At 42.0% G+C, this 47689-nt stretch carries 42 protein-coding genes and 2 pseudogenes; 27 read left to right on the top strand and 17 right to left on the bottom strand.

The genetic code is table 11. The features are described from left to right. Positions 1 to 57: 57 nt before the first annotated feature. Entirely contained in the window at positions 58 to 1239 is a 1182-nt protein-coding gene (locus H6G48_RS12225) for an NB-ARC domain-containing protein (protein ID WP_341275498.1), read from the bottom strand. Positions 1240 to 1262: 23 nt separating this feature from the next. After that, a complete protein-coding gene (locus H6G48_RS12220; RefSeq protein WP_190721964.1) occupies positions 1263 to 1763 on the bottom strand; it encodes a hypothetical protein in 501 nt (166 codons plus the stop codon). Positions 1764 to 1961: 198 nt separating this feature from the next. On the opposite strand from H6G48_RS12220, the gene clpS reads away from it, so the two are divergent. From clpS to H6G48_RS12205, 3 genes are read left to right on the top strand one after another with little or no spacing between them, the layout of a single operon-like run. Continuing rightward, the gene (gene clpS, locus H6G48_RS12215; protein WP_002738526.1) at positions 1962 to 2249 is read left to right on the top strand and encodes an ATP-dependent Clp protease adapter ClpS; all 288 of its coding nucleotides are present in this window, start codon (positions 1962 to 1964) and stop codon (positions 2247 to 2249) included. Then, entirely contained in the window at positions 2242 to 3072 is an 831-nt protein-coding gene (locus H6G48_RS12210) for a CPBP family intramembrane glutamic endopeptidase (protein ID WP_190721962.1), read from the top strand. The genes clpS and H6G48_RS12210 overlap by 8 nt, the downstream gene beginning before the upstream one ends. 52 nt (positions 3073 to 3124) lie before the next feature. Next, a complete protein-coding gene (locus tag H6G48_RS12205; protein ID WP_190721960.1) occupies positions 3125 to 4642 on the top strand; it encodes an ammonium transporter in 1518 nt (505 codons plus the stop codon). Between the two features lie 11 nt (positions 4643 to 4653). Here the strand turns inward: H6G48_RS12205 and H6G48_RS12200 are convergent, their stop codons facing one another. Next, positions 4654 to 6912, bottom strand: coding sequence for an AAA-like domain-containing protein (locus tag H6G48_RS12200; RefSeq protein ID WP_190721958.1), 2259 nt, complete (start codon positions 6910 to 6912; stop codon positions 4654 to 4656). A gap of 176 nt (positions 6913 to 7088) precedes the next feature. Next, complete coding sequence (locus tag H6G48_RS12195) at positions 7089 to 8345, bottom strand: AAA-like domain-containing protein (RefSeq protein ID WP_190721956.1); 1257 nt, start codon at positions 8343 to 8345, stop codon at positions 7089 to 7091. A 663-nt stretch (positions 8346 to 9008) separates the two neighbouring features. On the opposite strand from H6G48_RS12195, the gene H6G48_RS12190 reads away from it, so the two are divergent. From H6G48_RS12190 to H6G48_RS12165, 6 genes and pseudogenes are all read left to right on the top strand, one after another. After that, positions 9009 to 9260: a hypothetical protein gene (locus H6G48_RS12190; protein WP_149977646.1), complete on the top strand. Its 252-nt coding sequence runs from the start codon at positions 9009 to 9011 to the stop codon at positions 9258 to 9260. After that, positions 9247 to 10146, top strand: coding sequence for a hypothetical protein (locus H6G48_RS12185; RefSeq protein WP_190721954.1), 900 nt, complete (start codon positions 9247 to 9249; stop codon positions 10144 to 10146). Before H6G48_RS12190 ends, H6G48_RS12185 begins: the two co-directional genes overlap by 14 nt. A gap of 255 nt (positions 10147 to 10401) precedes the next feature. Next, positions 10402 to 10913: pseudogene (locus H6G48_RS12180) on the top strand (IS1-like element transposase); the annotation flags it as partial. Between the two features lie 217 nt (positions 10914 to 11130). Continuing rightward, positions 11131 to 11715 carry an alpha/beta hydrolase gene (locus H6G48_RS12175; protein WP_341275499.1) on the top strand — a complete coding sequence of 195 codons (585 nt, stop codon included), beginning with the start codon at positions 11131 to 11133 and terminating at the stop codon, positions 11713 to 11715. A 5-nt stretch (positions 11716 to 11720) separates the two neighbouring features. Then, positions 11721 to 13073: a 16S rRNA (cytosine(967)-C(5))-methyltransferase gene (locus tag H6G48_RS12170; protein WP_190721952.1), complete on the top strand. Its 1353-nt coding sequence runs from the start codon at positions 11721 to 11723 to the stop codon at positions 13071 to 13073. Next, positions 13063 to 13473, top strand: coding sequence for a tellurite resistance TerB family protein (locus tag H6G48_RS12165; protein WP_052276002.1), 411 nt, complete (start codon positions 13063 to 13065; stop codon positions 13471 to 13473). Before H6G48_RS12170 ends, H6G48_RS12165 begins: the two co-directional genes overlap by 11 nt. 68 nt (positions 13474 to 13541) lie before the next feature. On the opposite strand, the gene H6G48_RS12160 is transcribed toward H6G48_RS12165, so the two are convergent. Continuing rightward, the gene (locus H6G48_RS12160; RefSeq protein ID WP_190721950.1) at positions 13542 to 15176 is read right to left on the bottom strand and encodes an alpha-D-glucose phosphate-specific phosphoglucomutase; all 1635 of its coding nucleotides are present in this window, start codon (positions 15174 to 15176) and stop codon (positions 13542 to 13544) included. Positions 15177 to 15620: 444 nt separating this feature from the next. Further along, a complete protein-coding gene (gene pruA / locus H6G48_RS12155; protein ID WP_190721948.1) occupies positions 15621 to 18590 on the bottom strand; it encodes an L-glutamate gamma-semialdehyde dehydrogenase in 2970 nt (989 codons plus the stop codon). A 486-nt stretch (positions 18591 to 19076) separates the two neighbouring features. Between pruA and H6G48_RS12150 the strand changes: the two genes are divergently transcribed. Then, entirely contained in the window at positions 19077 to 20261 is a 1185-nt protein-coding gene (locus H6G48_RS12150) for an NAD(P)H-quinone oxidoreductase subunit H (protein WP_002760089.1), read from the top strand. A gap of 279 nt (positions 20262 to 20540) precedes the next feature. Here H6G48_RS12150 and H6G48_RS12145 read toward each other — a convergent pair whose 3' ends face one another. Further along, entirely contained in the window at positions 20541 to 20714 is a 174-nt protein-coding gene (locus tag H6G48_RS12145; protein WP_190721946.1) for a hypothetical protein, read from the bottom strand. A gap of 123 nt (positions 20715 to 20837) precedes the next feature. Here H6G48_RS12145 and H6G48_RS12140 point away from each other — a divergent pair, with 123 nt between their 5' ends. The 12 genes from H6G48_RS12140 (at position 20838) to H6G48_RS12085 (ending at position 33993) form a co-directional block, all read left to right on the top strand. Then, positions 20838 to 22208, top strand: coding sequence for a hypothetical protein (locus tag H6G48_RS12140; RefSeq protein ID WP_190721944.1), 1371 nt, complete (start codon positions 20838 to 20840; stop codon positions 22206 to 22208). Next, positions 22190 to 23161: an AAA family ATPase gene (locus H6G48_RS12135; RefSeq protein ID WP_190721943.1), complete on the top strand. Its 972-nt coding sequence runs from the start codon at positions 22190 to 22192 to the stop codon at positions 23159 to 23161. Before H6G48_RS12140 ends, H6G48_RS12135 begins: the two co-directional genes overlap by 19 nt. Before the next feature lie 8 nt (positions 23162 to 23169). Beyond that, a complete protein-coding gene (locus tag H6G48_RS12130) occupies positions 23170 to 25887 on the top strand; it encodes an SUMF1/EgtB/PvdO family nonheme iron enzyme (protein WP_190721941.1) in 2718 nt (905 codons plus the stop codon). 475 nt (positions 25888 to 26362) lie between these two features. After that, a complete protein-coding gene (locus tag H6G48_RS26835) occupies positions 26363 to 26497 on the top strand; it encodes a hypothetical protein (protein WP_277925608.1) in 135 nt (44 codons plus the stop codon). 68 nt (positions 26498 to 26565) lie between these two features. Further along, positions 26566 to 26781 carry a DUF2283 domain-containing protein gene (locus H6G48_RS12120; protein WP_002800147.1) on the top strand — a complete coding sequence of 72 codons (216 nt, stop codon included), beginning with the start codon at positions 26566 to 26568 and terminating at the stop codon, positions 26779 to 26781. 137 nt (positions 26782 to 26918) lie between these two features. After that, positions 26919 to 27098 carry a hypothetical protein gene (locus H6G48_RS12115; RefSeq protein WP_046663376.1) on the top strand — a complete coding sequence of 60 codons (180 nt, stop codon included), beginning with the start codon at positions 26919 to 26921 and terminating at the stop codon, positions 27096 to 27098. After that, positions 27085 to 27495, top strand: a complete 411-nt coding sequence (locus tag H6G48_RS12110) for a hypothetical protein (protein ID WP_235614777.1) — start codon at positions 27085 to 27087, stop codon at positions 27493 to 27495. Before H6G48_RS12115 ends, H6G48_RS12110 begins: the two co-directional genes overlap by 14 nt. Before the next feature lie 329 nt (positions 27496 to 27824). After that, a complete protein-coding gene (locus H6G48_RS12105; RefSeq protein WP_190721939.1) occupies positions 27825 to 30173 on the top strand; it encodes an HD family phosphohydrolase in 2349 nt (782 codons plus the stop codon). Continuing rightward, on the top strand, positions 30170 to 30637 hold the full coding sequence (locus H6G48_RS12100) for a DUF29 domain-containing protein (RefSeq protein ID WP_190721937.1): 468 nt from the start codon (positions 30170 to 30172) through the stop codon (positions 30635 to 30637). The genes H6G48_RS12105 and H6G48_RS12100 overlap by 4 nt, the downstream gene beginning before the upstream one ends. Positions 30638 to 30675: 38 nt before the next feature. Beyond that, positions 30676 to 31323 carry a Uma2 family endonuclease gene (locus H6G48_RS12095; protein WP_190721935.1) on the top strand — a complete coding sequence of 216 codons (648 nt, stop codon included), beginning with the start codon at positions 30676 to 30678 and terminating at the stop codon, positions 31321 to 31323. Between the two features lie 101 nt (positions 31324 to 31424). Then, positions 31425 to 32072: a Uma2 family endonuclease gene (locus H6G48_RS12090; RefSeq protein WP_190721933.1), complete on the top strand. Its 648-nt coding sequence runs from the start codon at positions 31425 to 31427 to the stop codon at positions 32070 to 32072. Between the two features lie 292 nt (positions 32073 to 32364). Then, positions 32365 to 33993: a cation:proton antiporter gene (locus H6G48_RS12085; RefSeq protein WP_147071007.1), complete on the top strand. Its 1629-nt coding sequence runs from the start codon at positions 32365 to 32367 to the stop codon at positions 33991 to 33993. Here the strand turns inward: H6G48_RS12085 and H6G48_RS12080 are convergent. From H6G48_RS12080 to H6G48_RS12055, 6 genes are all read right to left on the bottom strand, one after another. Continuing rightward, a complete protein-coding gene (locus H6G48_RS12080; protein WP_190721931.1) occupies positions 33950 to 34666 on the bottom strand; it encodes a potassium channel family protein in 717 nt (238 codons plus the stop codon). The genes H6G48_RS12085 and H6G48_RS12080 overlap by 44 nt on opposite strands. A gap of 973 nt (positions 34667 to 35639) precedes the next feature. Beyond that, positions 35640 to 35879 (bottom strand): DUF2442 domain-containing protein, encoded by a 240-nt coding sequence (locus H6G48_RS12075; protein WP_002773190.1) that lies wholly within the window; start codon positions 35877 to 35879, stop codon positions 35640 to 35642. A gap of 320 nt (positions 35880 to 36199) precedes the next feature. Then, the gene (locus H6G48_RS26310) at positions 36200 to 36355 is read right to left on the bottom strand and encodes a hypothetical protein (protein ID WP_242034626.1); all 156 of its coding nucleotides are present in this window, start codon (positions 36353 to 36355) and stop codon (positions 36200 to 36202) included. Between the two features lie 115 nt (positions 36356 to 36470). Next, complete coding sequence (locus H6G48_RS12065) at positions 36471 to 36878, bottom strand: ferredoxin (RefSeq protein ID WP_002747586.1); 408 nt, start codon at positions 36876 to 36878, stop codon at positions 36471 to 36473. After that, the gene (locus H6G48_RS12060) at positions 36878 to 37264 is read right to left on the bottom strand and encodes a DUF1257 domain-containing protein (protein ID WP_002762644.1); all 387 of its coding nucleotides are present in this window, start codon (positions 37262 to 37264) and stop codon (positions 36878 to 36880) included. The genes H6G48_RS12065 and H6G48_RS12060 overlap by 1 nt, the downstream gene beginning before the upstream one ends. Positions 37265 to 37308: 44 nt before the next feature. After that, positions 37309 to 37524 carry a DUF2997 domain-containing protein gene (locus tag H6G48_RS12055; protein ID WP_002762645.1) on the bottom strand — a complete coding sequence of 72 codons (216 nt, stop codon included), beginning with the start codon at positions 37522 to 37524 and terminating at the stop codon, positions 37309 to 37311. A 310-nt stretch (positions 37525 to 37834) separates the two neighbouring features. Here H6G48_RS12055 and bioU point away from each other — a divergent pair, with 310 nt between their 5' ends. Continuing rightward, a complete protein-coding gene (bioU, locus tag H6G48_RS12050; protein WP_190721930.1) occupies positions 37835 to 38836 on the top strand; it encodes a (S)-8-amino-7-oxononanoate synthase BioU in 1002 nt (333 codons plus the stop codon). On the opposite strand, the gene H6G48_RS12045 is transcribed toward bioU, so the two are convergent. From H6G48_RS12045 to H6G48_RS12030, 4 genes are all read right to left on the bottom strand, one after another. Next, the gene (locus tag H6G48_RS12045; RefSeq protein WP_190721928.1) at positions 38833 to 39759 is read right to left on the bottom strand and encodes an RluA family pseudouridine synthase; all 927 of its coding nucleotides are present in this window, start codon (positions 39757 to 39759) and stop codon (positions 38833 to 38835) included. The two genes, bioU and H6G48_RS12045, sit on opposite strands and share 4 nt — an antisense overlap. A 178-nt stretch (positions 39760 to 39937) precedes the next feature. Beyond that, positions 39938 to 41026, bottom strand: coding sequence for a roadblock/LC7 domain-containing protein (locus tag H6G48_RS12040; RefSeq protein WP_190721926.1), 1089 nt, complete (start codon positions 41024 to 41026; stop codon positions 39938 to 39940). A 254-nt stretch (positions 41027 to 41280) separates the two neighbouring features. Continuing rightward, on the bottom strand, positions 41281 to 42027 hold the full coding sequence (locus H6G48_RS12035; RefSeq protein WP_190721924.1) for a TRAFAC clade GTPase domain-containing protein: 747 nt from the start codon (positions 42025 to 42027) through the stop codon (positions 41281 to 41283). 740 nt (positions 42028 to 42767) lie between these two features. Continuing rightward, entirely contained in the window at positions 42768 to 43109 is a 342-nt protein-coding gene (locus H6G48_RS12030; protein ID WP_002767360.1) for a phage holin family protein, read from the bottom strand. A gap of 211 nt (positions 43110 to 43320) precedes the next feature. On the opposite strand from H6G48_RS12030, the gene H6G48_RS12025 reads away from it, so the two are divergent. The 4 genes and pseudogenes from H6G48_RS12025 (at position 43321) to H6G48_RS26305 (ending at position 47664) form a co-directional block, all read left to right on the top strand. Then, the gene (locus H6G48_RS12025; RefSeq protein WP_190721921.1) at positions 43321 to 43710 is read left to right on the top strand and encodes a hypothetical protein; all 390 of its coding nucleotides are present in this window, start codon (positions 43321 to 43323) and stop codon (positions 43708 to 43710) included. Positions 43711 to 44053: 343 nt separating this feature from the next. Continuing rightward, positions 44054 to 44410 (top strand): iron-sulfur cluster assembly accessory protein, encoded by a 357-nt coding sequence (locus tag H6G48_RS12020; RefSeq protein ID WP_190721919.1) that lies wholly within the window; start codon positions 44054 to 44056, stop codon positions 44408 to 44410. 1695 nt (positions 44411 to 46105) lie between these two features. Further along, positions 46106 to 46231 (top strand): annotated as a pseudogene (locus H6G48_RS12015) (PEP-CTERM sorting domain-containing protein); the annotation flags it as partial. A 797-nt stretch (positions 46232 to 47028) separates the two neighbouring features. Then, complete coding sequence (locus H6G48_RS26305) at positions 47029 to 47664, top strand: RNA-guided endonuclease InsQ/TnpB family protein (protein WP_242034625.1); 636 nt, start codon at positions 47029 to 47031, stop codon at positions 47662 to 47664. The last annotated feature ends 25 nt before the right edge of the window (positions 47665 to 47689 follow it).

The following is a 47689-nucleotide window of genomic DNA, read 5'->3' as shown; positions in this document are numbered from 1 at the left end:
CTCGCCTTTTCTTTGATCCGCCTCAAGCCAGGAAAACACCCCGATTTTTCTAGGGGTCTAACGGCTATGCGCCTTATCCAGCAAGCCTTTTAGTCGCCTTGTCACCCCTTGAATTTGACTGACAAGTTGCAGATGGGGAATTGCGGGAGTTACCGCTGCAATAATCTCCCTTGTGGGGGTTTGCGGGATATTTTCGGCAATGGTTAACAAAGTTTCCACAAAAGCGCATCGATAAAGAGAATTTATCTTAGGAATTTCCTGTAATTGCCGTTGAAAAAATTCTCTCACGAGGGGATGAATCCGATAAAAAGAATAGTCCTCATCCACGGGTTGCATCAGATGAGAATTATCCAATTGTCCCCGCGCTTCTTCTAGTTCGCTTTCGGTAATTTCCGTGGATTTTGCCGTATCTTCTAGCAACGTCCAAGCAATAGCCACCGGTGCGAATAAACTCAACAGCATTGCCACTTTTTGAACAGCAGAACTTAAATCATCCCAACTGATTTTAATTGCGGCTGCTACCCCTAAATGTCCATAATCTCTGTGGTTTCTTTCCTTGGTTAAAGCAGTATGAGCTAAATTTAATTTATCGCGTAAATGGCTAAACTTTAAATGACGATTTTTCGCTAAATATTCCCCCACTAACTCCACTGCTAAGGTTAAGCGTCCTAAAATTTCATGACAAATCTGTTCTACTAAAGCTTTTTCTTGCTCAACTTTAGCAGTACCAACAATTTTGGTTAATAATTCCACACATTTATCTAAGGGTAAAACATCTAAAGCTATAGACTGAAATTCCGTACTAAGACACCTTTCCCTAGTGGTGACTAATATCTTAATCCTAGAATCTTTTGGTAACATTCGATCGGGAATTCGGTCGATATTGGGGACATCATCGAGAATTAATAATAATTTTCCCTGCTGAGGTAGCCAATTTTGCCAATACCAGTCCACTTGTTTTTCTAAAGATTCTTTTTTCAATATTTCTGGTAAAGATAGATAGGGACCAGCTAATTTAACTATTTCTTCTGCTAAACCCGATAGTCGCAAGGATAACCAATATTGTGCCGCGTATTCCTGTTGGTATCGTTTCGCATATTCCAAAGCTAAAGCGGTTTTTCCTATTCCCCCTAACCCTTCCACTGCACAAACAATCACCCCTTGTTCTGTTTGCAATTGCTGATGAATTAAGGTTAACTCATCTTCCCTCCCGACAAAATTAACCGTACTTTTGCCCACATTACTAGGGATAGAGGGAATACTTACTTTTTTAGCCGATTTATCACCCCTGCGATCGCAAGATTAAATGTGGGAAAATAACGCTTAAAAGTTGACTCAGTATCTAATTCCGCTTCGTAGGTCAGGGAAACAAAAGGGGGTATAGTAGATAGGGCCGCTTTTAATTTGGCTGCTGCTGATCGCTCTGGTTGATTGAGTTTAGCCAGAATTTGGTTTAATGATTCTAAGATTTGTACAGAAGCAAGTTCAGGGGGTGGTTCTGCGGTAATTGCCGTCAATTCTGTGACAATTTCTGCTACCATTACCTCGGCATCAGGAAAGGACGATTCTTGACTCTCGCTGGCGATTAAATCCCATTTTTCTCGTTCAAATTTTTTAATTTCTGTGCGCTTATCGTTTATGCGTTGCTGCAAAAGAACTTTATCTTCTGGACGCGCACCTGTCCACGCATCGCGGATTCCCGCTAATTGTTCTTTTAAGCGTTGAATATTTTTATCGAGATTTTGTAATTCGCCAGCAGACATAGAGAAATAAGGTTAAATTACAGGGTTAATTTAATTATGATCTATCCATCTAGAAATGTCATTCCTGTGGCTGTCCCCCACTCCCCAACACCCAACCCCTCACGGATCGCTGAAAAAGCCTAGCTCAATCTGGAAATTTTGATTATGATCATTAGTAATTGACCTTTATTTGTGATATAGATTCAAAGGAGAGACACGGTGTCCACAGAAGTCATCGAAAAGCGTTCCACAGCGACAATCCGTAAACCAGCACCGCGTTATCGCGTTTTACTCCACAATGACGACTTTAACTCGATGGAGTATGTGGTTCAGAGTTTAATGCAAACGATCGCCGGTATGACGCAACCCCAAGCAGTCGATATCATGATGGAAGCGCACACTAATGGTACGGCCTTGGTGATTACCTGCATCCAAGAACACGCGGAATTTTACTGTGAAACCTTGAAAAATAAAGGTTTAACCAGCAGTATCGAACCCGATGAATAAAAGATTGCGGGTAATTGCCACTTACCCAGTCCCCCTGCGACTGGGAATTTTTATTTTGCTCTTACTTTTTCTCTGGTTGCCGATCGCACTTCCCCTCTATCACTTTTTTGCCACTAATGCCAATCTTGTCTCAATTTTGACCCTTTCTGTTCTCTATCTGGAATTTTTGGGGTTATCCCATTGGTGGGGACGGATAATTTATGGCGATGAGGGATTAGCCGATTATGGGTTGATTTGGCGAAGAAAAACGCCTATCGAGTTAATTAACGGCTTGGCGATCGGTCTATTTTTCACTTTCTCGCTTTTTCTGTCCCAAGCGTTCCTAGGTTGGTTAAATTTCTTACCCGCAAATCCCCAAATCAGCAAAATCATCCTGGAGGGGTTTTTAGTCGCTTTAGCGGTGGGTTTTGCGGAAGAATTACTATTTCGGGGCTGGTTACTGGGAGAATTAGAAAAGGATTATCGTCCCGCTATCGCTCTAGTGATTAGTGCCTTAATTTTCGCTCTTACCCACTTTATTAAACCTTTAGCCGAAATTATCCGCACTTTTCCCCAATTTCCTGCCTTAGTCTTGCTAGGATTAATTCTCGGTTGGGCAAAACGCGCCTGTGGTGGTAGTTTGGGTAAAAGTATCGGTCTGCACGCGGGTTTAGTCTGGGCATACTATATATTAAATGTGGGTCAGTTAATTAAATACACTGGTACTGTTCCCGATTGGTTAACTGGAATCGATAAAAATCCTTTAGCGGGAGTGATGGGTTTACTTTTCCTGACAATTCTCGCTATCTGGACAAGAAAAAAAGCAGTTTTGAGTGAACGATAGGGGATTAAATCAATTACTATAAAGGGGAAATTGCCCATGAGAGTTATAGCCGATGAATCGATTATTATCTTTTCTAGAATATCGCCCGCGTTTGCGTAATATCCTATCTTTTTGTTTCTCTCTTATCGTCATGCTGTTGATCGGTGTAGGCAAAGTCACAGCACAAGATTTAAATAATTCTACTCTGGATTTAGTTGCTAATCTCTGGATGTTAATAGCCGGCTCGTTAGTATTCTTTATGAATGCGGGTTTTGCCATGCTGGAAACGGGTTTTTGTCGTACTAATAACGCCACTAATGTCTTAGCTAAAAACCTAATTGTCTTCTGTGTTTCTGCCTTGGCTTATTGGATGTTTGGTTTCGGTTTAATGTTTGGCAATACATCAGCACTAGGGAATAGTTTCTCTGGTGATACAGGATTTTTCTTGGAAATTTTAACCCCTAATAATCAATACAGTCAATTCCAAGAACTGTGGACAGGTCGTTCAATTGCCACTTTATTTTTCTTTCAATTAACTTTTGCGGGAACTGCGGCGACCATTGTATCGGGAGCAGTGGCAGAAAGGGTTAAATTTTGGGCATTTTTGCTATTTAGTTTCGTTTTAGTTGCTTTTTCTTATTCTCTGACAGGACATTGGATTTGGTCATCGGAAGGATGGTTATATAACTTATTTAAGTTTCGAGATTTTGCCGGTTCAACGGTGGTGCATTCGGTGGGAGGAATGGCCGGATTAGTGGGTGCTTGGTTGCTAAAACCGAGAGATGGACGTTTTGGTTATAATCGCAAAACCGATAGTTATGAAGAAAAAGAAAGAGGAAATTTTGCACCCCATCAGTTAGGATTTGCAACCCTTGGTTGTTTCATTCTTTGGTTAGGATGGTTTGGTTTTAATGGTGGTTCGGCGGTAAATTTGGATAATGTCCCTATGGCAATTACTACCACGATGATTGCCGCTGCCGCTGGGGGAGTTTTGGCATTAATTCTTAATCCTTTAATCGGTCGCAAGGCCAGTTTATCCACAATTATTAATGGCATTTTAGGTGGGTTAGTGGGGATCACGGCATCATCAGGTTATGTTGATATCAGATCAGCTATTATCATTGGTGGCATTAGTGGCATTATTGTCTTATTAGGAGAAGAATTTTTAATTAAAACTAAAGTAATTGATGATCCAGTGGGAGCAATTCCAGTACATCTTTTTTGTGGTTTTTGGGGAACAATGGCGGTGGGTTTCTTTAGTACCAAAGGTGCGGGAGAATTCGCCCGTGGAGCCGCACAGGATAATTGGCTATCTCAAGTCGCTTTTCAATTTTTTGGATGGATTGTAGTCATGGCATTTACTTTTATTTTTAGTTTAATTCTCTGGCTAATGATTGGCAATATCCTCTATTATATGCAAGTATTTGTTTTGCGTCAAAAGAATCCACAGGTTAATTTTTCTCCTGTTGTCAGGAGTCAATCCTTCAATGTTTCTGACCTATTCTCTCTAGTTTGGTCACGGGGAAGAGAAGGAATCCGAGTATCATTATCCGATGAGTTAACGGGTAGTGATGGGGTATTTAGTGATTGAAAAATTAATGTTTATTCAATAAGTTTTTGGCAATCTGGATTATCTTGCAAAGCTCGATCGATGCGCGATTTCCAATATCTGTCATTATGCCAACTTTTTGCCCAAGATTGAGCTTCTTTAAAGTTATCAGAAGTTGGGGGGATTTTGCACAAAATTTCAAAACCACCTTCTCTACCCGGCACATCAGCGACAAAATTATTTTTAGCTAGTCCTACTGCTTGCTGAATTAACTTTAATTCAGTTAATTGAGTCCCACACTTTTCAGGAAACTGATCACCTTGTTTCCTTTTCAAGTCTTGCAGTTGTTGAATATTCTCTTTTAAGGTAATATTCTCATCTCGTTTAGCACAAATTTCTGGAATACTAGGTGATGGTGGGGGTGTCACCACGACATTAGGAGTCTTTTCAGGAGTCTTGAATGACAAGAAAGTAAATCCAAGAAAGCCTAATAGTGCCAAGAGAGATAATATTTTAGTTAAACCAGCAGGAGAATTCTCCACATCAACTAATTTTTCTAATTCCTGTCTAACCCATTTAAAATTAAATACTTCTTTATAAATTCGATTGGTAACTTCTAGATACTCATCATTTTTAATCACTAATTCTGCTTGCTGAAGTGCCAATTTTTCTGGTTTGTTATCAGCAAAGACTCTCCCCTGCAAAATGTCTTGATAAATTTCTAATGTTGACCTAACATTTTTATCAGGAGTTAAGAGACTGTTTTGTATTTTATGGAGATGGGCTGCCGCTTTATTTTGTAACCAATTTTCTACAATATTTTTCTGAATCAATTGTTCAATTACTGGTTTTTCTTTTCCTTCACGCAACTCATTTTTATTGTCGATTAGCAAACCGATAACTATTTCCGTTAACTCCAAGTTACCACCCGTCCAAGCTAAAGTTTCCTCAATTAAAGCTGCTCGTTGATTCTCCTCAAATTTGGGCGTTAATTGTTTTTCAGCCAGTTGATATGCTTCCCCTTGACGTGCTATCTGTGCTTTTCGTTTGGCTGCGATTTCACTTAACTCTAAAAAACGCTTTTCTGACTCATTAAGGTCTTGATTTTTACTCCAAGTTAAAGCTTCTGCTAAATCTTGATCATAAAGAAGTTTAGTGGCATCTTCCCCTGAATTTAACCAAACTTCGTACTTTTCAATGTATGGAGGGATTTTATTTAATTCCGTTGTCACCCAAGTTTCATTAAAAACATTTCTATAAATCTTATTATAAACTTTTAACTTTTGTCGGTCTTGAACTACCAATCCCGTTAAGCGTAATTCTATTTGATCAAGACTACCATCATCGGTAATTTCACCATTTTTTAAAATTTCTAGGTAAAGCTTCAGCATTCTTCTACCCGTGACACGCTTATTTAATAAACGATTCCGAATAGTTTTTAGGTGTTCTGGACTATCTTGAGATACCCAGTTACTAATTACTTGCGACTGGATAAAATCGCCGACATTAATCGAGGTTGCTGGGGATTCCTTGCCAAATCCAGGGCGAGATGTGGAGATTAAATGACAAATTTTTTGAGTTAAAAACGGTTGTCCACCTGTCCATTCTATAACCTCCTCTAAAACCCGTTCCGGTGCGATAACTTTGTCCTGCAATCCCTCGGCAAGTTTTCTGGCATCCTTTATAGTAAATCCAGATAATCGAATATCTTGACCAATATTAAAAGGACTACGATTATTATCTCGAATAAAGTTAGAAACTGCCGCTACCCCCAACATACAAAAGGTTAGACGTTGGTAATCCCCATTATGAGGACGTTCTTCATGACAGCTACGCAGCCAAGCAAAGAAATCATCTGTGGAAAAATTTAAACTCAGAACGCTATCAATTTCATCGAAACAGATAACAATAGGTCGGGATACTTCCCTTAAGAGAATTTCTTCAACAAATTCATCAAGACGATTAATAGCTGATTTATAGGCTCGTTCATCCCACCAAGTTTGCTCTTTTCCCCGAATAGAAAGATCAAATCGTTTAACCAGTTGCTCAAATAATACTCGATACCAAATATCTTCGGATATGTTTTTTCCTATACCACTCAAATCAATGGTAGCACAATCAATATTATCCTCTTGCAGTCGTTTTTGTGTCTGTACCCACAAACTTGATTTTCCCATTTGACGGGAATTTAACACATAGCAATACTGTCCATTTTTTAGATAGTTATAAAATAGATCATCTGCTTCCCGCTTGATATAACTAGGTGCATTTAGGGGGACGCTGCCTCCAATATGATAAAAATTGGTCGCCATAGGATTAAAATTAGCAATTTGTCTGATTGGTTAAGTTCGATGAATAATTTAATCAAAGGTTATCTGTGCCTAAGCTAGTCCGCATTTAAAGTTCTGGGTTCGATGGGGGAACGGGGAACAGGTGAAAACGAATATTAGATTTAGATGTACAACAGTTTAACTCAATATATTGGATTTTAGGAGGATAGGCGATACCTAAAATAGTCGCTGTATAGTGGATAACGGGGTTGAACAGCATTCTGCACAAAGGTTACTAATCCTAAACTATGAAGTTGCCAATTAATTGTTGCACCTAAATCAACGGGAGAAGAGGACTCTACAACCTTTTTCATTCCTGCTGCTAGGTTTGGATGTTCTTGTAAGTTTAGCAAATGTCCTCGCAAATGATCCCCATAAATTCCCGCTTCCGTGGCTGCTGTCTCTAAAAAATCTGCTAAAGACAGTTGTTTTTGGGTAATCCCATAAATCGCTTTTTGGATTAAATAGGGATGTCCCCCGACAAGATTAATTATTCTTTGCAGTTCATCTTCTCCCAAGTTAGCCTGATATTTATTGGCTAGAGTCAAGACCTGTTCTAGAGTAAAATCAGGTAACAGGATTTCTGTTCCTACATTGAAAGGAGATTTATTCAGGTCAGCAGGAACATAATTTTCTGTGGAATAGGTGATAATTAAGTGTAACTTTTGCCAAGTATTATTATTTTTTGCCTCCTCGTGCCAAAGACGAAATAAACTAAGGAAATCGTCGGCAACGCTGGTATAGGTAAAGAGACTATCTATCTCCTCTAAAACTAAAATTAGGGGTTTATCCAGCTTTTTGAGCAAATGGTCTTCAAAATAGGCAGTACAGCTATAAAGTCCTAATCCTTCTTGCCATTTTTCCTGAAAGAGAGCTGCTAATCCTAATTTCTTGGAAATAATCAAAGCAAACCAAGAGAGCAATCGGTCTAAATCGCCGAGAATTCCTTTGCTTGCTTGTAAAAAACTCAAACTGACGGTTTTATACTGTCTTTTGTCAACTTGAATCAAAATTCTATCGACTAATAGGGTTTTACCCATCCCCTTGGCTGATTTAATCCGCAATAATGAACCTGCTTGACTCACCGTCTCCAGACAAAGCTGTTCCACTGGAGGACGTTCAATATACTTGGAAAAATCCGCGGCCCGGTTTTCTCCCTCATCCTCAGACGTGGCAGCAGCTGTTTCCTCCAACTCATCCCAGTCAGCGATTTCTTGATAATCAAGGGCTAATTTTTGACAAATTTCAAAAAAATTGAGATTACTAATCGGTTTACCGTTAAGAAAAAGGCTAAGAGTCGATTTTGCCAACCCTAACTCCTCAGCAAGCAGCTGTTGAGTTGCGAAATTATTGCGTTTAACTGCTTGTTTGACTCTAGGGATATATTCCGATTTTACTTTAAGCGATCGCCCCATAACCGTGAAGATTATTGAAAAATTAATGACAACCTAATCTTATCTCAAATAAATCAAACGTATCTCAGACATTTACTCAAACGTATCACAAAAAACTCAGACATATCTCAGACATTTTAAATTGTTCTATGAGAACCTATAGATTCAGATACAACTTAGTCTTCAAATAAAAGTCAGACAAATATAATTTGTATATCAGGATTTCTATTCATAGACTCATGCTTTGATAGCCGACACTAAGAGTACAAAAGTACAAAAGAAATTCTGAGGCAACCACCATGCGTTCCCTGAAAAAATGCCTATCTATAGCTTTCATCACCCTAGGCCTATTGCTCCCTTTCTGGGGAGATAATGTCCAAGAACAAGTAAAATCAACTAAATTTATCGATACTCTTGAGCTTATTGTTCAGGCGATCAAAATATTTGTAGAGGAGGACTAGGTCAATAAATGTAGGGGCGCAACGTGGTCAGTAAGTTGATCGAACTGCTTGCGCCCATAATGTAAGATTGTGAACATTTTTCACCAAAAAGTAACTGGTGGGCATAATCCTATACTATAATCAGTACAGTCATGAACTAGGCTCCTGTCCATCTGACTTGATTGACGTTTTATCTAATTTGGTTTATACCCCTCAGCAACATTCCTAAATTTATTGGAATTTTATGGCTAAAACAACTGATACCAATTATTTAACCTCCGCGGAGAAGTCTCTTTTATCTGATTTACTCAAAGTTAATGCTGCCACTGTCTTGAGCTTTGAAATTGAAACAGATAGAATTGGAGAAGCTAACTTACAAGACAAATTAGAAAAACTAGCGGACAAAGGCTATATCAAAGTCAATAAAGAAGAAAGCTACAAAATCTTTACTCCCACTTGGAAAACTCGTTGGCTCAGGGTAAATGGTATTTTGTAGTCAGGTTCTAACGGAATTAGATAAGTTTCCTTTTTTCAGTTCATTCACCCATTACCTATTTTTGGTAGATTCTCAGACAACCGCCGCCACCGATCTTTTTAGCGAAATACGGAAACTTCTGGGAGAAGATCGGTGGCTTTTTGTGGTGACTGCGATAATTATTGGAGTAGCAGTTGAAACTGGAAGTACCTATTTCTCAGCTTTTAGGATTCGTCATTTATTTCCCGATTTAAAAAAGGATTTTTTAAAGACTTTCAGTTTTTTATTAATTGTCAAAATTTTTGTATCAATACTTTTATACCTTTTTCTTCAGTTTATATTTTCTCTATTAAGCTCGATCGAGGATAATGTATATGTTGGTTTAATCATTGCTCTGGTCTTTGGTTTTATTATTAGTTCCTTAAACCCTAATTTAGAACAAATCGACCAAGTAATGGGTGGATTTAGCTTATCAACAATTAATCCTGTCTCCAGTCTGATCAAAAAGATATTAGGGTTGTACAAACAATTTCAAGCATCTATTATTGAGCCTTTCCAAAAGAAATTGGGAAACAAGAAAACCAGCCTATATATGTCTATCAAGTCTGGATTTTATTTTAAAATAGTTACTATTCAGGAATACATCCAAGAATTAATTGGTAGATTTTTTACACTAAAAGAAACGCAAGAGAAATATCAAGGAAAATTAAACGCTATCATCGGGGAAAAATTTAGTGACGAGGATAAGAGAGAAAGATTAATATGGTTATTATTTGATATTATGGAGGTTACTTATGAAGAGATCAATAAAATTAGAAATGACTCGAAAATTAGAAATGACTCGGATAAATCAGAAATTTTAGAAAGACTACGAGACATAGAACAGGGGAATAGTAGGATAAATTAAACGTCGGCCAGTTAATTAAATACACTTGTACTGTCTCTAATCGATTAACTGGAATCGATAAAAATCCTTGAGCGGGAGTGATGGGTTGACTTTTCCTGACAATTCTCGCCATCTGAACCAGAAAAAAAGTAACCGATGTGGTAATGATTCGGTAGTAGTGGCGTAGCCCTCTTGCTTACCTGGTATGAATTGTGTAAAATATTTATTAATAAAAATAATTGCAACCCGCTCAGTCTTTAAACCTCTAGCTTGAGCATGACTTTTATAATAAATATCTTTTTCTGGCTCCTGTCTGGCTTACTCAAATATCAGTCTAGCACCGAACAAAATACCCCCTTCACCTCTATTCCCCTGTCAAGCGTTGTGGTTCTCACCATACTATCAAGAATGGTTCTATTCATAATGGAAAACCCAAACGTCAAGGTAAAGAATGTGGTCAACCGTTGGTGATCAATCCCACTAATAAAACCGTCTCTGACGAAACCAAACAATTAATTGATCAACTCTTGCTCGAACGAATTTCCTTGCGAGGAATTGCGAGAGTAACAGGGGTAAGTTGGTCATGTTTACAAAATTATGTCAACAATAAACTGGCGGCTGTTCCCCGTCAAGTAAAGGTTTCGGACAAACCAAAAGGTAAATTGTTTAGAGAATGTGATGAGATGTGGTCTTGGGTTTTTTCTAAGACGATAAAGGTTTAGATTTGGCGGTTAATTGATAGAAAGACAAGGGAAATTATTGGTTGCTATTTAGGGTATGCTGAAAAAGTTTTTCCTGGGGACAGGGTGTGGGGTGTGGGGTGATGGGAGTTGGGAGCGCCGGAGTTGGGAGATTAAAGCTGCCTTTTGCATGAGTGCCTTTTGCCTTCAGAAGCTGATCACTGAAAAGACTCCCCAACACCCATCTCACCCCGGGGAAAACCGCTATAGAATAGAGAAAAAAAAGAATTGCGAGGAAAAAACTCTGTCTTTTAACCCGATTGTCATTCCCCCTTCCCCGGAAAATCCCGCTCGCTATCTAGTGATCATGCTGCACGGTTGGGGTGCAGATGCCATGGATCTGGCCCCCCTTGCATCGATGCTGGATCTAGCTGATTGTCAATTTTTGTTTCCTAATGCTCCCTTCGATCATCCCCAAGTGCCGGGGGGACGCGCCTGGTATGCTTTAGAAACCTCCGATTATCAAGGTTTAGTCCCTAGTCGTCAACAATTGCACGATTGGATTATTTCCCTAGAAGCAACTACCGGTATTCCCCTAGAGCGGACTTTTTTGACCGGTTTTTCCCAAGGGGGAGCGATGACGCTGGATGTGGGTTTATCTTTACCCTTGGCGGGATTGGGTTCCTTGAGTGGTTATCTGCACGGTGAACCCCATCCCCAAGGCCCACAAAATGTCTTAATTGTTCATGGTAAGCAGGATCCCGTCGTTCCTATCGCTGCTGCTCGTCAAGCCAGAGATTTACTGCTTGGTTTAGGGGTTAACGTCGAATATCACGAGTTAAATATGGGTCACGAAATCCCGATTCCGGCACTGACTATTTTACGCCAATTCCTCCGCAATCGTCTATAAACTGCATGAATAATGCTCGTCAGCTGGCTTTGCTGATTTTACGGGATATCGATCGCTCCTCCGCCTATCCCGATCGCGCTCTTGATCGCCATTTGTCCGCTAGTTCCTTAAATTGTCTTGACAAAGCCTTGACAACGGAGATTGTTTATGGTATAATACGCCGACAAAGAACCTTGGATGCGCTGCTCGATCGCCTGGGGAAAAAAACTGCGGCCCAGCAACCCCCGGATTTACGGCGAATTCTCCATATTGGTCTTTATCAACTGCGTTATCTATCCCAGATTCCCCCATCGGCGGCGGTGAATACGGCGGTAGAATTAACTAAAATCAGTCATTTAGGCAAATTAGCGGCGGTGGTTAACGGAATGCTGCGGCAATATCTCCGTTTAACTGCTAATGGCGACGATCCTTTACTTTTACCGGAAAATACCGCTTCTAGATTGGGTATTCTCCACAGTTTCCCCGATTGGTTGGTGCAATTGTGGTTAGATCGCTTTAGTGTTACGGAAACGGAACAACTGTGTCAATGGTTTAATCGCTCTCCTGACCTCGATATTCGGATTAATCCCCTGAAAACTAGCCTAGAAGCCCTAGAAAATGAGTTAGAATCAGCCAATATAACTTTTAATTATCTTAAGTTACCTCTAGCTTGCCGTTTAACCTCTGGTTTAGGCAATATTGAGCGTTTAGAGGGATTTCGAGCCGGAAATTACACCCTACAGGATATTAGCGCCCAATTAGTCACTTATCTCCTCGATCCCCAGCCCGGAGAGACAATTATCGACGCTTGTGCGGCACCGGGGGGAAAAACCACTCATATTGCCGAATTAATGGGCGATCGAGGTAGAATATTAGCCTGTGATCAAACGGCATCCCGTTTACGACAGTTAGAAGCCAATATTAAAAGATTAGACTTAAAAGCGATCGAAATACATCTAGGGGATAGTCGCGATCGTCCCCAGTGGCACGGCATCGCCGATCGTGTACTAATCGATGCTCCCTGTTCAGGATTGGGAACCCTGCACAAGCGTCCTGATATACGTTGGCGACAAACACCCGAAAATTTACCTGTACTAGCCAAACGACAGGGGGAACTTTTAGCCTCGGCTGCCACTTGGGTAAAACCGAAGGGAATCTTAGTTTATGCCACCTGTACTCTCGATCCGTTAGAAAATGAAAGAGTGATCGAGCAGTTTTTAGCCGCTCATCCCGATTGGAAAATGGCCACTCCTGACTCTAATTCATGCTTCTCAGAATACTATACAGAAACGGGAGCGATCGAAGTGTTACCCCATCGGCATAATCAAGACGGTTTTTTTATGGCTAAGTTAGTCAAGGAAGTGTGGGATGAAAAATAAACAATTACTGAAAATTCTCATCGGTGTTGCTTGGATTGATGGTGTCATTCAACCATCAGAAAGAAATTATTTACGACAGGTAGCTGTGAGGGAAAAACTTGATGATGATCCGGAGATTAAACCACTATTATCGGAACTAAAACCAGTTAAAACCAGTGAATGTTATCGATGGTTAGAGTCCTATTTAGGCGACAATCCTAGTCCAGAAATCTATCAAGATCTACTAACATCGATTAGCACTTTAATCTATAGCGATGACGACGTGGACGTACAGGAAGCAAAATTATTAACCAAAGTGCAGAGTTTTGATCCGACTCATGATAGCCATCGATCGATGTTAGATAAATTAGTGACGGGAATTCAGAAATTGTACCACAAAGCAATTACTGAAAGTAATTAAGGAGTAGCTATCAGTGATGAGCAGGTCAAAAATTTCCCCGATAAAAACTGATAGCTGATCCCTAGATTTTAGGTAATAACTGTGGGTTGTTCCCGTCCGGTAGATTGACGAATTTGACCGATTTCTTCGGCTAAATCAATTAAGGGTTGTAGGGCCTTTTGGGTGTCGATATCGTGTTTACTTGCGTCCGGTTCATAACTTTCTAGATAAACCCGAAGAGTTGCTCCTTTAGTTCCCGTACCCGATAGACGATAAATAATCCGAGAACCATCGGTAAAACCAATGCGAATGCCTTGATTTTTACTCACACTACCATCCACGGGATCCGTATAGCTAAAATCATCGGCATATTCCACTTCATAGTTACCAAATTGTTTACCCTTAAGGTCTAAAACCAACTTCTGGAGACGTGCCATCATCTCTTTTGCCGGTTCTAAGGCGACTTCTTCATAATCATGACGAGAATAGAAATTACGACCAAATTCTTGCCAATGACTGCGAACAATTTCCTCTACAGATTCCCCTTTAACTGCCAAAATATTTAACCAGAAAAGAACCGCCCATAAACCATCTTTTTCGCGAATATGATTGGAACCCGTGCCGAAACTTTCCTCACCGCAAAGGGTTGCTTTCCCCGCATCCAACAAATTACCGAAGAATTTCCAACCGGTGGGAGTTTCATAACAGTCAATTCCCAGTTTAGCCGCTACGCGATCGGCCGCCGCACTGGTGGGCATCGATCGCGCTACTCCCGTGATACCATTTTGATAGCCCGGTACTAGATGAGCGTTGGCTGTTAGTACAGCTAAACTATCACTGGGGGTGACAAAAAAATTCCGACCGAGGATCATATTGCGATCGCCATCTCCATCGGAAGCAGCCCCAAAATCCGGAGCCTCTTGACCGAAGAGAATTTCTACCAGATCATGGGCATAGACTAGGTTAGGATCGGGATGACCACCACCAAAATCCTCTAGGGGAATACCATTTAATACTGTACCTTTGGGCGCGCCTAAACGCTGTTCAAATATGGCATAAGCGTAGGGACCTGTCACCGCATGGAGAGAATCCATGCACATTTTAAACTTACCAGAAGTGAGTAGGGTCTGAATGCGATCGAAATCAAAAATCTTTTCCATCATTTTGACATAGGGAGTGACCGCATCGATCACTTCCACATCCATAGTTCCCAGTTTAAAGGAACTGGGGCGATCGAGATTAATATCGGCCCCTGAGAGGATTTTATAACTGCTAATCACCTTAGTCTCGGCATAAATTGCATCGGTGATATTTTCCGGGGCCGGTCCGCCGTTAGTAATATTGTACTTAATGCCAAAATCGCCCTCCGGACCGCCGGGGTTATGACTAGCGGAGAGAACAATACCGCCAAAAGCGTTATTTTCACGAATTAACCCAGAAATAGCGGGAGTGGAGACAATACCATCGGTTCCCACGAGTATTCTACCGATACCGTTAGCGGCGGCGATTTTCAGGATAGTTTGAATAGCTTGACGGTTATAATAACGACCATCTCCACCGACAACTAGGGTTTGACCCTCGATACCGTCTAAAGTATTGAAGATAGCTTGAATAAAATTTTCCAGATAATGGGGTTGTTGAAAAACGGGAACGGATTTTCGTAGTCCGGAAGTCCCCGGTTTTTGGTCACTAAAGGGTTTTGTGGCAACGGTTTCAATCGTCATAGTCTTTTCTTGATAGGCTGAGGCAATTGTCAACTTAAGTATATAGCAGTAGGTTGACAGCCAAGAAATCAGCTAGGAAAGACAACAGCTGGGGAGTCCCCTGTCATACTAAATCTTGTTTAAAAAGTCTAGGAGAGTGGGGAGACCACTTCGTGCGCGTTGCGGGGGGAGATAGGGGAGTGGGGAGATAGGGAAGTGGGGGGAAGGGAAAACAAATAAAAATAGTCTCCTGAATACTGACTCCTGACGACCGACTCCTGATACTAAATCCGTTGAGTAACGCACAGAAAACGGGTTTCTCGGAGAAACCCGTTTTCTACTCATGCAGAAGGCAAAACGGAGAATAAATAATCAGTTTTTAATAACTGGATTTAGTCTTAGCCGATAATTTAACCCGATTTGGGGGTATAAACCCCCAATAATCGCCAATTTTGGCTATATCGCTTAATCGGCCCCTTCAATCGGTGCAAATCCCTGACGTTGAATATTCTCGCTGATGTGACGAGGTTCGAGGAATTGCAGCAGATAATCGGGACCCCCTGCTTTGGAACCTACCCCCGACATCTTGAAACCCCCGAAGGGTTGACGGGAGACAATCGCGCCGGTGATTCCCCGGTTAATATAGAGGTTTCCTACTTCAAATTCCTGCGTAGCTCGGTTAATATGGGCAGGAGTGCGAGAATATAAGCCACCGGTTAAAGCATAGTCGGTTCCGTTAGCTACAGCTAAAGCTTCCTCGAAATTGCTCACTTTGATAATCGCCACCACTGGACCAAAAATTTCCTCCATCGCTATTACCGCATCAGGGGGAACATTTTTAAAGACGGTGGGACTGACGAAGTAACCCACTTCTGGAATTGGCATTTCTAGAGCCAATTCTGCCTCTTTTTTACCAGTTTCGATGTATTCCCGAATTCTTGCTTGAGCTTTCTCGTCGATAACCGGTCCTACTTCCGTACTCGGTAAATCCGTCGGCCCGATATTGAGGGACCCGGTAGCCTCGACAAAGCGATCAACAAAGCTATCATAGACGCTTTCCAGAACGATTATCCGCGAACAGGCCGAACATTTCTGGCCGGTGTAGCCAAAAGCGGACTTAACCGCACCGACAACGGCCTGATCTAAATCGGCACTCTCATCGACAATTAGGGCATTTTTGCCGCCCATTTCGGCGATAACTCGTTTTAGGTGTTTTTGACCCTTTTGCACGATGGAGGCATCTGTATAGATGCGACAGCCCACTTCTCGTGAACCGGTGAAGGCGATTAGGTGAACATCGGGATGGCTAACTAAATGCGCCCCCACTTGCGAACCTTTACCCGGGATATATTGGAAGACTCCGGCAGGAATACCCGCTTCTAGGAGAATCTCGGCAAATTTCGCCGTAATTACCGAGGAAGTCTCGGCAGGTTTCAATAGCGTGCAGTTACCTGCTACTAAAGCTGCTACTGTCATCCCCACCGCAATGGCTAGGGGGAAATTCCAGGGAGAAATCACTAAAGCAATACCCCGGGGTTGGTAGGAATAACGATTATTTTCGCCTGCTACGTCGAAATTATGCCCTAAATCCAGTCTTTCCATCTCGGAGGCGTAATAACGGCAAAAATCGATCGCTTCTGACACTTCCGGATCCGCCTGTTGGATAACTTTGCCCACTTCCAAACAAATCCAGGCCGATAACTCGTGTCGTCGCGCTTCCATCAAATCCGCCGCTTTTCGCAGTATTTCGGCTCTTTTAGCCACTGGGGTGCGTTTCCAAGCGGGAAAAGCCTGTTTCGCCGCTATGATCGCTTTTTCTGCCTGTTCCACCTCAATTAAGCCTACTTTCCCCACTATTTCCTGCGGGTTACAGGGATTAACGGAATTAATTTGAACATTGGTGGTGACGTATTCGCCGTTAATTAGGGGTAAATAGGTCTTACCGAGGGAATTTTTGACAAAAGTAAGGGCTTGACTCGCTTTATTTCGTAATTGCTCGTTGGCATAATCTGTATCGGCGGCATTAGGAAAACCGGGGATAATCGGGTTATCCTGGCCTAAAACCCGGGGGGCTGCGATTAAATCTTCCACGGGACGATCCTCCAAATTTTGCCGTAGGAAGGAACTATTAGCGGTATTTTCTAATAAACGGCGGATTAGGTAGGCCATACCGGGTAAGAGTTGTCCGTAGGGGGAATAAACCCGCACCCGATGACCCCGCTTCACTAAGGCTTTGGCTAATTGGTCGCCCATGCCGTACAATACCTGCATTTCAAAGCGACGACGGGGAATTTCTAAACTTTCTGCGATCGCACAGGCCAAGGCTTGCGATCGCACGTTATGACTACCGATGGCGGCGTATAAATATTGATGATTTTCCAATAATAACCGCGTCATCCGCTCATAATTGGCATCTGTGGCCGATTTTTCGTTATATACCGGCTGTGGCCAGTGATTTTGCCGAGATTTAATCGTTTCCTGATCCCAGTAAGCGCCTTTGACTAGCCGGACAGTAACGGGATAACCGCGCTTTTTGGCCCAATTAATTAAATCTTGTAAATCTTGGGCAGAATCTCTTAAATATGCCTGTAGGGTGATGCCAATATCGGTACGACTGCGAAATTCTTCTTCTAGGAGTAATTCTTTCAGGATAGCCAGGGTGAGGTTTTTATAAACGTACTGTTCCATATCAAAATGGACTGCCACCCCTAACTCCTGAGCGCGTCGCAACAGTAGGCGAATGCGATCGCAAACTTTTTCCTTACTACCAATCGGATCCATGGGATCAAACTGAGAATAAAAGGCAGTTAGCTTGACAGAAACCTGCACTTGTGGTAATAAGTCGCCGTCCGCTTCATCAATTTGGCTAACTTTATTCCATTTGCTCGCTTCTTGAGCCAAATGGGTCATTAAATCGAGATAACTTTGTAGATAAACTTGGGTTTCCGCTTCAGTAATTACCGCTTCACCGAGGAGATCTATGGTAAAAGCCATTTTTTCCTTCCGCAGACGGGTGACAGTGCGAGTAATTTGCTCTAGGTCTTCCCCGGCGATATACTTACGAGCTAAGGTTTCTACGGATTTACTGATCAGACTGGCGGCCGTTTGAGCCGGTAGGGAGTTAGGATCACTAAAGTTGAGGATACTTTTCAGCGCACTGGGCAGTTCTACGGAAGCATCACCGAGGTATTGTTGGAGATGATTAGCGATCTCGGCATTACTGCGTAAAGCGGGTAAACAGTCAATAAAACGGAATAATTGTACTCGTAAATTGGGGTTAGACATTGCCCAATCGAGTAATTTATCATCCCAACGCATTTGATCCTGTAAAGCAGACCAAAGACCTTTTTTTTCCCGAGTTTCGGCTAAAAGTTGTCTAGCGATCTCTTGGGTTTTGGTTTCGTAGTTTTGAGTTGAGTCGATTTGGATAACCACGGTGATTCAAGTAAAAAAATTATCAACGGGATTCAGCTTTCAGCAAGCTACCGTCAGCCTTCAGCCTAAAATTCAGTTTTTGAGCTTTTTCAGCTGATTGCCGCTCTTAATGGCTCTTTTCTCTGGTTTATATTCTTACCGAAGGACTAATCAAAGCTAATAGCTGATCGCTTTTGCTGAACACTCTATTGTACTCGATCAAGCGGGGAAGTGGGGGTGTGGGGTGTGGGGAAGTGGGGAGGTGGGGTAGTGGGGTAGTGGGGTAGTGGGGTAGTGGGGTAGTGGGGTAGTGGGGTAGTGGGGTAGTGGGGAAATGGGGAGAATAAATAAAAATAATCTCCTAAATCCTGACTACTGACTACTGATCACTGATTACTGATTACTGATCACTGATTACTGATCACTGATACCCGATAGTCCTTGTGTATTGTCGAAGCGTTTACCTATAATAACTTTAAAAAGATTTTCGGGATCATCGGTAGCCCTATGGCAAAAATTGAAACGAGAACAGAACCCATGGTTTTAAACATGGGACCCCATCACCCTTCGATGCACGGTGTTTTGCGCTTAATCGTCACCCTTGACGGGGAAGACGTGATTGACTGTGAACCCGTAATCGGTTATCTTCATCGGGGCATGGAAAAAATTGCCGAAAATCGCACTAATGTCATGTACGTTCCCTACGTTAGTCGTTGGGATTACGCCGCAGGGATGTTTAATGAGGCGATTACGGTCAATGCTCCCGAAAAATTAGCCGATATCGCCGTTCCCAAACGAGCGCAATATATCCGGGTGATTATGTTGGAACTCAACCGCATCGCTAACCATTTACTCTGGTTAGGCCCCTTTATGGCGGATGTAGGCGCACAAACTCCCTTTTTCTACATTTTCCGGGAACGGGAGATGATTTATGACCTCTGGGAAGCTGCCACGGGAATGCGGTTAATTAATAATAATTATTTCCGTATTGGTGGCGTGGCGGTAGATTTACCCTACGGATGGGTGGATAAGTGCGTGGATTTCTGTGACTATTTTGACCCCAAAGTGGACGAATACGAGAAATTAATCACTAATAACCCGATTTTCCGCCGTCGTATTGAAGGGATAGGCTGCATTACCAGAGATGAAGCGATTAACTGGGGTTTATCCGGTCCGATGTTGCGCGCTTCTGGGGTGAAATGGGATTTAAGAAAAGTTGACCATTACGAGTGTTACGACGATTTTGACTGGGAAGTGCATTGGGAAACTGCCGGCGATTGTTTTGCTCGTTATCTGGTGCGGATTCGGGAAATGCGCGAATCGGTGAAAATTATCCGGCAAGCACTGAAAGGTTTACCCGGTGGTCCCTACGAAAATCTGGAAGCAAAACGGATGGCAGAAGGGAAAAAATCAGCTTGGAATGATTTTGACTATCAGTATATCGCCAAAAAAGTCGCCCCCACTTTTAAGATTCCTAAAGGTGAACATTATGTGCGCTTGGAAAGTGGTAAAGGGGAATTAGGTATCTTTATCGTCGGTAATGATGATGTTTTCCCTTGGCGTTGGAAAATTCGGGCCGCCGATTTTAATAATCTTCAAATTCTGCCTCATATCCTCAAAGGGGTAAAAGTTGCCGATATTATGGCGATTTTAGGCAGTATTGATATTATTATGGGGTCAGTCGATCGCTAAATCTCTTTCAGGGTGGGTTATCTTATTAACTCACCCTCGTTTTGGTCCAGTCTTATAAAAAAAGCTGTTCGTAATTTAAATTGCCTGTTGAGATGAGGCAAGAGGCAACCCCCCCAACCCTACCCGACATCGGGGGGCAAGGGGGGAGGAGATTCGGCTAATCTAAGAATAAGCGATTTAAATACGTCTTAAGTAGGGAGGCAAAATTATTTGTAGGATGGGTTAGCGGTAGCGTAACCCATGCAGGCGTTGGGTTTCATGCTTCAACCCAACCTACGTTCATCTGATATTTAATTCCACCTGAACCTCAGGGATAGGGGGAATCTCGCTTTGGGGAATCTTTAACTCTCCCACCTGAACACCCAAACTAGCCAAGGCAGTTAAAGTGGTGATGATGCGGCAAATCACGTCAATGTCCGCTTTATGTTTTTGCCAGAAATTTTCCTTTTTCATATTTACTCCTGTCCCCCTATAGCTTGTTTTTTGAGGACAAGTTGATTAAAATGCTTTCAGCAAATGCTGGCAAAAGGAGATCAAAAAGTGGATCAGATCGTAGGTTGACGTTTGACGAGATTTATGTTAGGGTCTGGCGAAATCAGATTATCGGATGAAGATGTGGAAACCCTTCGTAAGGCTAAAGATGCTTATAAGGGAAACTATTCTTGTGCTTCGGAGCAAATATTAATAGAAGCAAGTCGATGGTTACTTGAGGCATTTCTCGAAGAATACCGTAGTCGAACAGAAACTTCCAGTTATACCATTCCATTGAATGTCTTGAAAGCTTGGATGACACTATCGCCACAATCCGGAACAACTAAAGACGTTTTAAAAACAGATGGGAAGAAATTGTACTTACAAAATGAATCTGATTTTAAAGGATTTGAAAATAAGAAGAAAAGGGAGTACATTACTCAAAATAAAATAAATACACCGAGAATTGAAGATATTAATGATAATTCAATTCATTTAACCTTTTATGAGGATATAAACCATTTATTAAATGAGTCTATTTTAAAGGTAATTGGCATATCTGGAGATAGTTTGCGGTTTTGTACTGAAAAAAAATATGGACTAGGAAAAAAAGGGCGAACCTCTAAACAGTCTTATATTGTTCAAGCTTATTGCGAAGTATTAGGACTAGATTTTGAAAGCTTAGAATGTTGTCAAAATCATCATCAAAACCTAAAAAATCAACGAACAAATAATGGGAAGATTTATGATATTTTAACAGAATTTAATTACACTAATCTAGTAAAATTTACCAGTTCAATAGCTGCTAAACCTTTACGAGAAGGCAGTATTTATGTTCCCCCTTGTCCTCATACATATCGTTTTTGGTGTTTGCGTCGTTTAGAAAAAGAAATCTTGATCACTAATAATTTGCCCGTTAAACCTATTGTTTTTAAATTTCAAGGAGATGGTCAAGAAGAATGGGATAGCTATAGTCTTCATGAACATTTTTTAAATAATTCTGGAGGAATTAAAAATTTAAAGACTAATAATTTTTGTTTGATTTTTGAAGGAATTGATTGTGCAGACTTCTCCCGTTTAAAGGACATTGATTCGTTTTGGCAAAATTTAACCAAAAAAGCTAGTAAAATACAAAATAGTCCCATTCCGGGCTTTTTATTAATGATTTGGTTAGATTATGGAAACAGTAATGATTGGAGAGATAAGGACAAATTATCAGAATTAAGTCCTATTCACCGCTTACAGATTGACTCTCGCTTTGAACAACGGTCTTTTCAGGAAATTATTCCTACTTTTGCTCAACAACTTCAGTTAGGTTGTGACTTACAGGATGAAACCACAGACTTATTTAAATCTACCTTGCAGGAATTATGGGAAAATAGCAAGCACGGCAACATAGAAGACACACTGAAAGCTTTTTATCAACAATTTCAAGGACAATTATCGAGGGAAAATAGATGGCTAAACTATCCTTAACTTACAGGGGAGAAATTCAACCTAAATCGGGACTTTATTATGAACCGATTCAACAAAAAATTTATCCCTATGACGCAGGTGATGAGTTAATAGAAGTTGTTAACTTGGCTATTGAATTGGGAATGCCTTTGTTACTAGAAGGTGAACCGGGATGTGGCAAAAGTCGTCTAGCTCATGCCTTAGTTTATGAATTTAATTATCGTCAGGAAAGTAATCCTATAAAATATTATGAGTGGATAGTTCAATCTACAAGTAAAGCAGAAGATAGTCTCTATCAATATGATTATATTGGTCGTTTACAAGCTGCTCAAATTAGCGGAATTTTAAGCAAAAAAGAAATAGAAGAATCTTCTTCTGAGCAAAAAAATCCAGCTACTTCAAAGGATTGGGTTGATTTACAACCCTTGGGTAAAGCATTTAAAGAAAGTCAAGATAAGCAAGAACAATCGGTAGTATTAATTGATGAAATAGATAAAGCAGATCGAGATTTTCCTAATGATTTACTTTTAGCCATTGAATCTCGTCGTTTTTTCATTAAAGAAACAGGAGATTTAATTCAAGCAAATGATCAAGCTTTTCCTCTGATTATAATTACCAGTAATCAAGAAAAAAACTTACCCAATGCTTTTCTGAGACGTTGCATTTATCACTATATTGAGCTACCCAACCAAGAAAGATTAAGAAAAATATTAACCGAACGGTTTACCGACGCTGAACAAGAGGTTATCATCAAAGCAGTGGACCGTTTTCAGGAAGTGAGAACATCACAAGACGAGACTAAATCTGAAGGAGAAAAAAAAGTTAGCACCAGTGAATTAATAGCCTGGTTTAAATCGTTACTCAAGTACAAAACTGAAGAAATTATCGCCAAATTAAACGAGGACAAATTACCCCACGCTAGTGTTTTACTAAAAAGCCGTACCGATTTACAAGATTATGGAACAAGAGGTTAAAAAAGCCAATGACATCCCCCCTACTTGACCTATTTTATCAACTCAGAGACGAAGAAGGATTTCTGCTGTCTATTGAACAATATTATCGGGTGGAAAATTACCTAATTCAAAAACTCGCCAATGATTCTGATATTGCTATTCAAGAAAATCCCAACTTAGACAATCCTAAAATTAAACTTCTTTGTCAAGCTTTATGGGTTAAATCCCCGAAAGAAAAAGAAAAGTTTGATCAGGCCTGGACAGAGATGCTACAATTCCAACCAGAAATAAATATAGAAATAGCCCAAAAAATACCTATTCGTCATCCAGAAGAATCGATTAGCAAAATCATAAACCCGATGGATGATAGGGAATCTCCCTCATTAGAAATTACCCCTTCTGGGGATACAAAAATAGCACCGGAGACTTCATTTCCACAAATTGCCACAGCTATTGAAAAGCGAAAAAAAATCACATCCCTAGATAATCCTGATTATTATCCTATTGGCATCGCTAAGTTACAAGAAAGTTGGCAGCAACTGCGTCCATTACCCCTAGAAAGTCCTCGACAAACTTGGGATCTAAAAGCTACGGTGATGGCAACGGCTAAACGAGGCTTTTTTGATCAAATAATTTACCAAAAGAAACAACTTTATCGCCGAGAAATTATAATTTTTATTGATTGTTCTGACTCGATGATTCCCTTTGCAGGATTTGGTAGGATAATGAAGCAAACTTGGGCAAATGTTCCCCATTTTTACTTTGATAATCTGATTAGAGACGAGGTTTTACGACAAGAAAACGGTTGGGAAAGTCAATCTTTAAGCAAAGTTCTCTCTAACTATTCTCCGGAAGTAACCAGTTGTCTAATTCTTAGTGATGCGGGTGCCGCTAGAAAACGTTATGTAGAAGAGCGCTTGAGTGCAACAGAAACCCTTATCCGACGATTTAGCCGAAGATTTAGCCGAGTCGCATGGTTAAACCCCTTACCCTATCATCGATGGTATGGGACAACTGCGATCGATATTGCTGATTTAGCTGAAGATATACCCAATTTTTCCATGTTTGAACTAACCACAGAGGACTGGGAAAACTTGATAACATGGCTAAAAGAAGAAGCTATCCCACCCCGTCATTTATTTAATCCTAATCAATTTCAACAAGGGGATAATTGGGATGAGGATGAAGATTTTTTTAGCGCAGAAAGCCGTTTAAGATTATTTGAAAAAGAAAACGAACCAAACACCAGAGAACTAGCGAAAAGAGCGGCTTTTCCCCTTAGTTTATCCCCTAATTTACTTTATTATCTGCGTCAACATCAAGATAAAAATAATCAAGCTCCTTGGTATGCGATCGCTGATATTTTACTCTCCAGTTTAGTCCGCAAAATAGATCGAGAACTCTATGAAATGTCTCCCGATGTTCGTAAACTACTATTAGAAAAATTAACCCCAGAGGAACTCAAATCTCTGGCCTATCAGTTACAAACCTATATTCAGGAACAAATCGGTGATTATTGCTCACAATCGGTTTATTGGCAAAATCAACAATGGTTAGCTCTTGCCTACCTAAAACCCAGTCAAGCAGTCAATGAAATCAAACAGGTACTAGCAGAAGCTATCAAAAATAATAACCGAGTGCGTCTTGTGAGATTGACAGCTTTATTAGAGAATCTATCCGCTGCTTTAGCCGATTATGAACCCTTGTTATTGCTTAATGAACCGATTGCCGCCTATTCTAGAGGGGATTTAAACCACGTTGGCAATGTCCTTCAACTTTCCCCAGAAGACGAAGGAACCCTACAAAAACGTTTAATAGACAAAGTAGCCGCTATTGTTCCCTACAATGAAAACCTTTTCCTTTTTACCGCAGAAACGGTATTGGTTAATAAAACAGGCCAAGTTATCGAGAGAAAACCTGTTAAAGCCTATTTTTACGATGAAAACCTTCCAGAAGTTGGCAACAGGAAAAAAGCTCAAAACTATATCCGCATGATGTATATTCCCCAAGGAGAATTCTGGATGGGAACGGAAGATGAGGAAATCGAAAGACTGGTTAAAAAATTTGATTGGGACGGATTTAGAAGGGAAAGACCACAACACCTGGTCAAAGTCCCCGCTTTCTACATGAGTCAAACCCCGATTACCCAAGCTCAGTGGAGAGCGATTGCCGCAACCGCTAAAATAGACATCGACCTAGAGACAAATCCCTCTCGCTTCATAGGGGATGAGCTACCCGTAGAAAGAGTCAACTGGTATCAAGCAACAGAATTCTGTAAACGACTATCAAGGGAAACAAAACGGGAGTATTGGCTACCGAGTGAGGCGGAATGGGAGTACGCTTGTCGTGCTGGAACCACCACCCCATTCTACTTTGGGGAAACCATTACCGGGGAATTGGCTAACTACAATGCTGGCTATACCTACGCAGGGGAAGCGAAGGGAGAATATCGACAACAAACGACTCCCGTGGGACAGTTTTTCCCAAACGCTTTTGGACTGTACGATATGCACGGCAATGTCTGGGAATGGTGCGCCGATACTTGGCACGATAATTATGACGGTGCGCCGACGGATGGCAGTGTCTGGATAATATATGGGGCTGATAATCGTTCTCCGTTGCGGGGCGGTTCTTGGTGCTACATTCCACTTTACTGCCGTTCCGCTTCCCGCTACAGCAGCTTCCGCCGCGTCAGCATCAGCTACAGCGGTTTTCGGGTGGTGTGCGGTGCTGGGAGGACCCTGTAACCCTTTTTCTCTTTTTTTCCCTTTTTACCCTCATTCCCTTTTCTGGAATTTTTTGGGGCAAGCTATAGAACAAGTGTATTAGTTTAGGAGTTATACTAAATCTGGTTATTTGGGTTCTCCCCCCTGCTCCCCTTGATAAGGGGGGTGTCGATCCCCCCTGCTCCCCTTGATAAGGGGGGGTGTCCATGAGTAGAAAACGGGTTTCTCGGAGAAACCCGTTTTCTGTGCTGAAAAAGTACGGGCGAAGCATTCGGATAGAAAATCTACGGTTTCAGCAATAGGTTATTGCCCGAATGCTTCGCCCCTACAGGATGCGGGCCGATGAAGACGCAGGGATAGGTTATACTAAATCCGGTTATTAAAGACTGATTATTTATTCCCCTTTTTGCCTTTTGCCTCTTGCATGAGTGCCTGTCTTCATAAGTAGCCTATACTCAAAGGATTTAGGATTATCACCCAGATAAAACATCCTATAATGAAAGGACAAGAAAAATTAGTCCAAGAAACCCTTAGCCAACCTGATGAAATTCGACGTAGCCGCAGTGACCCTAATGTTTATCTTTTTTATAAACTTCAACGACCAAAACGTTGGCTCTGTGCCATTATCTGAAAACTCAATGGTGATGGCTTCCTAATTACCACTTATCCCACCGATGCAATTAAAGAAGGGGAAATTTTATGGCAGAAGTAAACGTTTATTATGATCCGATGGGCAATACCTTAACCGTGTGGTTTGGCGATCGCTCTTCAGAATATCTCTGCGAAGAAACCGGCGACGAAGTTATTTTAATGAAAAATCAAAAAGGCGAAGTTATTGGTTTTGAAAAACTTAACTATAGGATTTCTGAGAACAGGAATCTTAAAATTTCCCTAGAAACTGCCATCCCTCTTTAAACAATAAAGGCGAAAAATAACACTTAAGTAGCTGGGTTATAATTAAATTAAAAATGGATTTTAAGTTCGATCCCCCCTGCCCCCCTTGATAAGGGGGGTGTCTGATAGTTTTTAACGCCTACCTACTTAATCTCTCTATGAAAATCACTTATCAAAAAGTTAACTTAAAAGCTCCCAAAACGGAGACAGCCTATTGGCGTAGTCAATCGTACCAAACGAGACTATCGGCCTTAGAAGAAATTCGTCAAGAATATCATCAATATAAATATAATGCTGAACCAAGACTTCAAAGAGTTTATACAATTGTTAAACGATAATCAAGTGCGTTATCTCGTCTTAGGCGGCTATGCCGTTGCCTTACATGGCTATCCTCGTTATACTAAAGATATTGATATTTGGATAGAAATGAGTTCGTTAAATGCCTATAATCTAATCAAAGCCTTAGAAGGGTTCGGTTTTGGTTCTTTAGGATTAACAATTGATGACTTTTTAACGCCAGATCAAGTGATACAATTAGGTTATCCTCCTAACCGTATTGATTTAATTACAACCCCCGATGGGGTAGAGTTTCAAACTTGTTACTTATCCAGAATTGAGGTTAAAATTGACGATATTATTGTTAACTTTATTGACTTAGAAAATCTTAAAAAAAACAAAAAAGCATCAGGTAGATTACAAGATTTAGCCGATTTAGAAAATCTAGAAATAGATTAGAGCTATTGATAATTTACCTCGTACCTCGTTGCAAGGGTCTCCCTTGCAACGCATTTCTAGAGGTTCTACCTCTTGCTTAACCCATCAGGAAACGGAGAAAGACCCTCCCTTGTGTAGTTCCAAACCCTTGCCTTTTGCCTCTCTCTTCCCCGACCGGCGACCGACTCCTAACCCCACCAACAAACTTTTTCAGCAGCCCCTAGATACCTTTCGAGAAAAAATTTTTTTGCACAGGGAGTCCTTAAAATAGAAGAGGGAACCCAAAACCGAGCTGCCGGTATTTTTTCTCTGGGCATGGTCGCGCAGTTTATAGAATTTAGCTGGAATTTATGAATCATTTTCTGCATTCTTTCACTGTTTTTCCTGATTCTGCCCGAAAATCTCGCTCTTACTCCCTGGGTAAACTGCGACGACCCTTAATCTTCCTGTTTACCGTCGGTTGTCTGACTAGCGTGGTCGGTTATCGTTTCTATAATCAGCCGAAATTGGCCGTCGGGACTATTTCCCCCGTCACGATTATCGCCCCCGAAGATGCCCGTTTTCAAGACCAAGAAACCACCGCCCTCAAACGCCAAAAAATTCGGGCTGGACTGCTTCCCAGGCTGAAAAGAGACCCCCAAACCACCGCCCAGATCGAGCGATCGCTGCGAGACACTTTAGGGCAATTAAGTCAAATTAGCCCAATTTTGCGAAGAAATTCCATTTTAATGGGCAGAAATATTTCTAACGCCACAATGGAAATGCTGCTCACCTTTTCTGCCGCTCAATGGTCAACTCTACAGAGCCGCCTCAACTATGAAGAATCTTTTACGAAACTCTTGACAAAAGAGCAGGAATATGCTGTTAGCGAAATCCAAGCCTATCGTCAGCGCGTGGCCAAGGGGAACTTTGAGCAATTTATCGATCGATTAGGGCAATTACGGCAAATAAAGGAGCAAACCAGCCAAAATTATCGGCATTCCAGCTTAAATAAACTCAAATACGCCGATCTGATCACAGCGGCCCAAATGGGCGATCGAGAGTGGCAAAACCTAGAAAAAGCCGTCCTGCAAGCGGGTCGCCGGATTTTGGTGCAAGGCATTCCCCCGGGGATTTCCACCAGTCACCTACAGGATACCATCGCCGTGCAGATTAGCAGCGATCGCCTAACCAGTCGCCAGCAGTCTTTAGCCGAAAATATCCTTCTGGCAGCCCTAGAGGGACAAACGAACCTGATAGAAGATCGGGAGGCAACCAAAGAACAAGCCGCTAAAGCGGTGGAAGCGGTAGATATGGTCATGTCTAGCGCTCAAACCGGTCAAATTATCGTTAAAGCAGGCGAAAAAATTACTCAAGCTCAGTTTGTTCTCATCGATGGTTTTGGTTTAAGCGAACGGGGCATTAACTGGATGGGTTTAGGGTCAACGGCAATCCTTGTCACCAGTGCGATCGGGACTTTTTGCCTCGTTGCCCAGCGTCTCCATCGGCCTCTGCGTCACCGGGATTTTCTTCTCTTGGGTTTACTAAGTTTTACCACACCGATCCTAGCGATCGCCAATATTCCCTTTACCAATCTGGCAGCCGTGGGTTTATTAGTCAGCAGTTTCTACGGCCCGACTCTGGCCGTCACCCAGGTCCTCTTAACTGCCGGTCTTTCCCTATTCAGCAGCCAAGGTATCAGCGCCGATTTAATCGCCGGGACGATAGGGGGACTATTAGCGGCGATGATAGCGGCAAAATTGCGTTCCAGGGATGAATTATCGCTGCTAGGGATGGGAATCGGAGTCAGCCAAGGGGGTGTTTATCTGCTCACTTACCTAATCGTTAGCGCCACGGCCAGCACAATCATCTATACTCTACTACCCACGGCCCTCGTCTATGGTCTATCGGGAATAGCTTGGACGGTAATCGCCCTAGGATTATCCCCCTATTTGGAACGCTGTTTCGATGTGGTCACTCCCATTCGTCTGGTGGAGTTGTCCAATCCTAATTGTAGTTTGCTCAAACGTTTGGCCACGGAAGCGCCGGGGACTTTTCAACATACCCTTTTTGTCGCCTGTTTAGCTGAAGCGGCCGCCCGAAAACTGCACTGTAATGTGGAATTAATTCGCACGGGAACCCTCTATCACGATATCGGGAAAATGCACGATCCTCTCGGTTTTATTGAAAATCAAATGGGTGGCCCGAATAAACACGATGAAATTAACGATCCCTACGTCAGCGCCGAGATTATTAAAAAGCACGTTAGCGAAGGGTTAGTCATGGCCCGCAGACACGGTTTACCGCGAGTGGTCCGCGATTTTATTCCCGAACACCAAGGCAATCTCTTAATTTCCTATTTTTATCAGCAAGCTTTGCAAAAATCCGCCCAAAATGGTCAAGAATTCGTCGATGAGGCGGCTTTTCGCTACGATGGTCCGATTCCCCAATCGCGAGAAACGGCGATCGTTATGTTGGCCGATAGTAGCGAGGCCGCTTTGCGATCGCTGAAGGAGGCCTCCCCAGAACAAGCCATGGATATGATCAAAAAGATTTTTCAGGCCCGATGGCGCGATCAACAATTAGTAGATAGTGGTATTCGTCAGGAGGAATTACCAATTATTGCCGAGGTTTTTGTGCAAGTTTGGCAACAATTCCACCATCAACGCATTGCCTACCCGAAAGCAGTTTTAGAAGTCTCCTCAGCCAAAAAAATATGAAAAAAGATACTTGGCTAAATCAGTTACAATTTCTCTACGAACAAGATGAACATCTCTGGTTGACTGAAACAATTAAACTTCTCAAGGAAAATCGTCTAGCTGAGTTGGATATTCAACATTTAATCGAGGAGTTGGAGGCTTTGAGCAAACGGGATAAAAATCGAGTTGAGAGTTTTTTAAGACAGATAATTATTCATCTTTTGTTGTGGCAATATTGGCTGGAAGAATTTGAATTACATCATCGGCATTGGCAAGGAGAAATAGCTACTTTTAGAGTTCAGCTAAATGGATATTTAAGTACAAATTTAGAAAAATATCTCCTAGATAACCAAGAAAAAATCTATCAAGATGCCGTTTTTATTGTTGGGCAAAAAACTGAAATATCTCCTCACAATTTTCCTCTAAATTGTCCCTATTCCCTTGAACAAATGCTTGATAGGCATTGGTTGCCAGAGCGAAATTAGTTAAATCCCACAGCTAAAAATCAAGGATAATTACCAAAATGCTACTAATTACTCTCAACGAAAATACTTTATCTTTATCTCCGGGCAGTCAAGTTATTTTTCCCCATCAGACTTGGGAAGATTACGAAAGATTACTGAGTTTACGTCTCCAAAAAACCTATCCCAAACTCTATTTTAATCGCAAAACTCAAGAAATTCGGCTTATGTCTCCTTTACCAAGTCATGGCAAACGTATCAATCTTTTAAGTGATTTAGTAAAAATTATCCTTCGTCGTCAAGGTAAAGACTGGGAATGTTTTGATCCGATTACCTTGAAAATGCCGGGAGAAGCAGGAGTAGAACCAGATACTTGTTTTTATATTGATAATAGACAGGCAATTTTAGGCAAAGAGAGAATTGATTTAACTGTTGATCCTCCTCCCGATTTAGCTATAGAAGTGGACTTTACTTCTCTGACTGATGTAGAGGCCTATCAATTGCTGAAAATACCCGAATTGTGGGTTTATCGTCGGGAAGAATTGAAAATATATCTGTTCAGAGAAGACGGTTATCAAGAAAGCGAAAATAGTCGTCTCTTTCCCGATATAAATATCAAGAAACTTTTACCCTATTATGTAGAATTAGGCTGGAATCAAGGTTCTAGTCTTGCTTTACGTCAGTTTGAAGCTTTAGAGAATTTTAGTTAAAACACTTTTTGTATAAAAGTGAGCTTAATCCCCCCTGCCCCCCTTAATAAGGGGGGTGCCGATAGGCGGGGGGATCTGACAATCCAAAAATAATTATCAAAATGCTACTAATTACTCTCAACGAAAATACTTTATCTTTATCTCCAGGCAGTCAAGTTATTTTTCCCCATCAGACTTGGGAAGATTACGAAAGATTACTGAGTTTACGTCTCCAAAAAACCTATCCTAAACTCTATTTTAATCGCAAAACTCAAGAAATTCGGCTTATGTCTCCCTTACCAAGTCATGGCAATCGTGTTGATACATTACGGGATTTAGTAAAAATTATCCTCCGTCGCCAAGGCAAAGACTGGCAATGTTTTGATCCGATTACCTTGAAAATATCGGGGGAAGCAGGAGTAGAGCCAGATACTTGTTTTTATATTGATAATAGACAGGCAATTTTAGGCAAAGAGAGAATTGATTTAACTGTTGATCCTCCTCCCGATTTAGCTATAGAAGTGGACTTTACTTCTCTGACTGATATAGAGGCCTATCAATTGCTGAAAATACCCGAATTGTGGGTTTATCGTCGGGAAGAATTAAAAATATATCTGTTCAGAGAAGACGGTTATCAAGAAAGCGAAAATAGTCGTCTCTTTCCCGATATAAATATCAAGAAACTTTTTCCCTATTATGTAGAATTAGGCTGGAAGCAAGGTTCTAGTCTTGCCTTACGTCAATTTGAAGCTTTAGAGAATTTTAGTTAATAAATATTACCAATTGTGAATTTAAATATTTTTAAGTATTGAAGGTATTTGCAGATAAAATACTTATCATTTTGCCCCGATTGCCTCTAACTTTTCCCTCCCCACAGTAATCACTGGGTAAATAGAAAATTTCTCACTCTTTCTCCTAGAGATGAAGTACAGATTAATCCTTACTCATCAAGTATTTTAGCAACAATAACTAACCTCATCTTTCTGAGAAAGGCTGTGACTGCCATAATTTCCCTTATATTATAAAAATAGCCAAGTTCTTAATTGTCGGTAAAATCGTCCTATGAGGGGAGAATTATTAGTAGCCTGGGCAGCACAACAAAAATCCTTCGATAGCAATTCTGCTGTCAACAGCCAAACGGTGGGAGACATTCCTGAACTGGTTCTTGTCTTGATCCTGCTGCTACTGATTGCCACTGCCGTTGCTCTAGTAACCCAGCGATTACGCATTTCCTATGTGGCAGGTTTAGTCTTAGCAGGATTACCGATCACCGATCTTTTATCTCGTCGTATTGGCTTAGATCCGTTTTTAGTGCTTAACCTTTTTCTGCCGATTCTGATTTTTGAAGCGGCGATTAATACCGATATCAGCCGTCTTCGCAGTACCTTTAAACCGATCGCACTGCTGGCAGGACCCGGCTCGGTTTTTTCTGCGGCGATTATTGCAGTTTTGGTAAAATTTGGCCTAGGGCTAGATTGGATTCCCGCCTTACTGGTGGGAGTGATTCTAGCAAACACCGATACTGTCTCGATGATTGCCGTCTTTAAAGAAATTCGGGTTCCCTCTAGGCTCTCCACTATTGTGGAAGGGGAAACACTATTTAATGATGCAGCCGCACTCGTCACCTTCAATTTGCTCTTGGTGATTTACGCGACTGGAACCATCAGCACCACACAAGTCATCAAGGAAGTGTTGATCGTTGCTCTGGGTGGGGGATTAGTGGGCGCTGTCCTAGGCTATCTGTGTCTGCCCATCTATGTGCGCTTACGGGAGCCGCTGAGTAGTCTGTTGCTTACGGTTGCGCTTGCCTTGGGAGCTTTTCAACTCGGGCAGTTTTTGGGTGTATCGGGAGCGGTAGCGGTAGTTATTGCCGGACTTGTCTTTGGTAACTTGGGGCTGCCTCGCAGCGCCTCTGCATCCGATCGCATTACCCTGATCAGTTTTTGGGAATACGCCGGTTTTATCGTCAATACCTTTATTTTTCTGCTTATTGGTATTGAAATCAACCCCTTGACCCTATGGCAAACCTTGCCATCGATTGTGCTGGTCATTTTGGCTTATCAATTGGGGCGTATTCTGTCAGTGTATTCTTTACTATGGGTACTTCGCTGGATCGATCGACCGATCCCCTTACGCTGGCAACATATTCTGATTTTGGGCAACATCAAGGGTTCCCTCTCCATGGCCCTAGCGGTTGCTATTCCTTTGACTCTAACAGGACGGGAATTGATCATCGAGCTAGTCTTTGGGGCTGTGTTATTTTCTCTGGTCATCCAAGGATTAGCCTTACCCTGGCTAATTAAAAAGCTCGATATTAGTCAGGTTTCGGCAGTAACACGGGAGATTGGACAGTTACAGCTGCAGTTGATCGCGTCGAAAGCGGCACAAGATGAGTTAGCCAATTTACTGAAATCCGGCGTTTTACCGAAAGCAGTGTACGAAGAACTGTGGGCATCTTATCAGGCAAAAGTGGCGGTATCGGAACGGGTGCTGCGGGATGCTTATAATCAGTCTCGATCGGGGCAAATGGAGCCTAACAACGGTCAACTAGATGCCATTCGACGACGATTGTTCCTCGCTGAGAAGGCAGCCTTGAGCGATGCACTTCGCAAACGCATTGTACCAGAAAATTTAGTACAATCTTACGTTAAAGGTTTGGATGAGAAACTTCTATCGTTGGACGATGATTAGTTTGAATGCCGAGGTAATCGATCATCGGTTTGACGTATTCCGGACGAGTGACCACCAAAATAGTTGAGTCGGCTTCTAGGACGGTATTGCCGTTGGGAATCTCTAAACTGGCAGAAGCGTGACACTGATAGCCAATAATCAGCGAACCGGTCGGAAAGTTGGCATCTTGAGCGATTTGGGCAACGGTACGCCCAGCTACATAACAATCCCTGGGGACCGGCAGCTTTAGCACCTCCACTTGCCCCTGTTCAAAGTGCATCATCGATTCTACTTCGGGGTATTCGATCGCATTGGCCATGGTGACAACGGCTAAATCAATCGTGCTGATGATGTGACTAGCTCCAGCAAGACGATAGGCCTCGAGAAATTCGCGATCGCACATTCTTACCACAATATGGGAAATGCCATAACTTCTAGACAGGGTGACTAGGGCTAGATTCATGGCATCGTCTCTCAGGGCGGCAACAACCGCCTTAGCTTGTCGAATCCCCGCCTCCAGCAGAACTTTCGTGCTGACAGCACTCCCCTCAAAGGCCATGACACCAATTTTTTCCCGGGCAAACCGACAAGCTAAAGGGTCCACATCAACGATGGCCACGGTGTGTCCCAAGTCTAAAAGTTGTTGGGCTAAACCTAGCCCCATCATTCCCGCCCCACCAATTAAAACGTACATAGCGGCTCTTTACTTAACAAAATACTGCCTAAGTAGGTAGGCGTTAAAAATTATCAGATGCCCCCCTTATTCAGGGGGATCCCCCCGCCTATCGGCACCCCCCTTATCAAGGGGGGCAGGGGGGATCGAACCTAAAATCCATTTTTAATTTAATTATAACCAGCTACTTAATTAAGTGGTTTCAATTAGATTATAACCAGCTACTTACCCAAAAAATCTCCACAGACAACATCAAATAAATTTATTTTTATCAATTCAAATACCAGAAAAAACAACTCTAGCAGTTATCTTAAGGGTGAGGCAGGAAGTCTCTGGTTTTAGGAAACATTGGAACTAGAGATGATGCTAAATCCCGTCATTTCGTCTCTACCACAATTCGGGCATTTTGTCAAAAAAATTTTGACTTTGCAACAAAACTACACAAAAATTAGATCAACGTTGTTGGGGAAAAAAGGGATAATTGGCGAAAGTGTTTGGTTTGGCTAAAAGGGAAAGTCTAGATTTAGCAATGGTTTCAAGGCAAGCTAGACCTTAAAAATTCCAAAAAAGACAAAGGAAACCCACCATAGCATAATGCAAAATTATACCAGAATCGCTGGAAGTATTGCTATCTCGTAAATAAATAGAAATTATTCTCAATAAATTCTTAAGTAAAAATAAATATTACTAATTGTAAATTTAAATATTTTTAAGTATTGAAGGTGTTTGTATATAGAATACTTATCATTTTGCCCCGATTGCCTCTAACTTTTCCCTCCCCACAGCAATCACCGGGTAAGTAGAAAATTTCTCACTCTTTCTCCTAGAGATGAAGTACAGATTAATCTTTACTCATCAAGTATTTTAGCAACAATAACTAACCTCATCTTTCTGAGAAAGCCTGTAGCGAAAGAAAATCTGATCAGTGGGAGCGTTACTTTTCATGCTTCCTAAATTTTATGCGAAGTTGTCGGGTTTCCTCGATCGAACTGTTCTAGGTTTGGGAAATGGAGTCAAGATAGAGAGTATCCGGACAGATATCTTGTTCGTTCGGCCAAGTTACCGTACCATCTAAAATTTTTACTTGATTAAAATACTGTTTGTTTTTAAGTTCTTGAAAGATGCCAAAATCGAGCAGTGGTGAACAATCATAAATTTTCTTTTCTTCATTAGTAAAGATGAGTTGTAATTGATAGTTTGGCAAAGGGATAACTTCTTTAACTCTAGGATTCATGATTTATCTCAGTGGTTCAATTTTATACAGTTGTTGTCCTGAAATCGAAGGACTCTCGCTCGGAAATAGCCTCGATCGAATAAAATTCTTTCATCGACAATCGCGAAAGAGTTGACGATCAAACTCTCAGATAATTTCCGTTTAACCTTGCGAATATAATCGGCTATCTCCATCTAATTTGATCGTAAACTTATCTCTTTTCTAGCTGCCAATAGCATTTCATAATAAACATTCCACTCGAAATAATCCATAGCGTCCCCTAGCTCACCAGAACGAAATCTAGGAGAGAATTCTTCCGAACTCATGGGATATTGATTTTCCTATTGCTTGACACGGGTTTCTAAATCCAAAATTTGAGCGTTAATCTGCAAATTTTCCCGTTGTTCGCTCTCAATTTTTCGATTCAGTAACTCTCTTTCTTCCTCGGAGAGAGAGAGAATAATTCGCACGAGAGAATCAATCAGTTGGGTGTTCATTGTCCTTAAAATCCGAGATAGGATTATTTCCCCTGAGAACTGTAGCGGATTCGATCGGGAGCCGCTGCCATAACTTCTAGGAAATAATAGGTGGATGAGGCTGTACCTATCCACCCTAGATATCTAAATCTGCGGGGCTAAATTTCTTGTGAATCTGAGGAAAACCTAACTGTTTAATCACTTGATGTTTGCGTTCTTCCTCAAGGGATGACAACTGATTATAATTAACCCAGTGAATACAGTTAACCGGACAAGTCTCGATCGCTTCTTGAATAATTTCTTCTTCGTCACCGTCCTGATTATAGACACGAGAGCGACCGTATTCGCCTTCAATAAAAAAGGTATTGGGGGCAACGTGGGCGCAGTGTTTACAACCGATACAAGTGACCTCATCGACGTAAACCGCTTTCTGGCGCAGTAAACCGCCCAATTCCGGTTCAAAACCAGTGCGATCGGGGGAATCTCTTAGGAATCCCCCTAACTCTGGTTCAAAACCAGAGCGTTCGGGAGAAAAATCAGCCATTAGGCACTCCAACGTTGTACCACTAGACGAATGGAACCATCAGTATTTTTTTCCTGTGCTGCCACCTGAAAACCCTGTTTAGCAGTTTCTGCCAGAATGGTGTGGTAGGCATAACCTTGATTTACTTTTCTTAAAAATCCTTCTACGGTTAGGGGTTGTTGCCAGTATTGTAAATCGGCAACTAACTCGTACTCGTTACCATTCCAGCGAAAACCGATATCGTAATTGTTATCTTGCTCGATTACCACCTCTGCGGTTAAAGTTTGACCTTGATAACCTTTGACGGGGTGAGAACCCTCTTTCCATTCCATCCCCATATCGCTGAGGGCGGCTTTTAGGTAGGATAGATCGCGGATTTTGGTTTTGATATTGCTAAAGTGTGACATGGTTTTTCAGTGGCTTAAATAAAGGGATCGGGAAAGATGAAAAATTACCAGTCGCTAAAAGTGGCTTCGTTGCTGACTTTCTCTGACTGGCTGACGGTTTGATGGTAATAATCCGAGGTTTTCTCTTGAGACATCAGCTGCCCGAGTTGTGCCTCGATCGCCGCCGTCACCTCTTGACAAGATGAACCGACTATGCCTGTCACCTTTTCCATAACGCGACCATCGGGATAGATGATAAACTCTAGGCTTTCCATGCTCATAGCTCTTCTCGGCGTGATCTGGGGTTTGCAAAGCTCCCTATCGTTTTAATTTACGATAGTTTGCTAATCGTAGCAATCTGGTTAAAATTTTAGCAAAACTTTATATTACGTCACCTAACCACTTTCATTTTTTGTAAGTTTCCCGTAACTTTTCTTCATCGTCAAGGGCGAACCTTGACCCAGGAGGCATAATTTAACAAAAGTACACAAAAAAGACGACCTGAAGCGATAAATTGAAAATAAAGGAGATGCAACGGCGAACCACGACCGCCGAGATCATAGAATTTTGTCTATAGGAATCAGAACAAATATGAATAAACAAATAGCCAGCGATTGCCTTCGGATCGGTGTTTTAGGTTTTGGTGGTTTGGGACAGGCTGCCGCTAGAATTCTCGCCCCCAAACAGGAAATGCTTTGGACTGCCGCCGCCGATAAAGCCGGTTTTGCTTACCACAAAGACGGTCTAGATGTCAATACCTGTAACAAAATTTATCATGACCGGGGTTCGATCGGTTATCTGGAAAATTACGGCAGTCTCAGCCAAAACAGTATCGAGGAATTAATCAAAACTGCCGACGTAGAAGGCTATTTTCTCGCCCTGCCGAATTTACCCAACAATTTCATGGCCGATATCGCTAAAACTTTCATTCGCTTGGGTTGGCGCGGGGTTTTAGTCGATGCGCTCAAACGTACCAGCGCCATGGAACAAATCTTAGCACTACAAGCAGACCTAGAAGCCGCCGGCATCACCTACATGACCGGCTGCGGCGCTACCCCCGGACTGTTAACTGCTGCCGCTGCCCTAGCTGCCCAGAGTTATGCAGAGATTCATAGCGTTAAAATTACCTTCGGCGTGGGAATTGCCAACTGGGAGGCTTATCGTGCCACTATTCGCGAAGATATCGCCCATTTACCCGGTTACGACCCAGAAACGGCGCACCGGATGAGTGATGCGGAAGTGGAAATGCTGTTAAATAAAACCAATGGCATTCTCAGCCTCGAAAATATGGAACACGCGGACGATATTATGCTGGAATTAGCCGGAATCTGTGGACGCGATCGGGTTTCCGTCGGGGGTGTGGTGGATACGCGCAACCCGAAAAAGCCCTTGAGTACCAATGTTAAAGTCACGGGGCGGACTTTTGAAGGCAAAATTTCCACCCATACCTTCACTTTAGGTGATGAAACCAGTATGGCGGCTAATGTCTGCGGGCCGGCTTTCGGTTATCTGAAAGCGGGGGTTTCCCTACATCGTCGCGGTATCTACGGATTATGGACAGCAGCGGAGATTATGCCGCAATTTGTGCGCTAGGGGTTCCTCTGCCGTAAAATAGCTAAAACTTTCGGGAAAATAGCGGGTAAGGGAGCGATCGCTTCTAGGCTCTCTCCCGTGACCGGATGTACTAAAATTAAACGATGGGCATGGAGTAATTGCCCGGGTAGATTAATCCCGATGGAACGACCTGAACTATAGAGGGGATCCCCAAGAATCGGATGACCGATTTGGCTGCTATGAACGCGAATTTGATGAGTTCTGCCAGTTTCTAGGCGAAATTCCATTAAGGTGTAGTTGCCCAGTCTTTCCTTGACTTGCCAGTGAGTGACGGCATTTCTACCGCCTTTTTCCACGGCAATAATAGCCATCTTTTGCCGATCGCTGCGGTGACGACCGATCGGCAGATCAATTGTACCTGTTTCGCTTTTGGGGACACCGTGGACGAGGGCGATGTATTCCCGGCGGGCAGTTTTGGTTTTTAATTGTGCCTGTAGGTGTTGATGGGCCTGGTCGGTTTTGGCAATAACGATCGCACCCGTGGTATCCTTATCTAAGCGGTGGACTATACCGGGGCGTTGAATTCCACCAATTCCAGCTAAATTCGGGCAGTGATGCAGTAAAGCGTTGACCAAGGTTCCCGATTCGTGGCCGGGAGCCGGATGAACCACTAAATCGGCAGGTTTATTGATAATAATCAGATAGTCGTCTTCGTAAAGAATATCAAGCTCGATCGCCTCGGCGGTTAATTGCAGGGGTTGACTGTCGGGAATGGTAATCTTTAAGCGATCACCTTGACCAACTTTAGTATTTTTATTAGTGCAAATTTGACCGTTTAACTGTATATATCCCTGTTCTATCAGTTTTTGCAGCCTCGATCTCGATAAATCGGGCAAGTGTGACCCCATCCAAGCATCTAAACGTTCTTTTTTTCCCGCAACTTCTAAGTTTAATTGGTTCATCGGTTTTTAGTGATCAGGGTGTGGGGTGTGGGGGAGAAGGGAGGGGGGCAGGGTGTGGGGTGTGGGGTGTGGGGAGGTGAGAGATGGGGAATTATGAATTAGGAATTAGGAATTAGGAATTGGGGAGAATAAATAAAAATAATCTCCTGACTCCTGATTGCTGATTACTGATTACTGATTACTGAATTGGTCTGCCCCGGTAACGAATATCTGCATTGTTATTATCTTCGGTTTCGAGGACGATCTCGAATTCTTCTACAACGGAATCAAGGAGGGGATTAACTGTGGGATTTAAGAGAGGAGTTTCGGGGGTGGGGTTAGAGATAGCGAGAATTTTTGCTAATTTTGAGCGAGTTTTCTGGATTTCTACCTCTAACAATCCCGTGATCGTTTTGCCAGTTTTCACTAAAAGAAAAGCTTGGTCACTGCAAGGGGTTAAGATCAGATGACCCTGGGGACTGCGAATAGCAATTTGTTCCAGATCAGACCAGCTTAATTCCTCTTTTGTGTTATTGACAAGATAGAGCATTGTTCCTGCTAAGATTAAAGCACTATTGTGTTCCATGCCGATGGAATCAGTCAAAGGTTGACCCTGGGGAGAAACAAGCATGATCCCCTCAATAGCGAGCGGTTTTTCGGCTAATTCTTGCAGGATTTTGGCAATTTCTACCTTATAATTTGGTTCACTAGGTAAGGTATTTTTAGAGTTATCATAGTTATTATCGGTGGGATGTGGTCGTTGTCGTTCTTTGGTTTCTTTCGAGGAGACAAACCATTGTAGAGGTTTTCCTTCCCGCAGTTGCCGTTGGCTAAACAGACGAATATCTTTAGAAAGTTTAATCCCTAATTCAAAGGCATTTGCCTGATAATTGTCGGCTAAAATTACGGGGTCAAGGGAGATTTTAGCCTCATCTCTGAAAATACGTTTTAGGGGGCCTGCTTCTAGACAGGCAAGGATTTTAAACAGTTGTTTCGAGTCGAGTAGTTCCTGTAAATAATAACAATGAAAGTAGGGGATGTCCCCACGACCAAATTCATCCTTACCATCGTTAATTAACCAACCAAAGAGGGTGTTATGGGAGTCAATTTGATAGATATAGACTCCTTTAAATTTCCTGTCTGGAGGATTATAGGTGTCCCATAACTGAGAGACTATATGTTGATAAAAAAACTGTTGAATCCCTAGGGGGACATTGACACTAGCGATATATTTAAATCCCAGTTGTGAGAAACTGCTATAAATCAGTTGTTCAACGAGCAAGGACATGATCTGTAACCTTTAAGCACTTTTGTGGGCTATTATAAATAATTTTCACACAATTGTGTCTTGTTTCTAGTTTTTGGGGAGATATTTGACGGCATTTCTCCTCAAGATGAACTGTCACCTAATTTGGTGCCGACTCCCCAAAACGAAAACTTCACACCTCACCATTAAGATGACTGTTATAAGGCAGTCAGCAGATTTTTGAGAGATTTTTTTACTAATCTTGCTGTAAATGGATCGGATATAGTGCTGGTCATTTAGGAAAAGTTTACCAGTTGTTGATCGATTTGAGACAATAACCAAGATAGGGAGTCTAAAGCTTGATTTGCTTGCAGTGTGCCTTGCTGGGAATCAATTAAAACTGTTGAGTAAAAAAAACGGTGATTAACTTTTTGCTCTCGCAGTTTTTGCTCTAATTCTTTGACTTTTAATTGTAGGTTTTGCCAGCATTTTTGGTCAGAGACAACTAGATCGCATTTGCTGATAATAATGCCTAAATTAAACCTAGTTTTATTATGGTTAATTATCTCGATCAAGGTTTGAAAAATTTTCAGGTAATTATTATGCTTGTCTGAATCATTTAATAAACTTGCTGCTTCTAAAAACAGTAAACAAGCATTAGCCTGTAAAGCCATATTGACAAAGGCTAAATTATAGATTTGACAACTTTCTCCGGGTATATCCCACCAGCGAATTGTCGCTATTTTATCCGAGCGATCACCGCTTTTTTTCTCTAAACTAAAATCAAAGTTACTGATTTTTAAAGTGGCGGGGGGATATTGACCTGTTCTAGCGACATAATTGAGAATTTTTTCAATATCTTCTTCGCTTTCTTCCTCTTGAGATCTGAAGACAATATTAGCCGGATTTCCCGAAGTTGCTTGATTTTTGAAAGTCTGATAAGATGCCGCTAGGAAAACTGTTTTTCCTGCTCCTCTTTGACCGATACTGAGAACTGTATAAATTTTGTTTTCTTGGCTAAGATTTTCCTGATTATTAGTCATTTTAAAACCTCTAAATTGAATGAAAAAAACTTTTGCTGCGATGATTGTGTCTCTCAAGCCAACACAGACAAGAAAAATTGACTTGAGATTAGTTAATCTCCTTAGCTCAACAATCCCCTGCTACACTCTTGTAGTTATGCTGTCTGGAAAGATGGTTAAGAAAGCTTATTAGTCATCTAATTAAGATGATTATATTTGTTTTGTCTGATCGGATCATCCCGGTTAGCCAAATCTTCACAAAAAGTTACTATTCTAATAGTAATTGAACTTGCTCTCGGTGCTTGAGATGGAAATCTTGGGATTAAATTTTCCTGATTTTTAACGACAAAAGCCACGGTAAGTAGGGAGGCACAATTATTTGTAGGATGGGTTAGCGGTAGCGTAACATAATCTGGCGTTGGGTTTCATGCTTCAACCCAACCTACGTTCATCTTATATTTAATTCCACCCACCCACTTAAATCCGTAGGGATTTTCTGGGTGTAGTTCTAAGCGATCTCATACATAAAATAATAAACATACCCTAAAGCCCTCTGGTAAATAATCGATATAACTTGTTTAACACAAACGATAATTTTTGTCAATCTTTTTGTCAATTTAATTCCCTGATTCTCAAATAAAAACTATCGCTATTTACCAAAAACCAGAGAGACGTTGTTATAATCAACGTCTCTAGATCAGAGTAAGCCAAGCTGTTTTAAACAGAGGATTGCTGACTAATTAACCGAATTATTGGTCACTTTATTCAACAAAAAAACCATTGAGAACTCCTGAAATGATCGAAACCACGATCGAACCGAATAAAGCAGCAAAAAATGATTTTACCTCAAAGCCACTGATAAAATAGGAGGCTAAAGAAAAGGAAATGGCATTAACCACAAAAATAAATAACCCTAGGGTCAAAATAGTTAAAGGCAGGGTAAAAAGAATCAACAGGGGTCTAATAATAGCATTAATTAAACCCAAAGCGACAGCAGCTATCAAAGCCACGGTAAAATCTTTAATTTCTATACCGGGTACTATTCGCGCTGTAATCAATAAAGAGACGGCGGTAATCAACCAACGGAGGAAAAAAGATAACATAAGTCCATCCATCTAAGATAGTTCATCCTCATCTATTCTAATCGCCATCGCCACTTAAAGAGACGGAAGTCTTCAGGAGATGACAACGAAAACCGACATTGACTGCTGCCGCTGCTCGAAAACCAGAGCGGGAACATAGTATCGGTTACACTGGTTATAAACAGGAGGATTCGCTCGGACTATCACCCCCCGGAAAGAGGCAGCACTAAAGATGATATCTAGAAAAAATTTTAGCCAAAGCCAGCAAGTACCAATCGGTAAAACGAGAATTATTCTGGTATCAACTGGCATTTTCATGCTAATGAGCCTGCTTTCTCTCCTCTTAGCGCCACCCAGTTTAGCATCTCCTGAGCCACCTAATTCGGTCATCGCCGCTACCCGTCAAGATTTGAGTCGGAAAACCAAGATATCGGTTAATCGCTTGCAAATTCAAGCAGCACAACCACAAACCTGGCCCGATGGTTGTTTAGGATTAGCTAAACCGGGAGAATTCTGTACTCAAGCATTGGTGCAAGGATGGCGAATTGTTCTGACTGATAAGCAAAAAACTTGGGTTTATCGCACCGATAGCAGCGGCACTAATCTCCGCTTAGAAAAGTGAATTTCTTTGGCTCTTTTCCGGCTGCTTTTTCGGCATCCCCAAGGCAGCGTTTTCCTGATTTGATTATCATCCTCCCGGAAGGCGAATTGTCTCAAGCACCCCGTTGGGTGACGAAAATCGGCTGAGAATGGCTCTATGGTTTGTTTCAAGAACCTAGTCGTCTCTGGCAACCATATTTAATTAATAATCCCAGTTTTTTGCTTCTTTTTGCCCTAAAACTCCTGCGAGACTGGGAAAAGTAAGAAGTAATCCAGTCATCAGCCCTCAACTATCGTTAAGATGGATGGGAGAAGGTAAAGTTTTATATGTCCCCTTCAACTGCGTTTAGGAGTTCCTGCTAAAGATGACACAAGCTACTCAGATTCAAGGAAAAGGAATTTTACTCAGTGAGGCTGCCCTCAAACACCTTACCACGCTCAAAGAGCAACAGGGCAAGGATTTATGTCTGCGCGTGGGTGTGCGTCAGGGTGGTTGTTCGGGAATGTCCTATATGATGGATTTTGAGCATCCTAGCAATATTGGCCCCCAAGATGAGGTTTTCGATTACGATGGCTTTAAAATTGTCTCTGATCAAAAAAGTCTGCTCTATCTCTACGGTCTCATGTTAGATTACAGCAACGCGATGATCGGCGGTGGTTTCCAATTCACTAATCCCAACGCCAGTCAAACCTGCGGCTGTGGTAAGTCTTTTGGCGTTTAATATTTCTCCAGGGTGATACCTTTCACCCCCGCCTCCCAGAGGCGATTTTTTTTTGGCCAAAACCCTTGACAAAATCGGAGACTTGCCCTATAGTTCTTGTATAATGGGAATCCGTGCTTGCCTGCGAACCCTTGATTCGTACATTTAAAAACGGTATAGACCGATAGGGTCTTCTGGCAACAAGAGGATAAAGTCTTGGTGAGTCGCTGGTCGGAGAGAGGAATGTAAAGAATTATTAAAAATTATATCTATTGTTAGGATATAGTTCGGAGGGGGGGCAAAATTTCAATATCTTCCCTGCATAAGCTGGCTGCCCCAGCTGCGAGGGTAGCGTTCCCACTTGTAAAAATCCTTTAGTTTCTCATGAATATTAAGAACTTGTCTAATTCGTTGCTTGCAGGCGCAGCACTTGGACTGGCGACTGCTCTTAATGCCTTGTCACCGCAAGTGGCTCAGGCAGAGGTAGGGGCGGTGATCTTTAACAATGCCGATCCATCTCTGGCCTCCGTCGCTCTTGGCGTGAATGATGCCGGCCATCTGAATTTTTCAGATCCATTAGGCTTCAGTCCTGTCAATGCAGGGGCGACAGGCTTATCCTATCGCTTCCCCGATGGAACCTGGCGGGATGCCACCTCCCCAGGTTGTCTCTGTGAAGGATGGGGCGTGGCTGTCACTGATCCGTTTGGCAGCCGCGTGGCTGGTTGGGTGAATCAATCTTCAGGCAGCGGCGGGCTGACGGGGGGGTCTTTTGGTTCCACGACCACAACAGCCTCCTCTTTCATTCAATTGGCCGACTATCCCGTTGACATTGGGCACTTCTACGGTGTTTCCTTAGTCCCCAATGTGTTTCAAGGCAACGTCACCATCACAAACAGCGGCACGGAAACAGTTACCGATGTGGTTTATCGCCGCGTGATGGATTGGGATGTGTCACCCACTGAGTTTAATGAGTATGTGAGCCACTTTGGGGTGGAAAGCAATCTCGAATCCGCCGGTGGCAAGGTGCGCTTTGCCAGCGACAACGGCTTTGCCTCCTCCGATCCGCGCACTTACGCGGGTGGAAATTTCATCAATGTTGATTTCTTCCAAAAAGGACCGGCAGACCAAGGTTCCGTCTTTGATTTTGCCTTTGGTGATCTAGCCCCGGGTGAGTCCCGCACTTTCAATATCTTCTATGGAGCGGCTGCCAATCTCGCCGATGCCCAAGCGGCGATAGAGAAGCTTAAGCCGGATGTATGGTCGTTCGGTCAGTCCACGAATTCAAGCTATATCCCACCAGAGGAGCCGGTTGCTCCAGAGGAGCCGGTTGCTCCAGAGGAGCCGGTTGCTCCAGAGGAGCCGGTTGCTCCAGAGGAGCCGGTTGCTCCAGAGGAGCCAGTTGATCTATCAATAGGTTTGCCAGTAGTTGAGGAATTTGCACCCGACTTTTGGTGGAGGTGGAAGAACACCCCGGCCGATGACTTGCCCACCTTTCTCTTTGCCTTTAGTGGTGTAGGTGTGGTGGAGCCGGGGATCACCCCTGGAGAGCAGGTGCTGCCCTTCGTGCCAGCACCAGGCCAATTCATTTTCCCTGCTCCCACACCCCCCGATAAATACTACTTTGGCTCGGCTGGGTCTTCAAGCGTCAAACCCATCTTCCTTGAGTTAACACCCATGGAAGGTAGTCTAGTCAAAGCTGGGCCACTGACGATGAAAGCGGTTCCCGAACCCAATTCCCTTCTTGGACTGGTTGCCCTCGGTACTCTCGGCGCAGCTTCAACCCTCAAGCGCAAACTCAAACCCTCCCAATCCACCACAAAAGAAACCACAAAAGTCGGCTAAATTGCCCAGGAAAACACAATAAATTTTCCTTTCATTCAGTCAATTGAGGGGGGGTATTTCCAGACTCCCCCATTGACAAATGGTCGTAACCTTTGCTGTGGGAGGGATTAAAAGAATTTCCGATGCCCCTTTACTGGGTACAAATTAAATAAACTCCCAATAAATCTAACGCCTTTTGTTGCCGAGAAGTCGGTCTAGTTATCTTAGAAAAACGATAACTTCCCTCTCTAATCGTACATTCTACTGTATTGTAAAGTTTCAATACAAATATAGTCAGATATAGTCAACCATGGTAATATGTACAGACAAAACTATCAGACTAGGCAAAAAGACAACCCTTCAAAACCCGACGCTGAGTTAAAAGACAACGGATGTTAGTAGCAGAAAGACACATTATCAAGAAAGGACATCGATTTTGGGCTGAGATAGATAATTGATCTTGGCAGTCTAAAAATCTCTACAACTCAGCCAATTATTTAATCCGACAAAACTTCATTTATGGCCACGGCTATTTGACCTATAATCAGATGGCCTCTCTGAGGTCAAAGACAGAACAGTATCAAGCTTTACCCGCTAAAGTTTCCCAACAAGTTTTAAGAGGATTAGACCGGAACTGGCCATCATTTTTTGCCGCTTCATCGGAGTTTAAAAGTCACCCCGATCAATTTCTGTTCAAACCCAAAATCCCTGGCTATAAGGAGCCAAAAAAAGGACGAAATCTCTTAGTTTACACGATTCAAGCCCTACAAAGTAGGTCTTAGGCAAGGGTTAGTCAAACTATCAGGTACTTCAATGCCTTGCCGACGAGAGTAGCGGAGCGCATAGCAGAAGTCAGAATAGTCCCTAAATGTGATTGTTATGTAATCGAGGTAATTTATGAGAAAACCGAACAGTTCTTAGCTCCTAATGAAAAGATAGCGGCGATAGATTTAGGTATAGATAATTTGATGGCTGTAACTTCAAATCAACCGGATTTTATCCCTTTGTTGATTAATGGCAGACCGTTAAAAAGCCTGAATCAATTTTATAACCAACGTCGAGCTAAGTTACAATCTCTGTTAAAAGGCAATCGTCAAAGTTCCCAGAGGATTCGCCGTTTAACTCGCTGTCGAAATCAGAAAGTAGATAATTATCTTCACCGAGCTAGTAGTTATTTAGTCAATCTCTTAGTTGCCCAAGAGATAACAACTTTAGTAATTGGGAAAAATGACGGTTGGAAACAAGAAGTAAACTTAGGAAAAGTCAACAATCAAAAATTTGTGACCATCCCTCATGCTCGATTAATTGACATGATTATTTATCAATGTCGATTAATAGGAATCAAAGTGATTCTTCAAGAAGAATCCTATACCTCAGCTTCTAATTTTTTGAATGACGATCCTCTCCCCGTTTATGGACAGATAACTGAAAAGCCAGTGTTTTCAGGAAACTGAATTTCACGAGGGTTATATCGTACAG

The organism is Microcystis flos-aquae FACHB-1344 (genome assembly GCF_014698375.1).
Taxonomy (GTDB): domain Bacteria; phylum Cyanobacteriota; class Cyanobacteriia; order Cyanobacteriales; family Microcystaceae; genus Microcystis; species Microcystis aeruginosa.
The sequence above is the reverse complement of the archived record's forward strand: the minus strand, read 5'-3'. Positions and strand labels throughout refer to the sequence as shown.

What these genes read in the sequence shown, in the direction of transcription:
- H6G48_RS12045 (WP_190721928.1), bottom strand. Translation starts at nt 39,759, where the DNA reads ATGAACCAATTAAACTTAGAAGTTGCGGGAAAAAAAGAACGTTTAGAT.
- H6G48_RS12120 (WP_002800147.1), top strand. Translation starts at nt 26,566, where the DNA reads ATGGCAGAAGTAAACGTTTATTATGATCCGATGGGCAATACCTTAACC.
- H6G48_RS12025 (WP_190721921.1), top strand. Translation starts at nt 43,321, where the DNA reads ATGATATCTAGAAAAAATTTTAGCCAAAGCCAGCAAGTACCAATCGGT.
- H6G48_RS12200 (WP_190721958.1), bottom strand. Translation starts at nt 6,912, where the DNA reads ATGGCGACCAATTTTTATCATATTGGAGGCAGCGTCCCCCTAAATGCA.
- H6G48_RS12060 (WP_002762644.1), bottom strand. Translation starts at nt 37,264, where the DNA reads ATGTCACACTTTAGCAATATCAAAACCAAAATCCGCGATCTATCCTAC.
- H6G48_RS12040 (WP_190721926.1), bottom strand. Translation starts at nt 41,026, where the DNA reads ATGTCCTTGCTCGTTGAACAACTGATTTATAGCAGTTTCTCACAACTG.
- H6G48_RS26310 (WP_242034626.1), bottom strand. Translation starts at nt 36,355, where the DNA reads ATGAACACCCAACTGATTGATTCTCTCGTGCGAATTATTCTCTCTCTC.
- H6G48_RS12190 (WP_149977646.1), top strand. Translation starts at nt 9,009, where the DNA reads ATGGCTAAAACAACTGATACCAATTATTTAACCTCCGCGGAGAAGTCT.
- H6G48_RS12140 (WP_190721944.1), top strand. Translation starts at nt 20,838, where the DNA reads ATGTTAGGGTCTGGCGAAATCAGATTATCGGATGAAGATGTGGAAACC.
- H6G48_RS12020 (WP_190721919.1), top strand. Translation starts at nt 44,054, where the DNA reads ATGACACAAGCTACTCAGATTCAAGGAAAAGGAATTTTACTCAGTGAG.
- H6G48_RS12135 (WP_190721943.1), top strand. Translation starts at nt 22,190, where the DNA reads ATGGCTAAACTATCCTTAACTTACAGGGGAGAAATTCAACCTAAATCG.
- H6G48_RS12220 (WP_190721964.1), bottom strand. Translation starts at nt 1,763, where the DNA reads ATGTCTGCTGGCGAATTACAAAATCTCGATAAAAATATTCAACGCTTA.
- H6G48_RS12080 (WP_190721931.1), bottom strand. Translation starts at nt 34,666, where the DNA reads ATGTACGTTTTAATTGGTGGGGCGGGAATGATGGGGCTAGGTTTAGCC.
- H6G48_RS12145 (WP_190721946.1), bottom strand. Translation starts at nt 20,714, where the DNA reads ATGAAAAAGGAAAATTTCTGGCAAAAACATAAAGCGGACATTGACGTG.
- H6G48_RS12115 (WP_046663376.1), top strand. Translation starts at nt 26,919, where the DNA reads ATGAAAATCACTTATCAAAAAGTTAACTTAAAAGCTCCCAAAACGGAG.
- H6G48_RS12030 (WP_002767360.1), bottom strand. Translation starts at nt 43,109, where the DNA reads ATGTTATCTTTTTTCCTCCGTTGGTTGATTACCGCCGTCTCTTTATTG.
- H6G48_RS12195 (WP_190721956.1), bottom strand. Translation starts at nt 8,345, where the DNA reads ATGGGGCGATCGCTTAAAGTAAAATCGGAATATATCCCTAGAGTCAAA.
- H6G48_RS12170 (WP_190721952.1), top strand. Translation starts at nt 11,721, where the DNA reads ATGAATAATGCTCGTCAGCTGGCTTTGCTGATTTTACGGGATATCGAT.
- H6G48_RS12075 (WP_002773190.1), bottom strand. Translation starts at nt 35,879, where the DNA reads ATGAATCCTAGAGTTAAAGAAGTTATCCCTTTGCCAAACTATCAATTA.
- H6G48_RS12130 (WP_190721941.1), top strand. Translation starts at nt 23,170, where the DNA reads ATGACATCCCCCCTACTTGACCTATTTTATCAACTCAGAGACGAAGAA.
- H6G48_RS12035 (WP_190721924.1), bottom strand. Translation starts at nt 42,027, where the DNA reads ATGACTAATAATCAGGAAAATCTTAGCCAAGAAAACAAAATTTATACA.
- H6G48_RS12090 (WP_190721933.1), top strand. Translation starts at nt 31,425, where the DNA reads ATGCTACTAATTACTCTCAACGAAAATACTTTATCTTTATCTCCAGGC.
- H6G48_RS12055 (WP_002762645.1), bottom strand. Translation starts at nt 37,524, where the DNA reads ATGAGCATGGAAAGCCTAGAGTTTATCATCTATCCCGATGGTCGCGTT.
- H6G48_RS12185 (WP_190721954.1), top strand. Translation starts at nt 9,247, where the DNA reads ATGGTATTTTGTAGTCAGGTTCTAACGGAATTAGATAAGTTTCCTTTT.
- H6G48_RS12065 (WP_002747586.1), bottom strand. Translation starts at nt 36,878, where the DNA reads ATGGCTGATTTTTCTCCCGAACGCTCTGGTTTTGAACCAGAGTTAGGG.
- H6G48_RS12095 (WP_190721935.1), top strand. Translation starts at nt 30,676, where the DNA reads ATGCTACTAATTACTCTCAACGAAAATACTTTATCTTTATCTCCGGGC.
- H6G48_RS12205 (WP_190721960.1), top strand. Translation starts at nt 3,125, where the DNA reads ATGAATCGATTATTATCTTTTCTAGAATATCGCCCGCGTTTGCGTAAT.
- H6G48_RS12165 (WP_052276002.1), top strand. Translation starts at nt 13,063, where the DNA reads ATGAAAAATAAACAATTACTGAAAATTCTCATCGGTGTTGCTTGGATT.
- H6G48_RS12085 (WP_147071007.1), top strand. Translation starts at nt 32,365, where the DNA reads ATGAGGGGAGAATTATTAGTAGCCTGGGCAGCACAACAAAAATCCTTC.
- H6G48_RS12105 (WP_190721939.1), top strand. Translation starts at nt 27,825, where the DNA reads ATGAATCATTTTCTGCATTCTTTCACTGTTTTTCCTGATTCTGCCCGA.
- H6G48_RS12100 (WP_190721937.1), top strand. Translation starts at nt 30,170, where the DNA reads ATGAAAAAAGATACTTGGCTAAATCAGTTACAATTTCTCTACGAACAA.
- H6G48_RS26835 (WP_277925608.1), top strand. Translation starts at nt 26,363, where the DNA reads ATGAAAGGACAAGAAAAATTAGTCCAAGAAACCCTTAGCCAACCTGAT.
- H6G48_RS12160 (WP_190721950.1), bottom strand. Translation starts at nt 15,176, where the DNA reads ATGACGATTGAAACCGTTGCCACAAAACCCTTTAGTGACCAAAAACCG.
- H6G48_RS12150 (WP_002760089.1), top strand. Translation starts at nt 19,077, where the DNA reads ATGGCAAAAATTGAAACGAGAACAGAACCCATGGTTTTAAACATGGGA.
- H6G48_RS12210 (WP_190721962.1), top strand. Translation starts at nt 2,242, where the DNA reads ATGAATAAAAGATTGCGGGTAATTGCCACTTACCCAGTCCCCCTGCGA.
- bioU (WP_190721930.1), top strand. Translation starts at nt 37,835, where the DNA reads ATGAATAAACAAATAGCCAGCGATTGCCTTCGGATCGGTGTTTTAGGT.